The 57373-nt window shown below is 63.4% G+C and carries 49 protein-coding genes (1 of these 49 cut by a window edge); 30 read left to right on the top strand and 19 right to left on the bottom strand.

What is annotated here, in order from left to right; all coding sequences use genetic code 11:
- Positions 1 to 824: the end of a M10 family metallopeptidase C-terminal domain-containing protein gene (locus CO670_RS20985; RefSeq protein WP_245425920.1), read on the top strand. 1012 nt of this gene lie to the left of the window's left edge; the window shows 824 of its 1836 coding nt (coding positions 1013-1836); its start codon lies beyond the left edge, outside the window; its stop codon occupies positions 822 to 824.
- A 50-nt stretch (positions 825 to 874) separates the two neighbouring features.
- On the opposite strand, the gene CO670_RS20980 is transcribed toward CO670_RS20985, so the two are convergent.
- Positions 875 to 2227, bottom strand: a complete 1353-nt coding sequence (locus CO670_RS20980; protein ID WP_097592045.1) for a chloride channel protein — start codon at positions 2225 to 2227, stop codon at positions 875 to 877.
- 310 nt (positions 2228 to 2537) lie between these two features.
- On the opposite strand from CO670_RS20980, the gene CO670_RS20975 reads away from it, so the two are divergent.
- Positions 2538 to 2996, top strand: a complete 459-nt coding sequence (locus CO670_RS20975) for a DUF305 domain-containing protein (protein WP_097592016.1) — start codon at positions 2538 to 2540, stop codon at positions 2994 to 2996.
- A gap of 85 nt (positions 2997 to 3081) precedes the next feature.
- On the opposite strand, the gene CO670_RS20970 is transcribed toward CO670_RS20975, so the two are convergent.
- Positions 3082 to 5541, bottom strand: coding sequence for a glycoside hydrolase family 3 C-terminal domain-containing protein (locus tag CO670_RS20970; protein ID WP_097592015.1), 2460 nt, complete (start codon positions 5539 to 5541; stop codon positions 3082 to 3084).
- A gap of 111 nt (positions 5542 to 5652) precedes the next feature.
- Between CO670_RS20970 and CO670_RS20965 the strand changes: the two genes are divergently transcribed.
- Positions 5653 to 6288, top strand: coding sequence for a TetR/AcrR family transcriptional regulator (locus CO670_RS20965; protein ID WP_097592014.1), 636 nt, complete (start codon positions 5653 to 5655; stop codon positions 6286 to 6288).
- A gap of 6 nt (positions 6289 to 6294) precedes the next feature.
- Here the strand turns inward: CO670_RS20965 and CO670_RS20960 are convergent, their stop codons facing one another.
- Positions 6295 to 7131 carry an alpha/beta hydrolase family protein gene (locus CO670_RS20960; protein ID WP_097592013.1) on the bottom strand — a complete coding sequence of 279 codons (837 nt, stop codon included), beginning with the start codon at positions 7129 to 7131 and terminating at the stop codon, positions 6295 to 6297.
- 120 nt (positions 7132 to 7251) lie between these two features.
- Between CO670_RS20960 and CO670_RS20955 the strand changes: the two genes are divergently transcribed.
- Positions 7252 to 8175: a LysR family transcriptional regulator gene (locus tag CO670_RS20955; protein WP_176538993.1), complete on the top strand. Its 924-nt coding sequence runs from the start codon at positions 7252 to 7254 to the stop codon at positions 8173 to 8175.
- Positions 8176 to 8205: 30 nt separating this feature from the next.
- On the opposite strand, the gene CO670_RS20950 is transcribed toward CO670_RS20955, so the two are convergent.
- Positions 8206 to 9099, bottom strand: coding sequence for a LysR family transcriptional regulator (locus tag CO670_RS20950; RefSeq protein ID WP_097592011.1), 894 nt, complete (start codon positions 9097 to 9099; stop codon positions 8206 to 8208).
- 131 nt (positions 9100 to 9230) lie between these two features.
- Here CO670_RS20950 and CO670_RS20945 point away from each other — a divergent pair, with 131 nt between their 5' ends.
- Entirely contained in the window at positions 9231 to 10010 is a 780-nt protein-coding gene (locus CO670_RS20945; RefSeq protein ID WP_097592010.1) for an alpha/beta hydrolase, read from the top strand.
- Between the two features lie 89 nt (positions 10011 to 10099).
- Here the strand turns inward: CO670_RS20945 and CO670_RS20940 are convergent, their stop codons facing one another.
- From CO670_RS20940 to CO670_RS20930, 3 genes are all read right to left on the bottom strand, one after another.
- The gene (locus tag CO670_RS20940) at positions 10100 to 12127 is read right to left on the bottom strand and encodes a methyl-accepting chemotaxis protein (protein WP_245425918.1); all 2028 of its coding nucleotides are present in this window, start codon (positions 12125 to 12127) and stop codon (positions 10100 to 10102) included.
- 412 nt (positions 12128 to 12539) lie between these two features.
- Positions 12540 to 13262, bottom strand: coding sequence for an antitoxin Xre/MbcA/ParS toxin-binding domain-containing protein (locus CO670_RS20935; RefSeq protein ID WP_097592009.1), 723 nt, complete (start codon positions 13260 to 13262; stop codon positions 12540 to 12542).
- A gap of 82 nt (positions 13263 to 13344) precedes the next feature.
- A complete protein-coding gene (locus CO670_RS20930; protein WP_097592008.1) occupies positions 13345 to 16371 on the bottom strand; it encodes a glycoside hydrolase family 38 C-terminal domain-containing protein in 3027 nt (1008 codons plus the stop codon).
- A 345-nt stretch (positions 16372 to 16716) separates the two neighbouring features.
- Between CO670_RS20930 and CO670_RS20925 the strand changes: the two genes are divergently transcribed.
- The gene (locus tag CO670_RS20925) at positions 16717 to 16902 is read left to right on the top strand and encodes a hypothetical protein (protein ID WP_097592007.1); all 186 of its coding nucleotides are present in this window, start codon (positions 16717 to 16719) and stop codon (positions 16900 to 16902) included.
- A 46-nt stretch (positions 16903 to 16948) separates the two neighbouring features.
- On the opposite strand, the gene dsr1 is transcribed toward CO670_RS20925, so the two are convergent.
- Positions 16949 to 20650: an anti-phage defense-associated sirtuin Dsr1 gene (gene dsr1, locus CO670_RS20920; protein ID WP_141502350.1), complete on the bottom strand. Its 3702-nt coding sequence runs from the start codon at positions 20648 to 20650 to the stop codon at positions 16949 to 16951.
- A 329-nt stretch (positions 20651 to 20979) separates the two neighbouring features.
- Here dsr1 and CO670_RS20915 point away from each other — a divergent pair, with 329 nt between their 5' ends.
- A complete protein-coding gene (locus CO670_RS20915) occupies positions 20980 to 22119 on the top strand; it encodes an ROK family transcriptional regulator (protein ID WP_097592005.1) in 1140 nt (379 codons plus the stop codon).
- Positions 22120 to 22131: 12 nt separating this feature from the next.
- On the opposite strand, the gene CO670_RS20910 is transcribed toward CO670_RS20915, so the two are convergent.
- Positions 22132 to 23178 (bottom strand): Gfo/Idh/MocA family oxidoreductase, encoded by a 1047-nt coding sequence (locus CO670_RS20910; protein ID WP_097592004.1) that lies wholly within the window; start codon positions 23176 to 23178, stop codon positions 22132 to 22134.
- Between the two features lie 351 nt (positions 23179 to 23529).
- Here CO670_RS20910 and CO670_RS20905 point away from each other — a divergent pair, with 351 nt between their 5' ends.
- The 9 genes from CO670_RS20905 to repC all read left to right on the top strand — a co-directional run bounded on the left by CO670_RS20905 (position 23530) and on the right by repC (position 34113).
- The gene (locus CO670_RS20905) at positions 23530 to 24828 is read left to right on the top strand and encodes an extracellular solute-binding protein (RefSeq protein ID WP_097592003.1); all 1299 of its coding nucleotides are present in this window, start codon (positions 23530 to 23532) and stop codon (positions 24826 to 24828) included.
- A 287-nt stretch (positions 24829 to 25115) separates the two neighbouring features.
- On the top strand, positions 25116 to 26045 hold the full coding sequence (locus tag CO670_RS20900; RefSeq protein WP_097592002.1) for a sugar ABC transporter permease: 930 nt from the start codon (positions 25116 to 25118) through the stop codon (positions 26043 to 26045).
- The gene (locus tag CO670_RS20895; protein ID WP_097592001.1) at positions 26042 to 26884 is read left to right on the top strand and encodes a carbohydrate ABC transporter permease; all 843 of its coding nucleotides are present in this window, start codon (positions 26042 to 26044) and stop codon (positions 26882 to 26884) included. Before CO670_RS20900 ends, CO670_RS20895 begins: the two co-directional genes overlap by 4 nt.
- A gap of 40 nt (positions 26885 to 26924) precedes the next feature.
- Positions 26925 to 28163, top strand: a complete 1239-nt coding sequence (locus CO670_RS20890) for an ROK family transcriptional regulator (protein ID WP_097592000.1) — start codon at positions 26925 to 26927, stop codon at positions 28161 to 28163.
- A gap of 27 nt (positions 28164 to 28190) precedes the next feature.
- Positions 28191 to 29045 (top strand): sugar phosphate isomerase/epimerase, encoded by an 855-nt coding sequence (locus tag CO670_RS20885; protein ID WP_097592043.1) that lies wholly within the window; start codon positions 28191 to 28193, stop codon positions 29043 to 29045.
- Positions 29046 to 29067: 22 nt separating this feature from the next.
- Positions 29068 to 30129, top strand: coding sequence for a sn-glycerol-3-phosphate ABC transporter ATP-binding protein UgpC (gene ugpC / locus CO670_RS20880; protein WP_097591999.1), 1062 nt, complete (start codon positions 29068 to 29070; stop codon positions 30127 to 30129).
- A 239-nt stretch (positions 30130 to 30368) separates the two neighbouring features.
- Positions 30369 to 31577 (top strand): plasmid partitioning protein RepA, encoded by a 1209-nt coding sequence (gene repA, locus CO670_RS20875; RefSeq protein WP_097591998.1) that lies wholly within the window; start codon positions 30369 to 30371, stop codon positions 31575 to 31577.
- Between the two features lie 69 nt (positions 31578 to 31646).
- Positions 31647 to 32618, top strand: a complete 972-nt coding sequence (repB, locus tag CO670_RS20870) for a plasmid partitioning protein RepB (RefSeq protein ID WP_097591997.1) — start codon at positions 31647 to 31649, stop codon at positions 32616 to 32618.
- Positions 32619 to 32832: 214 nt separating this feature from the next.
- Positions 32833 to 34113 carry a plasmid replication protein RepC gene (repC, locus tag CO670_RS20865; RefSeq protein WP_097591996.1) on the top strand — a complete coding sequence of 427 codons (1281 nt, stop codon included), beginning with the start codon at positions 32833 to 32835 and terminating at the stop codon, positions 34111 to 34113.
- Here the strand turns inward: repC and CO670_RS20860 are convergent.
- The gene (locus CO670_RS20860; RefSeq protein WP_097591995.1) at positions 34106 to 34576 is read right to left on the bottom strand and encodes a ProQ/FINO family protein; all 471 of its coding nucleotides are present in this window, start codon (positions 34574 to 34576) and stop codon (positions 34106 to 34108) included. The genes repC and CO670_RS20860 overlap by 8 nt on opposite strands.
- A 234-nt stretch (positions 34577 to 34810) precedes the next feature.
- Between CO670_RS20860 and panC the strand changes: the two genes are divergently transcribed.
- From panC to CO670_RS20845, 3 genes are all read left to right on the top strand, one after another.
- Entirely contained in the window at positions 34811 to 35728 is a 918-nt protein-coding gene (gene panC, locus CO670_RS20855; RefSeq protein ID WP_097591994.1) for a pantoate--beta-alanine ligase, read from the top strand.
- Positions 35725 to 36546 carry a 3-methyl-2-oxobutanoate hydroxymethyltransferase gene (gene panB, locus CO670_RS20850; protein ID WP_097591993.1) on the top strand — a complete coding sequence of 274 codons (822 nt, stop codon included), beginning with the start codon at positions 35725 to 35727 and terminating at the stop codon, positions 36544 to 36546. Before panC ends, panB begins: the two co-directional genes overlap by 4 nt.
- Positions 36547 to 36723: 177 nt before the next feature.
- A complete protein-coding gene (locus CO670_RS20845; RefSeq protein ID WP_245425917.1) occupies positions 36724 to 38124 on the top strand; it encodes a vWA domain-containing protein in 1401 nt (466 codons plus the stop codon).
- Between the two features lie 223 nt (positions 38125 to 38347).
- On the opposite strand, the gene CO670_RS20840 is transcribed toward CO670_RS20845, so the two are convergent.
- Positions 38348 to 39268: a hydrogen peroxide-inducible genes activator gene (locus tag CO670_RS20840; RefSeq protein WP_097591991.1), complete on the bottom strand. Its 921-nt coding sequence runs from the start codon at positions 39266 to 39268 to the stop codon at positions 38348 to 38350.
- A 144-nt stretch (positions 39269 to 39412) separates the two neighbouring features.
- On the opposite strand from CO670_RS20840, the gene katG reads away from it, so the two are divergent.
- Positions 39413 to 41599 carry a catalase/peroxidase HPI gene (katG, locus tag CO670_RS20835; RefSeq protein ID WP_097592042.1) on the top strand — a complete coding sequence of 729 codons (2187 nt, stop codon included), beginning with the start codon at positions 39413 to 39415 and terminating at the stop codon, positions 41597 to 41599.
- 608 nt (positions 41600 to 42207) lie between these two features.
- Entirely contained in the window at positions 42208 to 42933 is a 726-nt protein-coding gene (locus CO670_RS20830) for an SDR family oxidoreductase (protein ID WP_097591990.1), read from the top strand.
- A 24-nt stretch (positions 42934 to 42957) separates the two neighbouring features.
- On the opposite strand, the gene CO670_RS20825 is transcribed toward CO670_RS20830, so the two are convergent.
- From CO670_RS20825 to CO670_RS20810, 4 genes are all read right to left on the bottom strand, one after another.
- Positions 42958 to 43362 carry a type II toxin-antitoxin system VapC family toxin gene (locus CO670_RS20825; protein ID WP_097591989.1) on the bottom strand — a complete coding sequence of 135 codons (405 nt, stop codon included), beginning with the start codon at positions 43360 to 43362 and terminating at the stop codon, positions 42958 to 42960.
- Positions 43359 to 43619: a type II toxin-antitoxin system VapB family antitoxin gene (gene vapB / locus CO670_RS20820; RefSeq protein WP_097591988.1), complete on the bottom strand. Its 261-nt coding sequence runs from the start codon at positions 43617 to 43619 to the stop codon at positions 43359 to 43361. The genes CO670_RS20825 and vapB overlap by 4 nt, the downstream gene beginning before the upstream one ends.
- 65 nt (positions 43620 to 43684) lie before the next feature.
- Entirely contained in the window at positions 43685 to 44236 is a 552-nt protein-coding gene (locus CO670_RS20815) for a DUF3299 domain-containing protein (protein ID WP_176538992.1), read from the bottom strand.
- 263 nt (positions 44237 to 44499) lie between these two features.
- Positions 44500 to 44955, bottom strand: coding sequence for an SgcJ/EcaC family oxidoreductase (locus CO670_RS20810; RefSeq protein WP_088675990.1), 456 nt, complete (start codon positions 44953 to 44955; stop codon positions 44500 to 44502).
- Between the two features lie 193 nt (positions 44956 to 45148).
- Between CO670_RS20810 and CO670_RS20805 the strand changes: the two genes are divergently transcribed.
- From CO670_RS20805 to CO670_RS20790, 4 genes are all read left to right on the top strand, one after another.
- The gene (locus CO670_RS20805) at positions 45149 to 46270 is read left to right on the top strand and encodes a sensor histidine kinase (RefSeq protein ID WP_097591987.1); all 1122 of its coding nucleotides are present in this window, start codon (positions 45149 to 45151) and stop codon (positions 46268 to 46270) included.
- Positions 46267 to 46926: a response regulator transcription factor gene (locus CO670_RS20800; RefSeq protein ID WP_097591986.1), complete on the top strand. Its 660-nt coding sequence runs from the start codon at positions 46267 to 46269 to the stop codon at positions 46924 to 46926. The genes CO670_RS20805 and CO670_RS20800 overlap by 4 nt, the downstream gene beginning before the upstream one ends.
- Positions 46923 to 48863 (top strand): ATP-binding protein, encoded by a 1941-nt coding sequence (locus tag CO670_RS20795; protein WP_097591985.1) that lies wholly within the window; start codon positions 46923 to 46925, stop codon positions 48861 to 48863. Before CO670_RS20800 ends, CO670_RS20795 begins: the two co-directional genes overlap by 4 nt.
- A 225-nt stretch (positions 48864 to 49088) precedes the next feature.
- Entirely contained in the window at positions 49089 to 49556 is a 468-nt protein-coding gene (locus tag CO670_RS20790; RefSeq protein WP_088675986.1) for a response regulator, read from the top strand.
- Positions 49557 to 49585: 29 nt separating this feature from the next.
- Here CO670_RS20790 and CO670_RS20785 read toward each other — a convergent pair whose 3' ends face one another.
- Both CO670_RS20785 and CO670_RS20780 read right to left on the bottom strand, forming a co-directional pair.
- The gene (locus CO670_RS20785) at positions 49586 to 50158 is read right to left on the bottom strand and encodes a pyridoxamine 5'-phosphate oxidase family protein (protein ID WP_097591984.1); all 573 of its coding nucleotides are present in this window, start codon (positions 50156 to 50158) and stop codon (positions 49586 to 49588) included.
- Positions 50159 to 50172: 14 nt separating this feature from the next.
- Positions 50173 to 50877 (bottom strand): SDR family oxidoreductase, encoded by a 705-nt coding sequence (locus CO670_RS20780; RefSeq protein ID WP_097591983.1) that lies wholly within the window; start codon positions 50875 to 50877, stop codon positions 50173 to 50175.
- Positions 50878 to 50983: 106 nt separating this feature from the next.
- Between CO670_RS20780 and CO670_RS20775 the strand changes: the two genes are divergently transcribed.
- Entirely contained in the window at positions 50984 to 51859 is an 876-nt protein-coding gene (locus CO670_RS20775; RefSeq protein ID WP_097591982.1) for a LysR substrate-binding domain-containing protein, read from the top strand.
- 42 nt (positions 51860 to 51901) lie between these two features.
- On the opposite strand, the gene CO670_RS20770 is transcribed toward CO670_RS20775, so the two are convergent.
- Positions 51902 to 52363 (bottom strand): nuclear transport factor 2 family protein, encoded by a 462-nt coding sequence (locus tag CO670_RS20770; RefSeq protein WP_097591981.1) that lies wholly within the window; start codon positions 52361 to 52363, stop codon positions 51902 to 51904.
- Positions 52364 to 52504: 141 nt separating this feature from the next.
- On the opposite strand from CO670_RS20770, the gene CO670_RS20765 reads away from it, so the two are divergent.
- Positions 52505 to 52870, top strand: a complete 366-nt coding sequence (locus tag CO670_RS20765; protein WP_097591980.1) for a helix-turn-helix domain-containing protein — start codon at positions 52505 to 52507, stop codon at positions 52868 to 52870.
- A gap of 144 nt (positions 52871 to 53014) precedes the next feature.
- Here CO670_RS20765 and CO670_RS20760 read toward each other — a convergent pair whose 3' ends face one another.
- A complete protein-coding gene (locus CO670_RS20760) occupies positions 53015 to 53983 on the bottom strand; it encodes a zinc-dependent alcohol dehydrogenase family protein (RefSeq protein ID WP_097591979.1) in 969 nt (322 codons plus the stop codon).
- A 52-nt stretch (positions 53984 to 54035) separates the two neighbouring features.
- Between CO670_RS20760 and CO670_RS20755 the strand changes: the two genes are divergently transcribed.
- From CO670_RS20755 to CO670_RS20745, 3 genes are read left to right on the top strand one after another with little or no spacing between them, the layout of a single operon-like run.
- Complete coding sequence (locus CO670_RS20755; RefSeq protein WP_097591978.1) at positions 54036 to 54452, top strand: thioesterase family protein; 417 nt, start codon at positions 54036 to 54038, stop codon at positions 54450 to 54452.
- A gap of 3 nt (positions 54453 to 54455) precedes the next feature.
- Positions 54456 to 55976, top strand: a complete 1521-nt coding sequence (locus CO670_RS20750; protein ID WP_097591977.1) for an AMP-binding protein — start codon at positions 54456 to 54458, stop codon at positions 55974 to 55976.
- Positions 55954 to 57147 (top strand): thiolase family protein, encoded by a 1194-nt coding sequence (locus CO670_RS20745; RefSeq protein WP_097591976.1) that lies wholly within the window; start codon positions 55954 to 55956, stop codon positions 57145 to 57147. The genes CO670_RS20750 and CO670_RS20745 overlap by 23 nt, the downstream gene beginning before the upstream one ends.
- The last annotated feature ends 226 nt before the right edge of the window (positions 57148 to 57373 follow it).

Raw genomic sequence — 57373 nt, 5'->3', positions numbered from 1 at the left:
CCGGAAAGGATGCTGCCTCCTATGCCAACGCCACGACCGGCGTGACGGCGAACCTTGCCAATGCAGCCGTCAACACCGGCGAAGCCAAGGGCGACGTCTATGTCTCGATCGAGATGCTGACGGGTTCGAATTATGGCGATCAGCTCTATGGCAATGCCGGGGACAACGTGCTTTCGGGACGCGGCGGCAATGATACGCTGAACGGCGGCGAAGGGGCTGACAGGCTCGATGGCGGCGACGGAAAAGATACCGTCTCCTATGCCAGCGCCGCGGCCGGCGTGACGGCAAACCTTGCCAACGCGGCCGCCAACACCGGCGAGGCCAAGGGCGACGTCTATATCTCGATCGAGCGGCTGACCGGCTCGAGCCACGCCGACAAACTCTATGGCAACACCGGCGCCAATGTGCTCACCGGCGGAGCCGGCGACGATCTTCTCAACGGCGGCAGCGGCAGCGACGCGCTCTATGGCGGTCTCGGCTCCGACGATCTGACGGGCGGCGTGGGTGCCGATACCTTCGTCTTCAAGGCACTGGCCGACAGCACGGTTGCCGTCGCGGGCCGCGATTCGATCCTGGACTTTTCGAGCGCCGGCGGCGACCGCATCGACCTCTCGGCCATCGATGCCAATTCGCTGACATCGGGCGATCAGGCTTTCCTTTATCTCGGCACGGCAGCTTTCACCGGCGCGGCCGGTGAACTGCGCTATCTCAAAGAGGCCTCCGGCACCTATGTCTATGGCGACACGAACGGCGACCGGCAGGCCGATTTCGCCATTCATCTGGAGAACGGAATCTCCCTCTCGAAAGGCGACTTCCTGCTCTGAGCGCCCACCGGCGCTGAACCCAACCACGGCCGGCGCGGGAAGCCGATGCGCTACTGCGCCGCCGCTTCCTCCTTCTCCAGGGCGCGCCGCGCCCTGATCGCCGCGGCGATGAAGACGCGCGAGAGGCCGTGATAGAGCGGCTCGCGCGAGAGGATGCGCGACGTGACGTAGCCAATCATCGAGACGGCCATGATCGGGATGACGGCCTGATGGTCGCCGGTCATTTCGAGGATGATCACGAAGGCGGTCATCGGCGCCTGCACGACGCCGGAAAAGTAACCGGCCATGCCGAGGATCGCGGCAAGGGCGATGCTGGTGCCGAAGAGCGAGCCCATGGTGCTGCCGAAGCCGGCGCCGACCGCGAGCGACGGCGCGAAGATGCCGCCCGGAATGCCCGAGATCATCGACAGGAAGCTCGCGGCGAGCTTTTCGGCGAAGAAGAGCATGGGCAGCGCATGGCCCTCGACGGCGCCCCTCGCCTGCTCATATCCGGTGCCGAAGGTGCTGCCGCCGGAGGCGACACCGATCAGCGCGACGGCAAGGCCGCAAAGGCCGGCGAGAGCCAGCATGCGCGGCAGCGGCTGCGGCTGCGCCCACCGGCGGATCCGCTGGCCGAAATGGAGTGCGAAACCGCTGAAGCCCGCGCCGAGCGCGCCGCCGCCGATGCCGCAGGCAAGAACGAGGCCCCAGTCGCGAAGCTCGTTCGGCGCCGCGGAGGCTTCGCCGAAATAATTGTAGCTGCCGGCAAGCCCGAGGGCGGCGAGCCCGGACAGGATGACGGCGGTCAGCACCAGCCCGTTTGCCCGCGATTCATAGGTGCGGCTCATCTCCTCGATGGCGAAGACGATGCCGGCAAGCGGCGTGTTGAAGGCGGCCGCGATACCGGCCGCCGAGCCGGCGAGGATCAGCCCCCGCGCCTGCGCCATGCCGCCAAAGCGAGCGACCGCGAGCATGATCGACGCGCCGACCTGCACCGTCGGCCCCTCGCGGCCGATAGAAGCGCCGCAGAACAGCCCGAGCACGGTGAGCACGATCTTGCCGAAGGCGATCCTCAGCGACAGCAGCCGCGTCCGGTCCTCCTCATCGCGCAGATGCCGCGCCGCGATCGCCTGCGGGATGCCGCTCCCCTGGGAATTGGGAAAAAACCTCGCGGCGAGATAGGCCGACAGCATGAAGCCGGGCGGCGCCAGGATAAGCGGCAGCAGAAAGGCCCATTCGCCGGACGACGTCACGCCCGCGAAAGCCTTCTGCGCGAGATCGGCGAGCCTCGCAAAACCGACGCTGATGACGCCGATGGCAAGCGCCCCGCACCAGAAGACCAGCCGCGGCCGCCAGAGCGAAAGGGATCCCCAGAATACGCGGGAACGGCGAAGCAGCTTGGAATTGCGATAGGAAACGGGCATGGCGGACTCGGAGAGCATGGAAGCGGCGCGTCACCCTTCTAACGCCATTGCACCCGCGAGATCACCCCCTTGCATCGGTATTCGGGAAAATGGCCGTCATGGCGGCGAAGACGGCATGACGAAAGCCATGTCATGATTCCGCAAAAACAAGCGCAAGCAGAGACGCATCGAAGCCGGCCCGCTCGGAACAAATCCTTCGGCGCAAGGTTAGGCGACGTACGTCCAAGTTGTCGCCTTCGGATACCCGCCTGTGTGCGAAGGCGGGTAAGGAAGCCATTCGCGCACGTGTCACAATTCCGGCCGAGAAGAGATGAGCAGAGATCCCTACGTCATGTTCGCCGTCAACATGATCCTGAGCTTCATCGTCATGTACTTCGTGATGTTCTCGATGGTCGATGGCTGGAGCGATTTCCGGAACAATCTGAACATGTTCTATATGGCGCTGACCATGGTGGCTCCAATGGGCGTCATTATGCTCCTGACCATGGGCGGCATGTACCCGAACAGGAAATTGAACGCCGCCATCTATCTCGTTCTCATCATCGTCTTCGTTGGCGCCCTCGCCGGTACGCGCACGCAAGCCCTGATCGGCGACCGTCAGTTCATCGCCTCGATGGTTCCGCACCATTCAGGTGCGATTCTCATGTGCAGGAACGCTTCTCTCCGGGACCCGGAACTCATCTCGCTCTGTGCGGCGATTTCGCGCGGCCAACGCGCGGAGATCGAGCAGATGGACGCAATCAAAGCCCGGCTTGGCGGTGGTGACTAGCTTAGATGTTTAGTCCGCGCCGTTTCAAAGCGTCCCATCGTTCGCATGTTGAGATGCGGAGCTTCATCTCGCTTCAGTCTGGCGCCTAATACGAAGTCGGCAGCACATAGTCCTTCGATGGCAGATCGACCACGGATCTGACATCCGCCGCATTCGCCGCCACCACCAGCTGATAGTCGCCTGCCTCGGCGCGGAAGGCGCCGCTTTCCACGTCGAAATAAGCGAGATCGCGCGGCAGGATCTTCATGACGGCCGTGCCTGTTTCGCCGGGCTGCAGGGAGAGTTTGGCGAAGGCGCGCAGTTCCTTGTCCGGGCGCTCCACCTTGGCCTTCGGCGAGCGCACATAGAGCTGAACCAGCTCCGAACCGGCGCGCTCGCCCGTGTTGGTCACCTCGACGCTGACGGTCACGCCGTCGGGACCCATTTCGCTTGCCGAAAGCTGCGGCTCGCTCCAGCGGAAGCTGGTGTAGCCGAGGCCGAAGCCGAAGGGGAAGAGCGGTTCGACGGCGCGTGTGTCGTGATGGCGGTAGCCGACGAAGACGCCTTCGGCGTAACGCACATGCCCGTCCTTGCCGGGATAGACGGCCGGATCGCCCGTGATGGCGGAATTGTCGGTCAGCGCCTTGGGAAAGGTCTGCGGCAGGCGCCCGCCCGGTTCGGCATCGCCGAACAGGACGTCGGCGACGGCGTTGCCGAGTTCCTGGCCGGGATACCACATCTGAAGCACCGCGCGGACCTTGCCGAGCCAGGGCATTTCGATGGGGCCGCCGGTCTGCAGCACGACGACGGTGTTGGCATTGGCGGCGGTGACCCGCTCGATCAGTTCCTCCTGGTCGCCCGGAAGCCGCATGTCCGGCAGATCCAATCCTTCGGTATCCCATTCGCCGTCGCGGCCGACGAAGAGCAGCGCCACATCGGCATTGCGGGCGGTCTCGACGGCGTCCGCGATATCGGCCTCGCCGAGCGGCTTTTCGACACCGAAGCGCACCGCGATGAGATTGATGCCCTCCTCGGTCGCCATGGACGGCTCATATTCGACGCTGACCTGATAGATCCGGCCCGCTTCGAGCGCCACGCTGCCGCGCTGCTCGTCATTGGCGGTGCCGAAATAATTCTCGCCGCGCGTCCAGCCTTCATACCCATCGACCGTCAGTGCGCCATCGACGAAGAGCCGCGCCAGCCCGGCATTGGTCATGCCGAAGACATGCTCGCCATCTTCCTCCGGTGCGAACTGCATCGTCATCCGGGCGGAGAAATCGGCCGGATCGAGTTCGCCGGAGGGTAGCTCGAACCAGAAGAACTCGCCCTTGTCGACTGTCTCGACATGAAGCGGCTCGCCCTCGCAGCCGCGTCCCTTGAAATATTCGACGGTGATCTTGCCCTTGAACACATCGATCAGCCGGTTGTGGCGGCAGCCGACCGCGTGGCTGATGCTGTTGGCGTTGGAAAGCGCGGCGCGAATGCCTTCGAGCGGGCTCACCGCATAATGCGCCGCGATCTGCGCGCTGCCGCCGCCCATGACGCGGGCGCTCGCCGCATTCGGTCCGATGACGGCGATGCGGTCGAGCGAGGTCTTGGCGAGCGGCAGGATGCCATCATTCTTCAGAAGCACCGCGCCTTCCGCCCCGAGACGCCGGATCAGCGCCCGGTCCTCAGGCAGATCGACCGCCCGCTCGGTGAGATCGGGCTTGTTCTCGAAGGCGCCGACGCGCTCCAGCAAAACCAATATGCGCCGCGCCGCCGCGCGCACCGTTGCGGCTTCGACCTTGCCCTCGCGCACGGCCGCCACCAGCTTCTCGCCGCGATCGCGCGCCGGACCCGGCATTTCGAGGTCGAGGCCGGCATTGATCGTCTCGGCCGTCGAATGCGAGCCGAACCAGTCGGACATGACGATGCCTTGGAAGTCCCATTCCTCGCGCAGCACCTTGGTCAGCAGCCAGGGATGCTCGCTGGTATAGGTGCCGTTCAGGCGGTTATAGGAGGACATGACGGCCATGACGCCGGCGCGGCGGACCGCCTGCTCGAAGGGCGGCAGGTAGATTTCGCGCAGCGTCCGCTCGTCGATATCGGACGACATGGTCTGGCGCTCGATCTCGGATTCATTGCCGGCGAAATGCTTGATCGTCGCGGCGACCCCTTCGCCCTGCACGCCTTCGATATAGGCAACGGCGAGTTCGGCCGTCAGCATCGGATCTTCGGAGTAGCATTCGAAATTCCGTCCGTTGAGGCCGGAGCGATGGATATTGACGGTCGGCGCGAGCAGCACGGCCGCCCCCTTGCTCTTCGCCTGGCGGGCGAGCGCCGCACCCATCTCACCGACAAGACCGGGATGCCAGCTGGCGCCGAGCGCGATGGCGACGGGAAAGCAGGTGGCCTTGACGCCGGCGACCAGCGAGCCGGCGCCGCGGGCGCCGTTCGGCCCGTCCGTCACCTTGATCTTCGGAACGCCGAGACGCTCGACCGGAACGGTCGTCCAGAAATCGGCGCCCGAGAGCAGCGAGACCTGCTCCTCGAGGGTCATCTTGTCGAGAATGGAATCGATCATGCAAGCCTCCCGGGGTCAATCCTTAAACCTACCGATTACTCGGTATTTTTAAGATGTCAATCGGGCAAAGCTGATGTATGGATTGGAGAGCATGAAAAGGCACCGGGGACGATGGCGGAATTGTCGGAACAGAATGTCGGAGAGGAGAAGCGGCGGCGGCGATCCCGCAAGGGGGAGACGCGCCGCGCGGAGATCCTGGCGGCGGCGATGCGGCGTTTTGCCGAGGATGGCTACCAGAATGCCGCGATCGGCGACATCGCCCGCGATGTCGGCCTGTCGCTGCCCGGCCTGCTGCACCATTTCCCGACCAAGGTCGATCTGCTGCTGGCGATCCTCGCCAAGCGCGATCTCGATAGCGCCGGTTTCATCGGCCATTATCGCGCCGATCTCCGCGGCCTGCTCAAGGGCATGGTCGAAATCTTCCGCCGCAATGCCGGCATGGTCGAGGTCATCCGGGCCTTCGCCATCCTGAATGCCGAGAGCCTGATGAAGGACCATCCCGCCAAGGCCTGGTTTTTCGATCGCGCCACCGAGATGCAGCAGCATATCGCCGCGACCTTCGAGCGGGCCGCCGCCGACGGCTCGATCGATGCCGGCATAGACGGTAAAGCCATGGCCGCCGAACTGATCGCCGTCATGGACGGCCTGCAGATGCTCTGGCTGCGCGATCCCGACCGTTTCGACATGGTGGGCGGGCTGGAAGCCTATATTATCAGGCTGCTGGCGAGCCTCGGCTTGAAGGACTGATCCGGATTATCCGTCGAAGCGCCTCAGCCAGATCATGATGCGGCTGACCGCTTCGTGATACCGTTGCCCGACCAGCAGGCCCGTATGCGTCGTGCCGGCAAGACCCAGATATTCGCCGCCGATGTGCCGCGCCGCCGCCCGGCCGCGCCGGTCATCATCCTCATCGTCGACGGCCGAGATGACCAGGCTGGGACAGGTGATCCCTCGGCCGTCGACGGAAATTCCCTCCGCTCCGAAATGAAAGGAGAAGGCGGCGAAAGCCTTGCCTGACTCCATGGACAGGTATTTCCGCTGGAACGCGATATCCTCGGAGGTCTCGTCGGCGCTGAACTGCTCGCCGCCCGCCGGCGCGGGCACGGCGAGACCGGGCTCCCGTGGCGCAAGGCCCTGATAGGGCACCGCTTCATGCACCTGCCTGCAGATGCTGGAATCGATCAGCACCAGCCCGGCGATCTCCACGCTTTCCGCCAGTTTCTGGCTGAGGATCCCGCCCATGCTGAAGCCGATCACGACAGGCGGGCTTCCGCTGTCATCGACGATTTCGGCGATCGCCACCCTGATGTCTTCGAGATAATCCTCGAATTCGACCTGCGTGAAATCGACCGATCTGCTTTTGTAGTGGCCGCGCAGATTGATGCAGTAAGAGTTCCATCCTGCGGCCATGAAATGCGGAATGTATTTGCTCCACATCCAGCTTCCGGTGAAGGCGCCATGGATGAACAGCAGAGACGGCCGCCCGAGCTGCTGCGAGCCATGGTTCCCATGAAATATCTCAAGGAACAGGTCGTTCTCTCCGATGAATTTTTCCCTGTGCTCGGGCAATTCCTTTGCATAGTCCCGCATGGCATTCGCTCCTTCAAGTTGGGCCGGGCCTCGAGACAAAGGATATTTGTTACGCAATCTTGATCAATCGTCGCACAGGGACTTACATAAAGGACAAAATATCCTCAATCGGATGTGGCCGTGGATAGTCTCGCAAGCGTCGTCGCCTTCGTTCATGCCGCCGAACAGCAGAGCTATGTCGCCGCCGCCCGCCTTGCCGGCGTTTCGCCTTCGGCGATCGGCAAAGCGGTAGCGCGCCTGGAAAGCCGCCTCGGCGTGCGGCTCTTCAATCGGACGACGCGCAGCATCAGCCTGACCGAGGAAGGAACAGTCCTCTACGAGCACTACAAACGCGTCCTCGACGACATGCAGGACGCGGAGGCGGCCGTGTCAAAGGGCCGGGACCGGCCGAGGGGGCGCCTGCGCGTCAGCGTTCCGCATATCGTCGGCCACCATCTTCTGATGCCGATCCTGCCGAGCTTCGCCGCGCGCTTCCCCGAGATCGAACTCGACATCGATTTCGAAGACAGGGTCATCGATCTCGTTACGGAAGGGCTCGATGTCGTCGTGCGCAGCGGCGAGCTGGCCGATGCGCGGCTGATCGCCCGTCCTCTCGGCGAGCAGCATTTCGTCGTCTGCGCAAGTCCCGCCTATCTCGAGCGCCATGGTCGGCCGGAGACGCCTGATGATCTCACCCGGCACGCCTGCATTCACTTCAAATATCCATCCAGCGGCCGCATCGCGCCCTGGGCGTTCCGCCCGCCGCACGAGCGGCTGCTTCTGCCGAAAAGCCTGACATTCAACAACACCGATGCCGGGCTGCGGGCGGCGAGAGACGGGCTCGGCCTCGCGCATCTGCCCGTCTACGTCGCCGAGCCGCATATCCGGCCCGGCACGCTGACCCCCGTCCTCACCGCCTTCATGGCGCCCTTCGGTTCGCTCTCGCTCGTCTGGCCGTCGAACCGCCAGCTTTCACCCAAAATCCGCGCTTTCGTGGATTTCGTGGTCGAGAATTTTGCCGCCCGGCCTGAGGCTTTTCGATCGGCGGCCAGCTGGTCGCAGTGATCCGAAATGGCTCGAAGCCATCTCTCTGCATCAGCGCTGCTCGCCGGCGAACTTCTGCACGGCAAAGTCCAGAAAGCTCCGCAGCTTCGGCGTCATTCGCCGGTCCGGAGCATAGAGCGCATGCAGGGGGCGCGCGGGCGGCTCGTATTCCGGCAGGAGCCTCACCAGCCGGCCGGCACTGATTTCTTCGGCCACGAGTTCGTGCGGCTGAAGGAGTACGCCCATGCCCGCCACGGCGGCGGCGCGAAGCGCTTCGCCGCTGTCGGTCGAAAACCGTCCGGCCACCGGCACTGTCACACGGCCCTGCGGCCCCTCGAAGGACCATTGCGTGCGCAGCGACGTATGCGAGAAAATCAGGCACTCGTGCCGCTGCAGATCTTCCGGCTGGACGAGTTTTTCCGCCGATCGGAGATAGGCCGGCGCGGCGCAGACGACTAGGCGCAGCGGCGCCAGACGTCTCGCCAGCAATCCGCTGTCCGGAAGATCGCCGGTGCGGAAAACGACATCGAAACCCTCCTCCACCAGATCGACCGTCCGGTTGGTGAGGCTGAGATCCAGGGATATCTCGGGGTGGCGCTTGAGGTAGTCCGGCAGTTCGGGCGCAAGGGCGTGGCTGCCGAAGGTGATCGGCGCGCTGATGCGAAGCCGTCCGCGCGGGGTCGCGCGCGTTTCGGCGATCAGCGCTTCAGCCGCCGCCATTTCCGCCAGGATGTTCTTGGCATGATCGTAGAAAATGCGACCGCCGTCGGTGAGGCTTTGCTTGCGGGTGGTCCGGGTCAGCAGCTTGATTCCCAGCCCCTGCTCCAGCGCCCTCAGCTGCTTGCCGGCCAATTGCGACGACAGATCGAGCTCTTCGGCAGCGGCTGAAATCGAGCCCATTTCGACGGCTTTCACGAAAACCAGCATGCAGGCGAGCTTGTCCATTTGAAACTCTGAGTTTGCTATCATGAACCCGTCGGCGAATTTATTCTCCTTGGTTTCATAAGTACAGTCCCGCCATCACACTCGCCACCTTCCGCCGCAGCGCGGCGGTTGCCAAACACCAAGGAGTATTGATGTCGTCTTTCGCAAAAAAAGCAGTCCTGGCGGCCGCTCTGGGCAGCAGCGCGTTCGCTTCCAACGCCGCACCCGTGGGCTCTTCCGATCAGCAGAAACCGACCGTCGTGCTCGTACACGGCGCGTTTGCGGACGGGTCGGCCTGGAGCAAAGTCATCCCGCTGCTCCAGGCGCAGGGGCTGCAGGTCGTCTCGGTGCAGAACCCGCTGACGTCGCTCGCCGACGACGTGACGGCCACGCGGCGCGCGCTCGACAGGCAAACCGGCCCGGTCGTTCTGGTCGGCCACTCCTGGGGCGGCGTCGTCATCACCGAAGCCGGCCTGCATGAGCGTGTCAAATCGCTGGTCTATGTCGCCGCCTTCGCCCCCTCCGAAGGCCAGTCGGTTGCCGACCTGTCGAAGGATTATCCGCCTCCGTCGGGCTTCGCGCATATCGTCGCGGACAAGGAGGGCTTCCTGATGCTCAGCCTCGAAGGCGTCTCACAGCATCTGGCTCAGGATCTGCCGGCTGCAGAAACGCAGCTGATGACGGTCACGCAAGGTCCCGTGCGCGGCAAGAATTTCGAGGAGAAAGTGAGCGACGCGGCCTGGAAGACGAAGCCGTCCTGGTACATCGTCAGCGAAGAGGACCGCATGATCCAGCCGGAGCTGCAGAAGGCGATGGCGCAGAAAATCTCGGCCCATGTCGTCACCCTGGCGGCGGGCCACACGCCGCAACTGTCGCAGCCGGCCGAAGTAGCCAAAGTGATTCTGGCGGCGACGGCGGACATATCCAAGTAAAAGGCATCCGGTGCGCTTGGCATTGGCGCACCGCTGTCGAGCGCAGGCAGGAATGCTGCCTGCGCTCATTGGCGATCCCGAGCGTTTGCTCAGAACTCTTCCCATGAGGCAGCAGCCGTCGCAGCCTTTCCGCCGAAGGCGCCGGCGATTTTGCGGCCGAGGGCGCGGGCGGGCGAGGTCACCGGCCGGCTTTCAGGAGTTACGGCACGCGGCGCCATCTGCGCGGCATCCAGCTTGAAGCGGGCGATCAGCCGGGCAAGGTTTGCCGCCTCCTCCGCCAGGCGATTGGTCGCCGCCGTCGATTCCTCGACCATGGCCGCATTCTGCTGTGTCACCTGATCCATCTGGTTGACCGCGGTCGAGACTTCCGAGAGGCCGGTCGACTGCTCGCGGGCCGCCGTTGCGATCGAGCGGACATGCCCATCGATCTTGACGACGTGGTCCTGGATGCTGCCCAGCGCTTCGCCCGTCGCCGTCACCAGCTTCACGCCGGCATGGACCTCGTCGCTGGAGCGGTTGATCAGCAGCTTGATGTCCTTGGCGGCATTGGCCGAACGCTGCGCGAGTTCCCTGACCTCCTGGGCAACGACCGCAAAACCCTTGCCGGCTTCACCGGCGCGCGCCGCCTCGACGCCGGCATTCAGCGCCAGAAGATTGGTCTGGAAGGCGATCTCGTCGATGACGTTGATGATCTGGACGATTTCGCCCGAGGCCTGCTCGATCCGTCCCATCGCCGAGACGGCCTGGCTGACGACGGCGCTCGACTGGCCGGTGCTTTTCTTCGCTTCGTCGACCATGTGGCTCGCTTCCAGCGCGCGCTCGGTCGAGTTCTTCACCGCGACGGTGATTTGCTCGAGCGCCGAGGAGGTTTCCTCCAGCGACGCCGCCTGCTGCTCGGTGCGGTTCGACAGGTCGCCAGAGGCGATGCGCATCTCGCCGGCGCCGCCATTGATGATGTCGACGGCCGCGCGCACTTCGCCGAGGACGGCACGCAGGTTGGTCATGGTCGCGTTGACATTGGTCTGCAGTTCCGCGAAGCAGCCCTGGAACTCGCCGCGCATACTCTCGGTCAGGTCGCCGTTCGCCAGAGCGGAAACCACCCGGCGGGTTTCCGTAACGCCGCGATCGACCGAGGCGACGAGTTGGTTGAGACCGATGACGATGCGGTTGAGATCGGGATAGCCGAACTCCTCGGGCGCGCGCTGCGTGAAGTCGCCGGCCGCAGCCGCGGTGATGACCGCATCGACGCTCTTCTGCATTTCGACGACCTTGGCCCGCTTGTCGGCGCCGGCCGCGTCCAGCTCGCGCACCTTGACGCCGTTCTGCTTGAACACCTCGACGGCCCGGGCCATCTGGCCGATTTCGTCATGCCGGCCGGCGAAGGGAATGGCGACGTCGAGCCTGCCCTCGGCAAGATCGTTCATGCTTGCGGTGATCCGGCCGATCGGCTTTGCGACCACCCGCGAACCGAATATGGCGGCGGCGATCAGCGTGACGATGGTCAGGAGGCCGATGCCGAGATTGAGGCTGAGGACCAGAAGAGCGGCGGCATCCGCCTCTTCCTCTGCCGTGGCCGCCATGGCCTTGGCCGAGTCCACCCCTTCATCGATCAGCTTGGATGCGTCGGCTGAAATTGCCAGCAGGCTCGTCTGAGCCTCGCTCTCCTTTGCATCGAAGGACGTATCGGCGGCCTTGAGGGCGAGCCTTTCCCTGGCGATTTCGACCATATTGCCGGTCGCGGCGAAAAGCCTGTCGCCCAGGGCCTTAAGCTTGACGATCCGGTCCTTGTCGACCTCCATTCGCAGCCCGGCATTGGCATCGTCGAGATATTTGACAACCGAGTGATGGCGCGCGGCGATGTAATCGGTCGCCTTGGCGACCTCATCTGCGGATTTGGCGAGACGCAGATCGCGCACGCCGACCTGCATGCCGCGCCAGGAAGCCTTGGCGTCGACGAGATCGCGCGAAACGATCAACAGTTCGTCGCGATATTTCGCGCGTTCGTACAGATGATGGCCGCCCTGCCAGACGGTCAGGAGCATGACCGTCACCAGGAAGATGCCGATGGCGGAAAGCGTGGCCAGTTTTGTGCTGATGCGCGAAAAGATGCTTGGCATGTTTCAGTTCCTGCTGAGCGCAGCAGGAGTCCTCATATCTCCCGCCGGCCATCGAATGGGCGATCGACTTCATTCGACCGCCGTCTCTGCCTCCGGCTTTTCCTCACCCTCCTCGAAGGGGAAGCACTTTTGCCATGGCCTGGGCCCACTAACAGTCGATAAAGGTCTAATAAAAAGTTCCGCTTTCGCCGCGCCCGGAACTTGGATGCGCGATCGGGATAGTGAGCGCCGAAAGTGGATACGGGGCCGCCTCAGGCGGCATCAACCGCCGAAAGACTTCTCGCAGATGTAGATCATTTCCCAGATATTACAGTCACATCCAGACATCGAGTATCGGACCGAGAGACGATCCTGACATAGTCGGTGACATCGGCCCTGACGGCCAGACGCTGCAGGACTGATTTGTCGAGCTTCATTGCGGGGCGAAATAGCTCTGCGCCGCGTCGATCACCTCGCCGGCGCGATCCTGCTTCAGGAGGTCTATCGGCCGGCGTCCGCCGAGCATCGGGTTCGGCTGGCCGAGCCACAGCCAGGCGACACGCTGATTGGCAACGAGCGCGGCGATCGCGCCGATGCCTTTTGCCGGCCGCCCGTCGATGAACTGCTCGATCGGATAGACGTGCTTCCTCGTTCCTTTCAACAGCGCGATGACCTCGCCGGCGTGCTGCCAGCGATTGAGGGTGGAGCGCGCAATGCCGAAATCGCGCTGGAGCTCGCTCGCGCCGGCAACCGGCCCGGCCCAATCCTCCAGCTTGCGGGCGACCGCAAGCGCGTCCAGCAGGCGCTCGCCCTCTTCCGCTGTCACGATCTTCCCGAGCCCCTCGCCTCTGGAGGGCTCCACGGAACCTGGAATTTCGAGTGCGATCCTGCCGCCGTCAGGCGCATCGCCGAAGGCTTCCACGAGGCCGCGAATGCGGCGGACGAGTTCGCCCTGGCGCTTGCTGAGCGCGCGTCGCGCCCCGGCGGGCAGATCGATGATGGCTGCGGCCGCCGCGCCCGCAATTCTGGCGGACAGGGCGACCGAGCCGGATTCGAATGTGGCCTCGGCTTTCAGCACGTCGGCGACTTTGGCGGCAACGCGATCGGCGACCCCTGCCTGCCGGGTGCGATGCAACTGAGCCTCAGATCCAGCCATGAAACTATCTCCGTTCCTACACGAACAGATATAGTCTCAATTGGCCAATTTGTGCAGTTTGTCCCGCTTCCGAGCGCCGGGATCAGCCCTTCCGCAGCCTCCAGGTCCGGATTTCGAACGGCATGATGTCTGCCGGCCCCTGGCGCTCCATCGGCTCTTCGAGAATGTTGAGCGGCTGCGACGCGCTCCATCCGGAAGGCAGGTCGAGGGAGAGGCGGCCGCGCCGGCCGGCGGGTTCGTAGAGGCGCAGGATGAGGCCGTCCCCCTCTTCCGCAGGCTTGAGGCCCGAGAAGGCGACGGGGGTGCCGGAGACGGCAAGCGGCGCGAAAGTGCCGGCGGAGAGGCCCTGGGCTTCAGCGGTCACGAGCGGCTGGTTGAGATCGAGCGCCTCATCCAGCACGCCGCCGTCATGCCAGGCACCGTCATGCGGCATCAGCGCATAGGTGAAGCTCTGTTCGCCTTCGTCGGCCAGCGGATCCGGATAGATCGACCCGCGCACCAGGCTCATGCCGAGCACGTTGCCGCGGGCGCTGTGGCCGTATTTGGCATTGTTGAGCAGCGCCACGCCGAAGCCCGGCTCGCTGATATCGACGAAGCGGTGGGCGACGGCTTCGAACATCGCCTGTTCCCAGGAGGTGTTGGTGTGCGTCGCCCGCTCGACCACGCCGAAGGCGCATTCGAAGCTTGCCTTGCGCGACCTGACATCGACGGGGTTCAGCGTGCGCAGCAGGGTGCGGCGGTCGTGCCAGTCGATCGTCGTTTCGATGTCGAGCCGCTTGGCATTGGCGGTCAGCACATAGGTCTGCGTGACGCTCGAATTGCGGTAGCGGTGGATGACGCGGATCGCCGCGCGGTGTGCGCCGCTCTCGACGAGGCTGATGCTTTCGGGCGTTTCGAGACGGACGGCCTTTTCGGCATAATCGGCATCGATATCCCAGGCGTCCCAGTTGCGCGGCTTGTCGGCCGGATAGACCCAGAGCTGGTTGGCCGAACCGTCGACCGCTTCGCGGCCGCTCGCCTTGTGGACAAGGCTTGCAACCGCGCCGTCCTTGCCGATGACAACGGCGAGATGATCGTTTTCGAGGCGGTCGGCTGTTCCCTTGAGGCCGCCCGCCGGCTGCAGCGCCTGCCGGTCGAAGACCGCAATGGACAAGGGAGCGACGATCTCGGCGGCCGAGACGACGGTGCCGTCGGCGAGCGTAGCACTGAGGGGCCGCGGCGCAAGCGACGGATTGACGACGACGAGCGCATCGCCGACGCTACCTTTCGGCAGCTGGGCCTGCAATGCCTGCAAGGCCTTTGCCTGCTCGGCCTTGGCATTGTCGATGACGCCGCCGAGCTCCCGCTCCGCGTCCTGATAAACCTCGCGGATGCTCGAGCCCGGCAGGATGTCGTGGAACTCGTTCTTCAGCACGACGCGCCAATCGGCTTCCAGGCTTTTGGGCTTTTCCGCGCCCAGCAGATGCGCGAGCGAAGCGATGGTTTCGGCGGTGATCAGCGCGCGTTCGGCGTGGCGGTGCTTGCGCTTGACGCCGCTTTGCGTCGTCAGCGTCGCGCGGTGCAGTTCGAGATAGATCTCGCCGTCCCAGACGGGCAGGCTCTTCTCAGATGCGGTGCGATGCGCCTCTTCATAAAAGCTCTTGACCGTGCCCCAGCGCGCCTGCGGGATGGCGGGAAAATCGCGCAGCTGCACTTCGCGCTCCACCATTTCGGGCGTCACGCCACCGCCGCCGTCGCCATAGCCGACGGCGAGAAGCGAGGCGTGATGCTGCACCTTGCCGCGGAAATTCTTCCAGGTCGGCACGTAGCAATCGGCCTGCACGAAGCCGTTATAGCCCTGCATCGGATTGTCGAAAGTGTGGGTCAGCACCTGGCTGCCGTCGAGGCCCTTCCACCAGAAAAGGTCTGAGGGGATATGGTTGGTCTCGCTCCAATTGACCTTGATGGTGAAGAAGCTGTCGATGCCGCCTTGTCTGAGGATCTGCGGCAGGGCGCCGGAGAAGCCGAAGCAATCCGGCAGCCAGCAGACCGTATGGCGCGCACCGAAGGTCTTTTCGAAATAGCGCTGGCCGTAGAGCACCTGGCGGGCGAGGCTTTCGCCTGTGGGCATGTTGGTATCGGGCTCCACCCACATGCCGCCGACAGTTTCCCACTTGCCTTCCGCGACCTTCTTCTTGATGCGTTCGAGAAGCTCCGGGTCTTCCTCTTCCATCTGTGCGTAATAATGGGCGGTCGACTGGTTGAAACGGAAATCGGCCGAGCGCTCCATCAGCGACAGCGCCGTGTTGAAGGTGCGCCGCATCTTCCGCCGCGTCTCGCGATAGGGCCAGAGCCAGGCGAGATCGATATGCGCATGGCCGGTCAGCACCAGCTCGCCATTCTGCGGGAAGCGCTTCTGCAATTCCTTCAGCCGTGCCGTCAGCACTTCGAAGGCGGAAGCCGCCGAGGCGCTCTGCTCGTCGGAGAGCCCTGCCGGGTTTTCCGCAAGCTCCGGCAGCTCCCAGATCTTCTGCTGCATGACGGCATCGGCGGTGCGGGAGACGTAGGCCGCCGTATCCGACGGCCAGTCGAGGCTGCGCAAGGTCTGCTCGGCGGCATCCATCATATGCGGCACGACCTCATGCTCGCCGAGCACATCGATCGCCTCGGAAACCTGCTTCAAGAGAAGATGCAGGCTATGCGCCGGGCCGTCGAGCCGGATCAGCCGGGCCTTGTTGAGCCGCGGCGCCCGGTTCGGTTCGCCGAAGGGAAAGCGCGCGACGCTTTCCGTCGCAATCGAAAAGCGCCGGCCCCTGACCGGAAATTCCTGATGATAGGGGTCGAGCCCGAAGGTCTCGCTCTGGCCATCCGGATAGCTCAGCGTGATCAGGCTCTCGCCGCCGAGATCGAGCTGCAGGCGGATATCCTCCAGCGGCCAGCCCTCCGGCGCCTCGACGCGCGCGGCAAAATGCACGACGCCCTGGCGATGCGGCCAATCCTGATGATGGCCGATCGGCTCTCCCTCGAAAGTCCAGCCGCCGATCGGGCTGCTCTGCCGATCCCGCCAATGCGCGAGCTCCGCAATGCGGACTTTGAGGCGATCGAGGCGTTGGGCAATGGTCAGAGGCATGGTCTATCCCTGTTGAAAAAATCGGCGGCGAACGATCCGGAGTCATGGCTTTGGGAGATGAAGATGGTGCGACAGAGATCGCAATTGCCGGCTCCTCCTCCCAGCGGGTCCCGCCGATGTTTAGATTAAGTAACTTTGATTTGCAGTCAAGTGCGCAGGAGGGTCATTGTGAAGACAGCCCATCGTTTCGTCATCGGCCGGCTGCAGGACGTTCCCCGGCTACAGGACGTTCAGAGAATAACGCAATCTTGATCGGAGGCAGCAGTTTACCGAGCACGGTATCGGCCTATCTGCCTGGCAATCACATCAAAGGCGCTGGCCCTCGGCCAGCGATGGGAGGATGGGATGTTTCAAATTCGCAAATTACTGGCTGCGATGGCAGCCATCGTCGCGGTTGCCGTATCCTCTGCCTGCACGACGAGTTCGACCGATTCGGTCCAAACCGGCTCGGTCGGATACAGCAGCGTCGACTATGGCCTCAGACCTGCCTGCCGCGACGGCTTCGGCAACGATCGCCCTTGCAGCTATTAGGTACGATCAATTGCCGTACCAATCTCTTCTCATTGAGACTAGGGACTCACGCACGTTGCAGTAAATGCAGTAGATTTTTCATTCGCTTATCTTCGATGAGTGATTGATCGGCTTGAAGTATTTTGTCAAGGCAATGAGAAATTGCGGGTGTGCTCCATATCGACGAGCGATCCACCACCGCATGCAAAAAGCGTAGAGCTACTTCCGGAAATCTTCCTGTAAGATCTGTTCGATCAAGCTGATGTATAGCAAAATCAGCGTGCTCTGTGGGAAACAGCCAGTCTTCTAATAAATCCAGCGCATCCTTAAACCTCTCGTTCGCGGCGACGATGAGTGTCGCGATCGCGCCTGCTACTTTCGGAGTACGGAGTTCTTCACTCTTGGGCCACACATACCTAAAGTACGGCTTCACTCTATTGTCCCAAAAGTCACTGCTTTTCCCCCCAGAGCTTTCCAAACCATCTGTAACTGTTTGGAGTGCCTGAACTAAGCCATCTTCAGGCAGGCATTTGGTCGCGTTCGCAAAATCGGTCTTAGTAAATCCCTCTCCAGAATCCAAAGCAGCGAACGTCAGCAAACCCGCGTATTGCTCCGACAGCTCTCCAAGTTTCGAGTAATGCTTAGCGGTGAATAAAAACTCTGATTTCAGCCTCCGAAGGAGGGGCCAGTACAGACGCGGCGACCAGAGGAAACCCGACCACGCAATAGTCGCTTCATACTCTGACCTTTCCCAATCAAAGAGTCCCAGCAACCATTCGGTCGTCCAATCCTCATCAACACGAAATAGAGAAATCGCATTCGAGCAGAGAAATAAGCGCCCATAAGCGAAGCTCAGGATTTCGAGATTACATATTCGAGTGAATACGTCGGCAAGATCAGGCGGCAGCCGTTGACCGTCATTCAATTCACGCGAATACCAAAACTTCAAGAGACCGTCAGCTACTTGGCCGACCGGATGATTTAAAGCAGCCGTCAGAATTGAACCGTCTAGCTCGTCGGCGTCACGACCTACATTCTGGTCCAAAATCCGGGACGCCAGGTGAATATAGTTACCCTTATACGAAGCAGCAAACTTGCCGCATTCTTGCACCCATCCACTTAATGCATACGACAAGTCGGCAATCACTTGATCCGGCGCGTCTTCAATCGCCTGGCCGACACAGCGCCACGAGCGCTCAGCATGTGTGTCAGTTGACCAAGCATTCAACGCTTGTCGCCAGCGGTTTATGACCCAATCGCCTTGCCTCGCGAGATCCAATAACGCGATGACGGTTCGTGGAAAGTCGAGGCGGCAACGCTCAGGAAAGTTGTCACCTTGCTCGAAATCATCGGTCTCTCTATTTTGGCGAATCCACTCTGTGTATTCTCGCCGAGGTACCGGAGCCACTTCATAAGAGTGATGAACATTCCCCGCCTCCATATAGACTGGGAATTGATCACGTTCTGCCACCTGTCCCCACTTTGGATGCCTTTCAGCTATTTCGGCCAATCTGGCTTCCGCATCCGCAGAAGGTACTCCTCCGCTTTGGCGATAAAGAACGAGGCGCCGCCAGACCTCTCGGTCAACGCGACGAGCCGCAAGTTCTGGATCGAGCGCATCGGGTTTCACTTGTCGTTCAAGGATCGCGCTTTGCAGCAGTTCCGCACTGTGAACGCTCAGCTGACTTGCAAGTACCTCGATCAACTGCAGGGCTTCGCGTTGGGTCTCAACTGACCACAGCCACCGTCCTCCTTCCAACAAAAGGAACTCAACTGCCTGATCGGCCCCGAATAACTCAAGATGCTGCGCTAAGGCGTAAAGTTGAAGGCGTCGGAAAATAGGATGTCCAATTTCCGCCCAACGCTGAAATTCTAATTGCGCGCGTTTTGGCGTATCTTCCGCTGTTGCAAGCCATGCGTCACGAGCGAAATCTATGAGAACGGTCCAATCCCGAAAAGTCCTATTTTGAGGATGCGGAGCGATCGATGGATGTTGCACATATGTGCTAGTTTCGATCGAATTGTCTTTGCCAATGGAGAACGCAATATCCATTGCTTCTCGTAGAATATCTGTTGCGTCGGACATCAGGTCGGCCAACGCATTCTTCCACACTTCGCTTTTGAAGATGTCACGAAGCGCCGATGCGCCATTTGTGCCATTGAGGGTTAATTGCCAGTCAATCCTCGCCTCTCCGTCGGCATCGAGATCCTCATCGTAACGATACCCTTCAGCAATACGAACTCTCGGCGCCAACAATTCACGCAGTCTGATCCGAAGCAACGGCGTGAGCCGACGCTCCCGCCGCAACTCTTCCGACCAATTATAAAAATCGAATGACTGCCAAGACTCATGCAGCCGCCCGCTCAAGGCGAGGCGCCAAAAGGCCTCCATCCTCGGCGAAATTACCGGTTCGGAGCTCAACCTGTCTAAAATTATGAAACCGAAATGGTCAGGAATTAGCCCACCATTGCGCGCCACCCACAGCAACATCCGAGGGTCATCCAAGTGCTTCAGAAGCCAGCGCGCAAGTTGCCGCATCACCGCGTCAGGGTAGCCTGAGGAAGTTTGCCTTCGGAAGGCGAGCCTCATCCAAGATGACGTTGAATAGGGCCAAGGGCGCTCCAGTAGACTGAAGCTCAGCTTCTTGTCGAACTCTGCTTCAGGCGTAACTTGGAACCTGACAAGATCGTGGTGGTTGAAAGCGGGTCTACCGAATTCATCCAGCCAATCGATCGGCGGGCTGGGGTCCAGTTCTGCAAATGCTTTGGCAGGCAACCCCGATTTATCGCTTAGAGCCCACAGCATTCTTCCGACGAAGTTATCTTGTTTGGTACTACCCTGCGGCCTCAATCGTCCGTGCCGCATAACGATGGCTTCTTTGGCGCGAATCCCATCTCGGTAGCTGTCGGCCCATTCACGCAGCGTCTTGTGTAACAGCGAATGCCGGTTGGCGTCGCTGTAGAGAATCGGCGTCACATTTTTCGCGGTCCATTCGTCGGCAACTTGAGCTTCTGCGCCACGAGAGTAGCCACCAAACGCATAAGCATCTGGCGCCTTTTCTCCCAATAATCGGTCGGCCGCTAGGGCATCCATCATGTACCGCAACACAGGATCGTCGATGCTATACCCAACGAAGCAGACCGTATAGCCGCGAAGCAACTCGCCGACGAAACGAGCAGCCCAGCGTTCGGTGAGATACGCAAGACCAAAATCGCCGCTGGAAACCACCAGCCTCTCAAGTTCGCTCGGCACCTGCGTTTCAGGGAGCAGACCATGTAGATAGACCAGACCGTCCCATTTTCTTTTCTTGGGAATGGGCAACAGGGGCGCACAGTAGGATTGATAATCGACCTGCATGCGTTTCATTGCTTCTACGAAAAGCCGATCGAAGTTAGTGGTAATGAGTCGAACCCTGTCGTCAGATTGGCTGAGGGTAAGCAACGCTTCGTGTGTCGTCGTCGCATTCTGTCTACTAAGATTCGGTGTGAGAATTTCCGCGATAGCACGGCGAACTGACTGACGATGGCCGACAATACGATTTTCCAGAAGGCCGATCGCCGTATCGTAGTTTTTATTATCTATCGCAAGTTTTTCAACACGAGTCGGCTCCTCGCCCAAAGCGTCGTAGAGCGATTTCACAAGTCCACTGAAGCCAGGAAGTTCGGCTGGATATGAAATCCCGGCACCGCAGAAGAATACGACCTGACCATCTTCATGAGCTTGCAGAAGCCTGTCGGGAACATCCGGTCCGTTAGAAATAAACTGCAAGGATTCCCCTCTCTAAGATTCGGCGCGACCTTGAGACAACGTTAGAGGGAAATTGAAGATTTTTTGCACGGACTTTTTTTGGAAGCTCCTTCAGCGAAAAGCGACGGCTCGCTCGCCTCGGGGGAGAGTATATAATCCGTTCGATTTGATTTCCTGTGTAATTTCCGATTGCAAAAAATGCACAAGAAGAAACCGCGCATGTGAAATGTGGAAGCAAACCGAACAATTTTCATGCTAGTAACAATAACTTACAAGGCAGCTTCGAAGGTCTTTGATGACATCGACTGCGGGTGCGATAAAGAAATCATGTTGCTCTAGGAAAGACGGTCATGCGGTATCTTCGGTCAGGGCCGCGTCGGCTTCATACCCAGGAGGTGGGCGCCGGGCGCGCCAAAACGGTGGGGTTGAGGTCGGGCGAGATCGCCGATCGGAACATTCGCGTCATCCTGGAAGCGATCCGCCGACATGGGCCGCTGACGCGCACCGAGCTCGGGCGGCATAGCGGGCTGACCGGGCCCGGCATCACCAATATTCTGCGGCGGCTGGCGGAGGAGAAGCTCGTCACCTCGAACCGGCGCAACGGGCTTGGCGGCGGCGCCACGGCGACGGAATTCGCGCTGCGGCCGGAGGGCGCTTTTTCGGTCGGGGTCAAGCTTCGCCAGCGGCGCGGCGAGATCGTGCTGATCGATCTGAGCGGCCAGGTGCATGACCGGGCCTATTTCGACGTCGAGCCGTCAGACAAGGTCAGGCTGGTGCATGCAGCCGCCCGAGACATGGTCGACCGGCATGCCGGCCTGCCGGTCATCGGGCTCGGCATCGCCGCCAACGACTGGACGGAGGCTGAGAGCGACGCCATCGCCGCGATCTCGACGATCGCGCGGCCCTATGTCGAGAACGAATGCACGGCGAGCCTCCTTGCCGAACGCACCATCGGCAGCGCCATGCCGGAGGGCGGGCTGGCGATGATCATCATCGACGACGACGTGCAGGCGGGCTTCCTCATCCGCGGCGTCCCCTATTCCGGCGTGCATGGACGGGCGGGCAGCATCGGCGAAATGCTGACCGGGCCCGACAATGTCCAGCTCAATACCGTCGTCGGCTTCGGATCGCTGCAAGCGCGCATCGGCGAGGAGGATTTCGCCCGGCTGCTCAAAGGCGAGGAATTCTCCTGTCCCTTGCTGTCGCAATGGATCCGCGAGGCCGCCGGCCATCTGCTCGATCCGATCATCGCCATGGCCGGCTTCTTCGCCCCGAGCACCGTCATGATCGGCGGAGACCTGCCGCAGGGCGTGATCGAGGCGCTGATCCACCAGCTTTCCATCGAGCGGCGCGATACCTCGACGCGGCCCATCATCACGCCATGGATTTCGCCGATGCGGCCGGCCAGCTTCAGCGGCGGCGGCGTGGCGCTCGGCGCGGCGCTGCTGCCCTTCCTCAACACGCTGCTGCTGCCGCCGGCTTCGGCCTAAAGCGCGACATGCCTAACCAAGCGCCTCGTCCTTGTGGCTGAGGTCGGAGGTGAGCGCCTTGTCGAGCACCTTCTGGATATTCGCCGCGCGCCGGAAGGATGGTTCCTGGGTCTTGCCCGCCCGCACCGCCTGGACGAAACGCTGGTAGTTGCTCTCGACGGGATCGAAGGACACGTCGCGCCAGGTGGCGGTGTGCACGTCCTCGCCGAGGCAGGCGCGCAGCGTCGATTTGCCGGTATCGTAGATCATCTCGACCGAGCCGGTTTCGCCATAGACCCTGAGGCGCAGCTGGTCCATCTGGCCGGCGGCGGTGCGCGTCGCCTGGATCGTGCCGATCGCGCCATTGGTGAAATCGACATTCATGGTGAAGCTGTCATTGGCGTCGAGATCATACTCGCCGATCTTGTGGCCGGGCGCCTTGTCGAAGGTCTTCAGCCGGGCGAAGACATGGGCGACGTCGAGGCCGGAGCCGTAGGAGGCGAAATCGACGATATGGATGCCGATATCGCCGAGCGCGCCGTTCGAGCCGTGCTTTTTGCTGAGCCGCCACAGCCATTTGCTCTCGCTCTTCCAATCGCCCCAGTGGCGGCCGACCAGCCAGCTTTGCAGATGCGACGCCTCGACATGGCGCACCGCGCCGATCTCGCCGGCGAGCACCATCTGCCGGCCCTTCTGCAGCGCCGGCGAGTTGCGGTAGGTGAAATTGACCATGCCGACCTTGCCCGCCCGCTCGATCGCCTCGGTCATCTCCATGGCTTTCGCCGCATCGGTGGCAAGCGGTTTTTCGCAGAAGACATGCTTGCCGGCGGCGATTGCCTGCAGCGTCGTGGGGTGGTGGATGCTGTCGGGCGTGACATTGGCGACCGCATCGAACTCGCCCCAGGCGAGCGCGTCCTCGAGCGATAGGAAATGATTGGCGATGCCGTGTTCGGTGCAGAAGGCCGCCAGCCGCTCCGGAACGACATCGACGCCGCCGACGACGCTGACGCCTTCGATCGCCTTGAAGCGCGCCGCATGCTGGTTGGCCATGCCGCCGGTGCCGAGAATGAGTAAACGCATCTTCTCCTCCACAGAGTTGGGTATCCGGCTGCCGCCGGGCAAAAACCGCCGCTTGCGGTCGCGGCCATCCGCGATCGCTCGGGCTCTTCCTCGGGAAAATTGCGGGGTGGATGCGCCGCGCGTCCGATGGACGCTCCATCACCTCGATCCGGCGCATGACCTCGCGAAGTCGACTCGATTTTCGCCGGCAGCGCGCTAGCTGCTGTTGAATGTCGCCAGCATCTCGATCCTCCCAAAGCTCTGGCTTGACATCAAATCAAAGTAACTTAATCTAATTAATGCAGCACGGAAATGAGGAGAGGTCAACCGACCGCCAGGCTGTATTCGTTCAAAATGGGGAGGAGACCCATCATGAAGAGCGCGACCGTCAGCGCATTGGCGCTGAGCACTATCTTATTTTCAGCATCCGCCATTTTTGCCCAGGAACTCGCCACCAAGGACCGGATCGGCCTTGCCGATGCGGCCAAGACCCTCGTCGTCCGCCTGACCAACGACAGCCCGAACAATTCCGATCCCGCCATCGCCGAGGGCTATCAGAAGCTGTTCGTCGAATTCATCAAGAAGCATCCCGAGTGGAAACTGCAGATGCAGTTCATGTCCTCCGACATCGGCACCGAGCAGGCCAAGATGCTGGAGCAGGCCAAGGCCGGCAACGCGCCGGATTGCGCCGCCGTCGACTCCTTCGTGCTGTCGCAGTTCATGGTCAACAAGGTGCTGGCCGATTTCACGCCCTATTTCTCCAAGGAAGAAGTGGACGATCTCTTCCCCTTCATCCGCGCCGGCATCACCGACAAGGACCAGACGGTGCGCGCCTGGTGGTGGGATACGGACCTTCGCGTGCTCTACCGTAACAAGTCGATCGTTGCAGATGCGCCCGAGACCTGGGACGACCTGAAGAAGGCCGCCCTTGCCTCCACCAAGGAAGGCATGGAAGGCGTGCTCTTCAATGGCGGACGCTGGGAAGGCACGACCTTCGACTGGCTCGCCAATTACTGGGCGCTCGGCGGCAAGCTCGTCGACGACAGCGGCAAGCCGGTGTTCGGCGAAGGCGAGAACAAGGAGAAGTTCCTGAAGGCGCTGAACTATTTCAAGGATCTCGTCGATTCCGGCGCGGCCCCCAAGCGCGTCAGCACCATCGCCAATTACGACGACATGAACGCGGCGGCGGCAGCCGGCACGACCGCCCTCTTCATCGGCGGCAACTGGCAATATGCGCAGCTGAAGTCGACGCTCGACGAGGAGGAATTCAAGAACTGGACCTTCTCGCCGATCCCCGGCCCTTCCGCCGATCAGCGCTCGACCGGCACCGGCGGCTGGACGATCGCCTCCTTCAGCAAGGACAAGGACAAGGTCGAGATGTGCGCCAACCTCGCCCGCGAGGTCTATATGGGCCCGGCCAACGCGCTGCAGCAGCAGTTGCCGACGCGCAAATCGCTGTTCGACAAATACGAGGTCTTCTCCACCGAAGCCAACAAGACCTTCGCCCAGGCTCTGGTCAACGGCCAGGCGCGCCCCGGCGTGCCGATCTATCCTGAAATCTCCAACCAGATCCAGATCATGATGGGCGACGTGCTCTCGGGCACGAAGAAATCGGAAGAAGCCCTGGATGCCGCCTTCAGCGCGGCGATGGAGGCTTACAAGCGGCTGTGATGCTGCGGCGCAGCTCAGGAGATCGGCGAGAGCAGCCCCTCATCCGGCTGCCGCCACCTCTCCCCGTTGTGACGGGGAGAAGGGACAAGCCACAAGCTCTCCGTCCCTTACCAGCGCCTCTCGGGGCACGTCCCCTCTCCCCGTCAGAACGGGGAGAGGGTTAGGGTGAGGGGCAGCCTTCAGCGCGGAACGGACGGTCGTGTTCTGATACTCGGCATTTTTTTAGACAGCGGCGGCGCCTAGCCTTGAGGCGCCGTCGAAAGTGCCAAACCCGGACAGAGAAGCCAATGAGCCCCATTGCCATCGAGGCCGACAGCCCGCCTCAAAGCAGAACGTTCATGCGCCGGTTCGCCGGTGCGCCCCTGCCCTGGATCATGCCTGTGATCATCGTCATCGGCATATTCTATCTCTATCCCGTCATCGACGTCTTCCGGCTTTCCTTCACCAATGCGACGCTGATCGGCGACAATCAGCAATATACGCTGGGTTCGATCACCAATGCGCTGAGCTCGCCGCAGCTGCCCGACATTTTATGGGCGACGCTGATCTTCGTCGGCGGCAGCGTCATCGGCCAGCAGATCCTCGGCCTTGCCGTCGCCGTCACGGTCATCCGCGGCGAAAAGCGCGGCCTGTTCGGCACGACGATCCTGAGAACGACGGCGCTGGTCGCCTGGGTGGTGCCCGGCATCGCCGGCGGCATCATCTGGCAGATGCTGTTTTCCGAAGCGCCCTACGGCGCGCTGAACAGCATTCTGAGGCTGATGCACATGCCGACCGTTGCGTGGCTTTCGGATCCGGCGATCGCGCCATGGTCGACGCTGATCTCCAACATCTGGCGCGGCACGGCCTTTTCCATGGTCGTCATGTATGCGGCGCTGAAGGCGATCGATCCTTCGCTTTATGAAGCCGCCGAAGTCGACGGCGCCACCGCCTCGCAGCAGTTCTTCTTCGTCACGCTGCCGCAGCTGCGCGCCGCGATCCTCGTCAACATGATCCTCATCACCATCCAGACGGTGAACACTTTCGATGCGATCATCACGCTGACCGGCGGCGGTCCCGGGCGCGCGACCGAGGTGATCTCGCTCTACGTCTTCAACATCGTTTTCCGGAACTACGATCTCTCCGGCGGCAGCGTGCTCTCCGTCCTGATGCTGATCATCAGCCTCGGGCTCGCCTTCGTCTATGCCTCGTTCCTGCCGAAGGAGGAAGAGCAATGAGCCAGCGCACCGGAACCCGGCTCGGCGATGCCATGAGCTATCTCTTCATGCTGGCGATGTTCATCTTCTTCGCCGGCCCCCTCACCTATCTCCTGTCGATGGCGATGCGCGACAAGCGCGAGATCTATCGCGGCGCCGCGCGTTACATTCCCAACAATCCGACCGTCGACAATTTCATCACCGTTCTCAACAACAGCTATTTCCCGATCTATCTCTGGAACGGCCTGAAGCTCGCAGCGCTCAGCGGCTTCGGCGTGCTGATCGTGGCGCTGCCCGCGGCCTATGCCTTTTCCCGCTTCAATTTCCGCGGCAAGGGCCTGTCGATGATGGGGCTGCTGCTTTTCCAGATGATCTCGCCGCTCGTCATCATGGTGCCGCTCTACCGCTACATGAACCGCCTCGGGATGCTGGACACGCATTTTGCCGTCGTCATGGTTTATATCGCGCTCGGAGTTCCCCTGGCGACATGGCTCTTGAAGAGCACCGTCGACGGCATTCCGCGCAGCCTCGACGAAGCGGCGATGATCGACGGCTGCAACCGCTTCTCGGTCTTCTGGCGCATCATCCTGCCGCTGTCGGCGCCGGGCATCGCCTCGGTCTTCATCATCACCGTCATTGCCGGCTGGTCGCAATTCCTCGTGCCTTTCCTGCTGCTCACCAAAAATGACCTGATGCCGATCGGTGTCGGAATCTTTAACTTCCGCGGCATGCAGACCGACTCGTCCATCCAGTTGCTTGCCGCCGCCTGCCTGATCTCGGTCGTTCCGGCGATCGTGGCCTTCCTGTCGCTCCAGAGGCTGATCCTGGGCGCGATGACCAGCGGCGCGGTGAAGGGATGAGACCGGTCCTGCATTTCTGGCGCGAGGAAGGATTGAACGCATGAACCAGATGCCCGGCGCGAAGCTTTCCCCCGATCTGACGGGCGCCAATGTCGAGGATGCCGGCGAGCACAACCGGGCCGTCGTCCTGCGCTGCATCCATCGCCAGGCGCCGATCTCGCGCGCCGAAATCGCGCGGCGGACCGGCTTCACCAAACCGGCCATCGCCCGCATCGTCGACCGGCTGCTGGATGAGGGCCTGATCATGGAAGCTCGCCGTCGCCACGGGCTGCGGGGCCAGCCGGCAATCGAGCTGGAGATCAATCCGGATGCCTCTTACGCCATCGGCATCAATATCGACCGCGATCACCTGACGATCCTCGCCGTCGATGCCGTCGGCAATGTGCGCGCCCGCGTCCATCACGAAAAGCGCTTCATCCTGCCTGGCGAATTCATGCAGCTGACATCGGATGCGATCTCCCATTTCCAGCGCAGCCGGCTGATCGACGATGCGCGCCTTTGCGGCATCGGTCTCGCTGTGCCGGATTGGCTCGGCGAAATCGCGCTGCTCGGCAAGCCCGATGCCTATCAGGAATGGACGGAATTCGATGTGCGCTCAGCCCTTGAGAACCTGACGCAGCACCCCGTCTTCATCGAGAACGAGGCGAATGCCGCAGCCCTTGCCGAGCTCGATTACGGCCTCGGCGCCGAAAGCAGCAGCTTCTTCTATATCGCCGTCAATGCCTGCCCGGGCGGCGGCCTGGTGCTCGACGGCAACGGCCATCGCGGCGCCATGGGCCTCAGCGGCGAGATCGGCTGGCTGCCGATCGCCGACGGCCGCGACGGCAAGGGCCAGAAGGTCCAGCTTCTCGGCGAGATCTTCTCGCTGTTCTTCCTTTATGATTTCCTCGCTAAACACGGCGTCAAGGTTAGCGTTCCCCAGGATCTGCTGACGCTCGATGCGCAGGGCCGCCGCCTCGTTTCGCAGTGGCTGAAGGAAATGAGCGCGCATCTGGCGGTCGCCGTCAAACATATCGCCATGATCGTCGATCCTGACGCCGTGCTCGTCGGCGGCAGGCTGCCGATCCGCATCGTCGATGAATTGCTGCGTTATGTGCACGAACATCTCGACGCCGAGGACACCAACCTGCCCTCGCTGCATCGCGCCTCGATCGGCGAGGATGCCTCGGCGATCGGCGCGGCGGCCATGCCGATGGCAGCCGCCCTGATGCTCGCATCGGCCGACGTCGCCCAACGCACGCGCTCGCCGCTCAAATTCATGGATCGGCTGAACAGTTGAAACGGCCGCAAGGCCCGGGAGGATATGGTGAAGATCGGCTTCTATACCTCGACATTCAATGACCGCCCGCTGGAGGAAGTGGCGGACTTCGCCGCTTCGGCCGGCTTCGACGCCATCGAGATCGATGTCGGCGGCCATATCAAGACGCCGGACCGGGTAGCAGACGCCGTCGCGCTGGCGAGAAGCCGCAGCCTCTTCGTCTCCTCTCTCACCTATTTCGGCAACCAGCTCGATGCCGACCGCGACAGGCGCCGGGAGCTCCGGTCAAGAACGGCGGAATTCGCCCAGGCGATCGGCGAGACCGGCGTGCCGATCTTCGTGATCTTCCCCGGACGCGACGACAGCGCGGGCGAGGAGGCCAATTATGACGATTTCGCCGACTTCGCGAACGGGCTGATCGCCGAGACGCGATCCTCCGGCCTGACCTTCGCGATCGAGAACTGGCCGGGACCGAAAGACAATTTCATCGGCACGACGCCGAAGGGATGGCAGGAGCTTTTCGCGAGAATCCCGGACCGCCGCTTCGGGCTGGAATTCGATCCCTCGCACCTCATCCGCATCGGCGTCGATCCCTACCGGGCGATGGAGGCGGTGAAGGATCGCATCGCCATCCTGCACGCCAAGGATACGGCAATCGATCGCGAGGCGCTGCAGGCGATCGGCTATCACGGCAAGGGCTGGTGGCAATACAAGCTGCCGGGGCTCGGCCTTCTCGACTGGCCGCGCTTCCTCCGCCAGGCCCGCGGTCACGGCTTCGACGGCACGCTGTCGATCGAGCACGAAGATGCCGCCTATGGCTGGCCGGGCAAGGATCTCTCTGCGCGCAAGGAGGGCGAGCGCCTCGGCCTCGATTATCTCAAAAATGTCTTGAACGGACTTTGACGGCGAATTCTGGAGGACTTTCATGGCCCATGTTTCGGTCAACAATGCGCGCAAGGATTACGGCGCGTTCAAAGCCATCAAAGGCGTCTCGGTCGATATCGGCGACGGCGAATTCGTCGTGCTGGTCGGCCCCTCCGGCTGCGGGAAATCGACGCTGCTCCGGATGATCGCCGGTCTCGAAGGCATCACCTCGGGCCAGATCCAGATCGGCAAGCACATCGTCAACGAGCTGGCGCCCAAGGATCGCGACATCGCCATGGTGTTCCAGAACTACGCGCTCTATCCGCATATGACGGTCGCCAAGAACATGGGCTTCTCGCTGCGGCTGAAGCGCATGCCGAGGTCGGAGATCGACCACCGGGTCGGCAATGCCGCCAAGATCCTCGGCCTCGAAAATCTGCTGGAGCGCTATCCGAAGCAGCTTTCGGGCGGCCAGCGCCAGCGTGTCGCCATGGGCCGCGCCATCGTGCGCGATCCCGCCGTTTTCCTGTTCGACGAGCCGCTGTCGAACCTCGACGCCAAGCTGCGCGTGCAGATGCGCTCGGAGATCAAGGAACTGCATCAGCGCTTGCAGACGACCACCATCTACGTCACCCACGACCAGATCGAAGCCATGACCATGGCCGACAAGATCGTCGTCATGAAGGACGGGTTGATCGAGCAGTCCGGCTCGCCGCTCGAACTCTACGACCGCCCGAACAACCTCTTCGTCGCCGGTTTCATCGGCTCGCCGGCGATGAATTTCATCAAGGGCAGCATGACGGAGAACGGCTTCCGCACCGAGGATGGCCTGCTGCTGCCAAGCGAGCGCCGCCCGCCCGACGCCGTCATCTACGGCATCCGTCCCGAACATATCAGTCTCGACCCTGATGGCATCGAGGTGACGACCATCGTCGTCGAGCCGACCGGCTCGGAAACGCTGGTCCTCGTCCGGCTTGGAGGGCAGACGCTGACCTGCGTCTTCCGCGAGCGGATCAGGGCCGCCCCCGGCGACATCCTCAGGATCGCGCCGATCCACGACACCGTTCACCTGTTCGGCGAGAACGAGCAGCGTATCACCACAGGCGAAGCGCCACTGAGTTAAGCCCGCCGAATGCCCCCTCCCCTTCGGCCGGGCGACGCCGGGGGCGCGTTATCAGCGCCCCCGGCCCAAACTCCCCGGCCTCCCAGACATCATGCAAAACCGCCCAAGTGCTTGAACGCGAAACCAAAAGGTTAATATGCGTTAACCTTAAAATTCTTGGCCGGTATCGGAGAATCGCGGATAATAACGGTTACAGGGGCTTTTGATCCCGAAAATCGTTATCCGAGAGATTGCCGCCGATGAACGCTAATTTGAATGGCTTGAAGGCCGCGCCGCTCTATTTCGAGGATCAGATTCTCGAACAGGGCGACGTGATTTCAAAGAAGCTGCATCTGCTCAGCGTGCAGCGTTTTCCGCCGAATGCGAAGAAGACGCTGCGCAGCTTCTCGCTGGCGGAGGTCGCCAATTATGTCGGCGCGTCGCAAAGCACGCTGAAGAAGCTGCATCTCGAAGGCAAAGGCCCCTGCCCCCGGACCTCGCCTTCCGGGCGGCGCTCCTACAGCGCCGAGCAGATGCTGGAGCTGAGGCGCTATCTCGATGCGCATGGCCGCTCCGAGAGCCGCATGTATGTGCCCCATCGCCGCGGCCATGAGAAATTGCAGGTGATCGCCGTCGTCAACTTCAAGGGCGGCTCGGGCAAGACGACGACGGCTGCCCATCTTGCCCAGCATCTGGCGCTGACCGGCCATCGCGTGCTCGCCGTCGATCTCGATCCGCAGGCCTCGCTCTCTTCCCTGCACGGCTTCCAGCCGGAATTCGACCAGGCCTCCTCGCTCTACGAGGCGATCCGCTACGACGGCGAGAAGAAGAAACTCTCTTCCATCATCCACAAGACCAATTTTCCCGGTCTCGATATCGTGCCGGCCAATCTCGACCTGCAGGAATACGAATACGACACGCCGCTCGCCATGGCCGACAAATCGAGCAATGACGGCAAGACCTTCTTTACGCGCATCCCGCGCGCGCTCGCCGAGGTCGACGACCGCTACGACGTCGTCGTCATCGATTGCCCGCCGCAGCTCGGCTATCTCACGCTGACGGCGCTGACGGCGGCGACCAGCGTCTTGATCACCATTCATCCGCAGATGCTCGACGTCATGTCGATGGGCCAGTTCCTGCTGATGCTCGGCGGCATACTGAAGCCGATCCGCGCGGCCGGCGCCGAGGTGAACCTCTCCTGGTACCGCTATCTCATCACCCGCTATGAGCCGACCGACGTGCCGCAGGCGCAGATGGTCGGCTTCATGTCGACCATGTTCCACGAATTCATGCTGAAGAACCAGATGGTCAAATCGACGGCCATCTCGGATGCCGGCATCACCAAGCAGACGCTTTACGAGGTCGAGCGCTCCTCGATGAACCGGGGAACCTATGATCGCGCATTGGAGGCGATGGACGCCGTCAACGCCGAAATCGCCGGCCTCATTCACCAGGCATGGGGGCGGTGAATTTGTCGGCTGACAAATTCGCCGTTTCCTTGAAGCAAATCAATGGAATGACCGCAATCGGAGGAAGCGATGGCACGGAAAAATCTGCTTGAGGGGCTCACCGAGATGCCCGAGAGCGCGGGCGCGCCGAACTATCCGATGCGCGGGGCCGGCCGCTCGCTCGTCCGCTCGCTGGATGAGCTTGCCAAGCAGGCCGAAAAATTCCTCGAGGGCGAAGCGGTGGTCGATCTCGATCCTGATACCGTCGAGGTCTCCTTCGTCAAGGACCGGCTGTCGGAGGACGACGAGGCGTTCCGCGCGCTGGTCGAGGCGATCCGCGCACGCGGGCAGGACACGCCGATCCTAGTGCGCCCACACGGCAAGATCGACGGACGTTATCAGGTCGTCTTCGGCCACCGGCGCCTGCGCGCCGCCCGCGAGCTGGGCCGCAATGTGCGCGCCGTCGTCAAGGCGATCGACGACCGCACCCATGTTATCGCCCAGGGCCAGGAAAATTCGGCCCGCGCCGACCTCACCTTCATCGAGCGGGCGCTCTTTGCCCGGCGGCTGGAGGAACTCGGCTACGACCGGGAGGTGATCTCGACGGCGCTCGCCGCCAATGCGGCTTCGGTCTCGAAGATGATGTCGGTGATGGAGCGTCTGCCGCAAGAGGTCGTCCAGGCGATCGGCCCGGCGCCCGGCGTCGGGCGCGAACGCTGGGTGGAACTGTCGCTGCTCGCCGGCAAATCGGCCAATGCCGCAAGTGTCGCCAAGGTCCTCGAAGGCGACAACTTTCATCAGTTACCTTCCGACAAACGTTTCGAAGCGCTCTATGCGGCGCTGAACAAAAGCGCGCGGCCGGTGAAGAAAACCACCGCCGCCAGGAAGGTGACATGGCAGCCGCTTGATAAGGCGGTGCAGGCGGAAATGAAGAATGACGGCAAGGCGTTCTCGCTCTCGATGAAGGCGAAAAATGCCGGCCGCTTCGGTGAATTTCTCTCCGGCAGGCTGGATGCGCTCTATGAGCAATTCCTCGCCGAGGAGGGCAAACAAGGAGACTGAAACCGCAAAAGAAAAAGGCCCCCAAACGAACGAGTCGTGGAAGCCCTTCTCACATCCTTAAGCAAGACAGAGAATCGCATTTTCACGAATCCCCGTCAAGAGTCCTGAAGCGGTCGCCCGCGTCTTTTCAGATGCGGCAATGACGCTGCAGTGGCCTCAACCCTCGCATCGTTTCGGTGATCGGATTTCTTTTGCCTGAATAGAGGTGAAGGAAATGGAGAGTGAATCTGTGACGACGCCCTTCGGGCGGCGGCCGATGTCGCTTGCCCTGCTGCTGAAACAGCGGCGCGGCGAAGCGATGGCGGCCGGGACGACGCGCAACAAATGGAAATTGTTCCGATCGGTCTGCGAGGCGCGGGCAGGGCTCGGCGTTACCGACCGGGCGCTCACCGTGCTCGATGCGCTGCTGAGCTTCTATCCCGAGGACGAGCTCTCCAGCGAAAAGGGGCTGGTGGTCTTTCCCTCGAATACGCAGCTTTCGCTCAGAGCACGCGGCATGGCCGCCGCCACGCTGCGCCGGCATCTCGCCGTGCTCGTCGAGGCCGGCCTCATCTCCCGCAAGGACAGCCCGAACGGCAAGCGTTATGTGCGCCGCGGCAGGGCAGGCGGCATCGACGAGGCCTATGGCTTCAGTCTCGCCCCACTGCTCGCCCGCGCCTCCGAGATCGAAGCCACGGCCGCCGGGATTGCCGCCGACCGGCAGATGCTGCGGGCGACGAAGGAGCGGCTGACGATCTGCCGGCGCGATATCGCCAAGCTCATCGCCGCAGCCGTCGAGGAAGCCGTTCCCGGCGCGTGGGAGCGGGTTTCCTCGCTGTTTCACGCACTGCTGGAGCGCATTCCGAAGGCGGCAACCCTCAAAAATCTCCCGCCGCTCCTCGAAGAGCTGGAGACGCTGCGCCTCTCCATCATCAACACATTGGAATCGCATGAGAAAATGCAAATGGCGAGCACCAGTGAATCCCAGTTTGAGCGCCACATACAGAATTCGAATCCCGAATCCCTATCTGAATCTGAACCGGGCTTGGAAACGGAGCAGGCGGCGAGGCGGGACGACCAGCCAAGGGCAGGGCTGGAAAGCCATGAGCAGGGCAGGCGAGGGGACGGCGGGCAGGGATGGCGGGCTGTTCGGACGGATGCCGGGAGATTGAAATCCTTTCCGCTCGGCACCGTGCTGCAGGCCTGCCCCGATATCGTCGATTACGGCCCGGGCGGGGCGATCGGCAGCTGGCGGGATCTGATGACGGCGGCGGCCACCGTGGGCGCGATGCTGCGCGTCGGCCTGCCGGCCTATGAGGAAGCCTGTGCGGTGATGGGGCCGGAAAACGCCGCCACCGTCATGGCCTGCATCCTGCAAAGGGGAGGGTGCATCACCTCCGCCGGCGGCTATCTCAGGGATCTCACGCGGCGCGCCGGACGCGGCGAATTCGCGCTCGGCCCGATGCTGATGGCGCTGTTGCGGGCGAAGGATCCGCCTCTCGGCAAGGCTAGCTGACGGGGCTCTTACGGCCGCGCAGCAGGGCGGCGCGGATCTGTTCGTTCTTGCTGAGCACCGGCGGGGGAACCGGCGCCGGCTCGGGCGCCTCGGCCTTGGCGCTCTGCTTGAGGCTCAGGAAGCGCTTCTGCGCGACCAGCCGGTCTTCGACGGACAAGGCTTCGACCGGCTCGCCGTCGATGTTGTGGCGCATGGAATCGGGCTGGGCGCTGGCGAAATAATAGCGCCGGCAATGGACATAGGCAGCGGTCGCGCGCCGGAGCGTCGTCACCCCGGCCTCGGGCTTCAACAGCGGGCGCAGTTCGTTGAACAGGCCGACGGCGAAGGGAAGGACGGGATCGCCGGGCTTGGCCGGAAGCACGCCGACCGGCCGGATCAACATGCCGTTGATCGCGTTGGCCTTCTCCACGTCGAGCTCGGTCGCCGCAATCGGCCCGCGGCTGATCTTCCAGGGTTTGTCCATGCATCCTCCATAACGGCCGACTGTGATGGTATCTTGACGGACAGGGCCAATAACGCCGCGGCCCGCACATTGCTAGCCCAGGGCAAGCTTCCATTTCCGGGCGGATATAGGTTCGGCCTCATCAGTCTTCCATTCCCATATAATCGTTTTTATCGCGGAATGTGCATTGACCTCCGGCATCGATTACACTTCTTATCCGCGCCCAAGAAGAATGACCGGCCGCTGGGAGGATATATGCGGGTTTTCTCGAGCATTGAAGAGCTGCGCCACACGCTCGATGCGCTGAAGCGGCAAGGGCGCACCGTCGGCCTGGTGCCGACCATGGGTTATCTCCATGCCGGCCATATGCAGCTCGTCACGCGCGCCCGGGCCGAAAACGACATCGTCGTCGTCTCGATCTTCGTCAATCCGCTGCAGTTCGGCCCGGCCGAAGACCTCGCCAAATATCCGCGCGATCTCGACCGCGACGGCGCCATGCTGAAGCAGGCCGGCGTCAACTTCCTCTTCGCGCCCGGCGTCGAGGACATGTATCCGCGCCCGATGAAGACGGTGGTCGACGTTCCCGATCTCGGCCGCGAGCTCGAAGGCGCGGTCCGGCCCGGCCATTTCGCCGGTGTCGCCACCGTCGTTTCCAAGCTGTTCAACATCGTCCAGCCGCAGACCGCCTATTTCGGCGAGAAGGATTACCAGCAGGTCGTCATCATCAAGCGCATGGTGGAGGATCTCGCCGTGCCCGTGCGGGTGATCGCCGTGCCGACGGTGCGCGACAGCGACGGCCTCGCCCTGTCGTCGCGCAATGTCTATCTCAGCCCCGACGAGCGGCGCGCGGCGGTGATCGTCCCTCAGACGCTCGACGAGGCCGAGCGCCTGGTCGCCGACGGTCTCACCGATGCCGGAGAGCTGGAGGCTAAGCTCACCGCCTTCATCGGTCGCGAACCCTTGGCGAAGGCCGAGGTCGTCGCCGTTCGGGATGCCTCGACGCTGGCGCCGGTCGCTTCGATCGAAGACCCCATCGTCGTGGCGCTCTTCATCAGCATCGGCACGACGCGGCTACTCGACAACAGAGTGATCCGCAGCCGCGTCCCGGGAGACAATAAGATCGTCCGGGACAACCGCATGACCGGACAGTCCGGAAAGGGAGTGACGAAATGAGCGCCACCGGAACCCAGAAGCGCCTGACGCCAGTGCGCATCGCGGCCATGAAAGGCGGCAAGCCGATCGTCTGCCTCACCGCCTATACGACGCCGATGGCCCGTCTTCTCGACGAGCATTGCGACCTGCTGCTGGTCGGGGATTCGCTCGGCATGGTGCTCTACGGCATGGAGACCACGATCGGCGTCACGCTCGACATGATGATCGCCCATGGCAAGGCGGTCATGCGCGGCGTCGCCAACGCCTGCGTCGTCGTCGACATGCCCTTCGGCAGCTACCAGGAATCGAAGGAGATCGCCTTCCGCAACGCCGTGCGCATCATGCAGGAAACCGGCTGCGACGCGGTCAAGCTGGAAGGCGGCGAGGAGATGGCCGAAACCATCGCCTTCCTCACCAAGCGGGGCATTCCCGTGCTCGGCCATATCGGCCTAATGCCGCAGCTCGTCCATACCGCCGGCGGCTATCGTTCCGTCGGCCATTCCGAACACGAGACATCGAAGATCCGCCGCGACGCCCATGCGATCGGCGGCTCTGGTGCGTTCGCCGTCGTCGTAGAGGGCACGGTCGAGCCGCTCGCCCGCGAGGTGAGTGCAGGCATCCACATACCCACAATCGGCATCGGCGCCTCTTCGGCCTGCGACGGCCAGATCCTGGTCTCGGACGACATTCTCGGCCTCTTCAACGATTTCAAGCCGCGTTTCGTCAAGCGCTACGACGAACTCGGCAAGCGGGTCGCGGATGCCGCCGCCGCCTATGCCGAAGAAGTGCGCTCGCGAAAATTCCCGGCCGCCGAGCACACGTTCAAGCGCCGCTCGTAAGGCGAGGGCACCCGCGCTTCACATGCGCGGCATATCCACAATGAGAGCCGGCTGTCCGATTCGCGTTGGAAAATTTCCCCTGCCGCTCCCAGGCGGCAGCGCGTTTCCCTGTCGTTAAGCTTGCCGTCATAGCGCTGTTCGAAACCAAAGAGAGATCTTGATTTCGAGCCGATGCCCATGTCCCCTCGCTTGCCCCTGCTTTCCCACCTGATCGAAAACCGCGACGGCGCGGTCGCCATCATCGTCATCCTGGCCGCCGTGCCCATGCTTCTCGCGGTCGGCGCATCGATCGATTACATCAGGGCCTATAACAGCAGGACGGAGCTGCAATCGGCCGCGGACTCGGCGGTGCTCGCGGCGGCCGCGAAATACAAATCCGGCATGCCGGAGGCGACGATCGCCAAGACCATCAACGCCTTCCTCTCGGCAAACGGCAAGTTCGAGACCGCCGTCGCCGGCAAGCCGGAGGTGGCAAGCGACGAGTCGGAACTCTGCCTCGACGTCACGGACGGCGTGCCCACCACCTTCATGAAACTCGCCAATATCCAGTCCGTCCCGATCGGCATCCGCTCCTGCGCGGCCCTGCCGGGGGTGAAGCAGCTGGAGATCGCGCTGGTTCTCGACGTGTCGAGCTCGATGATCGAGGAGAACCGCTTCACGCCGATGCAGACCGCGGTCGCCGGCTTTCTCCAGGCCTTCTCGTCCAATTCGTCGCTGGTCGACAAGACCAAGATCTCGATCGTGCCCTTTTCCAGCCGCGTCAATTTCGGCCTCGCCAACACCGGCTGGCTCAAATCCTATAATGGCGCGGCCGCCGTTCCCAAACGCTGGACCGATCCCCAATCCGTCTATAGCTCCAGCTACAAGCTCTCCTACTGGATCGACGGCGTCACGCCCGTCATGGCCACCACCAAGAACTATTACTGGATGGGCTGCATCGAGCCGCGCGCCGATGTCGAGGTCCGGGACGAGGGCGCGATCGGCGATTACGGCATGAGCGATGCATCGCCCGATACCGCTGCCTTCGTCCCCATGGACGCCAATCCGAAATCCGGAACGAGCTTCTGTCCGCCCCCGGTCACGCCGCTGACCGGCGACTTCGCCTATCTGAAAAAGGCCGTCGCCAACCTGACCTCCGAAGGCTCCACCCGGCTCGACGCGGGCGTGGTCGCCGGATGGTACACGCTGTCGCCGAAATGGCAGGGCGTCTGGGGAGACCAGTCCTCGCCCGCGCCGGTCTCCGATTCCGTGCACAAAGTCATGGTGTTCATGACCGATGGCGAAATGAACACGAAATATAACCCGAACGACAAGTTCGACTGGATCTGCTCGCAAACCCAATCCTCGGCCTGCAACACCTTCGCCACCTCGGCGATGCTGACCGCTTGCACGGCGATCAAGAAGAGCGGCATCGAAATCTATACGCTTTCCTACAGCGCCGATGCCGACGTGGTGAACATCCGCAACTGCGCCACCAACACCGCACATTTCTTCACCGCATCGCCTGCTACCATCAAGACGGTCTACGAGACGATCGCGGCTGCCATTCGCGGGGATACGTTGCGGCTGACGCAGTAAACGCCGAGGCTGGCCGCTGCGGCCCAAGACCCCGCCCCAAACCCCTCCCCACAAGGGGGAGGGGCTTAACCGGCGGCCTCGGTGGAGACCAGACGGAGAGGCCTTATTCGCTGCGACCGTTCAGCCGATTGGTATGGTGGAGGCTACGTGAAACGGTGCGGCATGTTAGTCCCTCCCCCTTGTGGGGGGGGGTTGGGGAGGGGTCTTGGCACCCACCAGCAGCCTATCCATCACCCCCGCCATACTGCCCTCGCATCGCCTCCGCCGAGCGGCGGACCGCCTCGGCGACCTCCTGCAGCTGCTTGGCCATCGGCGTGGAATTGCGCCAGACCATGCCGATGGTTCGCGAGGGCTGCGGCGAGGGGAAGCGGGAGATCGAGACGTGGGCCGAGCGGGTTTCGACGGGAACGGCCATTTCCGGGATCAGGGTGACGCCGATGCCGGCGCCGACCATCTGGACGAGGGTGGAGAGCGAGCTGCCTTCCATGATCTCACGCAGGCGGGCGGGCCCGACCTTGCAGAAGGACAGGGCCTGGTCGCGAAAGCAGTGGCCCTCCTCGAGCAGCAGCAGCCGCATTTCGCGCAGCGCCTCGCGTTCGGGCACCGGCTTGCCGCCGTCCTCGTGCCGCCGGACCAGCACGAACTCCTCCTTGAACAGCTCCAGTTCGGTCAGCGAGGGTTCCGACACCGGCAGCGCGACGATCGCCATGTCGAGCTGGCCCTGCGCCAGCTCCTGAACCAGCTTGCCGGTCTGCGTCTCGCGCACCTCGATCTGAATCCCCGCGAAGCTTTTGTTGAGATCGTTTATAATCGCCGGCAGCAGATAGGGCGCGATCGTCGGGATGATGCCGATGCGCAGGCGCGTGAGGAAACTGTCGCGCGAGGCGCGGGCGAATTCGCCGAGTTCGTCGACGGCGCGCAGGATATCGCGGACGCGCAGCGCAAAGGTCTGGCCGAAGGGGGTGAGCTTCACCTCGCGGGCGCTGCGCTCGAAGAGCTCGCTGCCCAACTCCTGCTCAAGTTCTTTGATCTGCATGGAGAGCGCCGGCTGGGAGATGGCGCAGGCATCGGCGGCACGGCGAAATCGGCCGTCCCTTGCCAAAGCTTCAAAATAACGCAGCTGTTTCAGGGTAAGATTTTTCATAAGCTCAGCTTATCGCAGCAATCAGTAAATCCAACTTAAAATTATTGAACGCTTCCGATATGAAGACTGCAAGGGAGAGAGTGGGGCGCCAGCTCGGCTCATCTTTTTGAACCGCAGACAGATCAAGCAATGAAGGAGACGATCATGGACAACCCCACTGACACCGCAGGCAAATGTCCTGTGGCCCATGGCAACACGCCGCGCGGCCATTCCAACCGCGACTGGTGGCCGAACCAGCTGAACGTGCAGATTCTTCATCACAATTCCGGCCGCGCCGATCCGATGGGCAAGGATTTCGACTATGCCGAGGCGTTCAAGAAGCTCGATCTCGACGCGCTGAAGAAGGATCTCACCGCGCTGATGACCGATTCGCAGGAGTGGTGGCCGGCCGACTTCGGCCATTACGGCGGCCTCTTCATCCGCATGGCCTGGCACAGCGCCGGCACCTACCGCATCACCGACGGCCGCGGCGGCGCCGGTCAGGGTCAGCAGCGTTTCGCGCCTCTGAACAGCTGGCCTGACAATGCCAACCTCGACAAGGCCCGCCGCCTGCTGTGGCCGATCAAGCAGAAATACGGCAACAGCATCTCCTGGGCCGACCTGATGATCCTCACCGGCAACGTCGCGCTCGAATCCATGGGCTTCAAGACCTTCGGCTTCGCCGGCGGCCGCGCAGACGTCTGGGAGCCGGAAGAGCTCTACTGGGGTCCTGAAGGCACCTGGCTCGGCGACGAGCGCTACAGCGGCGAACGCCAGCTCGCCGAGCCGCTCGGCGCCGTGCAGATGGGCCTCATCTACGTCAACCCGGAAGGTCCGAACGGCAATTCCGATCCGCTGTCTTCGGCCCGCGACATCCGCGAAACCTTCGCCCGCATGGCGATGAACGACGAAGAGACCGTGGCGCTGATCGCCGGCGGCCACACTTTCGGCAAGACCCATGGCGCTGGCGACCCGTCGCTGATCGGCGCCGAGCCGGAAGGCGGCGCGATCGAGGACCAGGGCCTCGGCTGGAAGAGCGCGTTCGGCACCGGCGTCGGCAAGGATGCCATCACCGCCGGCCTGGAAGTCACCTGGTCGCAGACGCCGACCAAGTGGAGCAACTACTTCTTCGAAAACCTCTTCGCCTTCGAATGGGAGCTGACGACAAGCCCGGCCGGCGCGAAGCAGTGGCAGGCCAAGAACGCCGAAGCCTCCATTCCGGATGCCTACGACGCCGGCAAGAAGCATCTGCCGACCATGCTGACGAGCGACCTCGCGCTGCGTTTCGACCCGGTCTACGAGAAGATCTCGCGCCGCTTCCTCGAAAATCCGGCTGAGTTCGCCGACGCTTTCGCCCGCGCCTGGTTCAAGCTGACCCACCGCGACATGGGCCCGAAGGTCCGCTACCTCGGCTCGGAGGTTCCGGCCGAAGACCTGATCTGGCAGGACGTGATCCCGGCCGTCGACCATCCCCTCATCGACGACAAGGACATTGCCGAGCTGAAGGCCAGGGTTCTTGCCACCGGCCTCAGCGTGCAGGAACTGGTTTCGACCGCCTGGGCGTCCGCCTCGACCTTCCGCGGCTCCGACAAGCGCGGCGGCGCCAACGGCGCACGCATCCGCCTTGCCCCGCAGAAGGACTGGGAGGCCAACCAGCCGGCCCAGCTCGCCAAGGTGCTCGGCGTCCTCGAAGGCCTCCAGAAAGACTTCAACGCCGCCCAGACCGGCGGCAAGAAGATCTCGCTCGCCGACCTGATCGTGCTTGCCGGTGCAGCTGGCGTCGAAAAGGCTGCGGCCGCCGGCGGCACCACCGTCAGCGTGCCCTTCACGCCGGGCCGCATGGATGCTTCCGAAGCCCAGACGGACGCGCATTCCTTCGCAGCGCTCGAGCCGCGCATCGACGGCTTCCGCAACTATGTGAACGGCAAGCGCCTGCAGTTCATGAAGCCTGAGGAAGCGCTCGTCGACCGCGCCCAGCTGCTGACGCTGACCGGACCCGAGATGACCGTCCTCGTCGGCGGCCTGCGCGTCCTCAAGGCCGGCCAGCCGGAACACGGCGTCTTCACCGCCCGTCCCGAGACGCTGACGAACGACTTTTTCGTCAACCTGCTCGACATGGCCACGCAGTGGGTTCCCGCCGCCGGCAAGGACGGCGTCTACGAAGGCCGCGACCGCAAGACGGGTGCTGCCAAGTGGACCGGCACCCGCGTCGACCTGATCTTCGGCTCGCACTCGCAGCTGCGCGCCTTCGCCGAAGTCTACGGCCAGGCCGACGCCAAGGAGAAGTTCGTCAAGGACTTCGTCGCCGCCTGGAACAAGGTCATGAACGCCGACCGCTTCGACCTCGTCTGATCGGTTCAGCGAATTTTGCCCGGGCGCGGTTTCGGCCGCGCCCGGGTTTTTTTGTCTGTATGGGATGCCTCGTATTGCTCAAGGCGTTCATTCTCCTGTCTCACCAAGTCAGATTAGGTGGATATGGGCACCACCTCTCCTCCGTCATCCCTGTGCTCGTCACAGGGATCCAGCGCGCCCAAGTCCTTGGGCGCGGGAGACTTCCTTGCCTTCAGGAAAGTCATTCACCGCGCGGACGCGCGGTGGCTGGATTCCTGTGACGAGCACAGGAATGACGGAGGAGAGGTGGTGCATCCGACCTCAATAACCAGTTTACGAGTGACTGGTGAGGAGTGTGGGGTTGGCCTCCGGTCACTTTTCCGCAGCCGTTTCATTTTTACTCGGCGTCGTCCTCGGCCTTGTGCCGAGGATCTGCTGCCCTATCCACCGGAGGCAGATACTCGGGACAAGCCCGAGTATGACGGACGAGAGGTCAGCCATTCTCTCCCGCGCCGAAGCTCCCGGCGCACCAGCGCCCAATCGCCTAGACCATCCCCGCCACACCGCAGACTTCTAGCCATGACCGACCTCAAATGCGATAGATGATCGACACATTTGGAGGAGTGGATATGAACGGTTTGCAGGGTAAAATCGCCGCCATCACCGGCGCTGCCTCGGGCATTGGATTGGCGATGACCGAGGCGGTCATCGCGGCGGGCGGTACGGTCGTGATGATCGATCGGGACGAGGCGGCGCTGGAGGCGGCCTGCGGCAGGCTCGGAGAGAAGGCGATCGCGCTGCCGCTCGACCTTCTCAACCCGGAGGATTGCGCCGGTCTGCTCGACGGCATTCTCTCGAAGGCCGGTCAGCTCGACATCTTCCATGCCAATGCCGGCACTTATATCGGCGGAGATCTGGCGGAGGCCGACCTCGATGCGATCGACCGCATGCTCAATCTGAACGTCAACGTGGTCATCAAGAACGTCCGGACGGTCATACCCCATATGATCGAGCGAGGGACGGGAGACATCATCGTCACCAGTTCGGTCGCGGGCCATGCCGCGGTTCCATGGGAGCCGGTCTACTCTCCTTCGAAATGGGCGATGCACTGCTTCGTCCAGACCATGCGGCGGCAGCTCCTGAAGAACGGCATCCGCGTCGGCTCCGTCTCGCCGGGTCCCGTCATCAGCGCGCTGCTGAAAGACTGGCCGGAGGAGAACCTGCGCAAGGCAAAAGAGGCGGGCGCGCTGATCGAACCGCGCGAAGTCGCGGAAGCCGTCGTCTTCATGCTGACCCGGCCGCGCAACGTGACGATCCGCGACATGGTGATCCTGCCGAGCGCCTTCGACATATGATGCGAGAGGCTGCCGGGGCTACCGTCAGACCGTCCAATCCTCGACGCGCAGGCCATCCACGCGACGGAACTCGCCGAGATTGTTCGTGATGAGAACGAGATCCCGCGTCTTCGCCTGCGCGGCGATCAGCACGTCATAGGGACCGATCGGCGTTCCCTTTGCCGCCAATGCCGCGCGGATCTCTCCTGATGCCAGCGCATCCTCGCGCTCGAAACCGACCGCCGGGAAATCCGCCATGAACAGGCGCAGAGTTTCGAGGTTGTAGGAAATTTTCGCGCTCTTATAGGCGCCGTAATAGAGTTCATGCATGACGATGGTGGAAAGTCCGATCGATCCTTCGTCGCTGCCGATCACGCGCGTCAGCAATGCGTCGGATTTCCTGCCGATCAGCGCGGTCACCGCATTGGTGTCGAGAAGATGCGTGATCACTTGAAGAGGTCCTGAAGATCCGGCCTCTCCTGATCCTCCGGCTGCTCGCGTCCTTGCGCCAGAAAATCGTCGCTGAGGCCGCGTTCGAGGGCGCTCCTCAGGGACGCCCAGCGCATGCCGGAATCGGCGCGCGGCCGCAGAATGACCGCATCGCCTTCGCGCGTCACCTCCACCTGGTCGACATCGAAGCGGAATTCCTTCGGCAGCCGGACGGCCTGCGAATTGCCGGATTGAAACACGCGCGCATATTGGGGCATGGGAAGCCTCCGCGATTTTCGTATATATTCTTATGTATATACGCACTCGGCGATGTTCGCGCAAGCTAGCGCGGCACGACACCGAAAGGCGAAAGCGACAGCAGATCGGGATCCTTCGTCGCCGTCGCCTTCGCCACCTCGGCATGGCCCATGCTGTAGCCGTAGGAGAGGACGCGGACGCCGTCGATCATGAAGAACTGCGCCTGATCGAGGCCGGGCCGCAGCGTGCCCGTCACGGTGACGGTCTCATAGATTTTTTCGAGGTGCAGCGGCTCCTGCGGAACGACGCGAACCAGCTGGTTGGGCGGCGGCGTGGGCATGTGGCTGCAGGCCCCGGCCCAGGGCACCAGCAGGAATTCATAGACGAGATCGCCGTCCTGATCGGTCGGCAGCACGAAGCCGGTCAGTTCGACCGGATGGCCCTCGTCGCGCCAGACCAGGGTTTCGCCCTGCGGGCCGCTGACCGCTTTTGGCGACAGCGGAACCGTCGCCCTCGCCTGATCGGCCGGCCGCAAGGCGCTCCAGAAAATCGGCTGCGCCGCGGCGAGGACGCCGGACACCGGCCATGCCGAGCCGAGCGCGAGCACCGTAAACATCAGAAATCCGTGCTTCATCATCGCGTCTCCCGGGCCGGCCGCTTCAACGGCCTTGCCGCTGCCCGGGGATGCTACCCGATCCCGCCCGGCCGTCAAAGCTCCCGGGTGTCGCATCCAACTTATCATCCTCGGCCTTGTGCCGAGGATCTGCCGCATCTCAACCCTAGCAGATGCTCAGGGCACAAGCCCACGCATGACGAAAGGGACGTTGGCAGGCATCGTCCGCAATCAGGAGATCCCGTGTGGGATGGACACGGGATCTCCCTGCCGGATCGGTCGGACCTTTACTTCTCCGGCATCATCGAGGAGTGGTGGGAGGTGATCAGCCAGTTCCCGTCCTTGAACTCATAGGTGTAGGTATAGCGGGCGGGCACCTTCGAGCCGTCCTTCATGGTGAAGGTGTAGGTGCCGGTATCGACCGCCCAGTTGCAGCCGGTCTTGATGGTGCGGCTGTCGATATGGCCCTTGGGGCCCTTTTCCAGGAAGTGCTTGAAATAGTCGATCCGCTCTTCCTGGGTGAGGCGCGGCTTGTTCGCCAGCGTCGCCAGCAGCACGGAATCTGCGCTGTAGTTCTTGGCGACCTCCTCGGGATTGAGCGTCGCCAGCGAGGCGTTCCAGCGGTCGAAGAGCTTGGCGACCTGTTCTTCGCTCACCGGCGCGCAGGTCGCCGTTTCGGCCGCGCTGGCCGACTGGACCTGGACGAAACCGATGACAAGGGCGGCAGCAATGATCGTACGCATGTTTGAGTTCCTTTGTGGCGGTCCCGGGCGACATCGCATCGGTCAACCGCATGACCGATAGTTAAGCGCCGGCGCACCGCAGCCCCATCTGCCGGGTGGCTTCGATCCGGTCTGCCGAACGGCATAGATGACATTCCCGCCGGAATGACTATCGTGCCCGCGTCATTGATTTCAGGAACAGCCCCCGCTGGGCATGGAGCATACCATAGATACGACGCATTCGCTCGATGTGGCGGAGATGAGAGCGCTTTACCGGGCGGCGGAAGCGCGGGCGGCGCGGCTGCGTTTCATCATCGAGACGCGCAGCCTGCTCGATGCTGGGGCCTTCGCAACGGCGGCACCCGAGGTCCTGTCGCGGCTTGCCGATTTCGCCGGTGCCACGCTTGCGACGCTCAGCTTTCCGGCACCGCAGGGAGAGACGCGCACGCAGCTGACGATCGGCCGGCCGGCCGGCAATGACGCGATCCTCTTTGCATCAGAGGAAGGCGCCGCTCTTTCCCTGACGCTGACCGGTGCAAAGGCGCGCGCCCTCGATGCAGACGACCGGCAGACGCTGGAAGTGGTGGCCGGCCAGCTCGCCGATGCCTGCAATCTCGAACGGCAGGCGGCGGAAAAGCAGGCGCTGCTCGGCGATCTCGAACGCCAGCGCAGCGAACTCGCGGCGCTTGTCGCGCAGCTGATCCAGGCGCAAGAGCAGGAGCGGCAGCGGGTGGCGCTCGATCTGCATGACGGCGCCGCACAGCTCGCCGCCGGCCTCAGCTACCGCCTGCAGGATCTCGCCGCCCGCATCGGCGAGGCGCATGCGCTGAAGCCTGACATCGACCAGCTCGCGGCCCTCGCCCGCCATTCCGTCGCCGATCTGCGCGCCGCCATCGCCGATCTTCGCCCGCCCGAGCTCGACGATCTCGGCGTCGCCGCCGCGCTGCGCACCCGTCTCGACGCGATCGACGGCATGGAGGTGATCGCCGATCTCGATGCCGGGGCCGACCGCTGGCCGGCCTCGACCGGCATCATCTTCTACCGCGTCGCCCAGGAGGCGATCACCAATGCGGTCAAGCACGCCGAGGCGAGCCGGCTCGTCGTGCGGCTTTTCGAAGACGGCGCGGGCCAGGCCCATCTCGAAGTGATCGACGACGGCAAGGGCATCGGCGAGGCACGCCATGCTGAGGTTCAGGGCAGGGGCGCCCGGCTCGGCATTGCTGGCATGCGCGAAAGGCTGGCGCTGCTCGGCGGCCGTTTCGAGATCGGCGCCGGCGCTTCCGGCGGTACACATGTCCGCGCCGCGGCACCCCTCACGCAGGAGACGGCGGGATGACCGCATCCATTCTCGTCGCCGACGATCACGACATCGCCCGCGCCGGCCTGATCGCCATGATCGGCGGCCAGGAGGATTTCCATGTCGCTCTTGATGTGCGCGACGGCACGGAGGCGGTGGAGGCCGCAGCCCTGCACAAGCCTGATCTGGCGCTGCTCGATATCCGCATGCCCCGCATGGATGGGCTAGCGGCGACGCGGGAAATCCGGCGCGTCTCGCCCGGCACCCGGGTGATGATCATCACCATGCATGACAGCCTCGATTATCTGGAAGCGGCGATCGAGGCCGGCGCCACCGGCTATCTGCTGAAGGATGCGAGCCGCGACGACATTCTGCGCACCATCCGCCGCGTGCTTTCGGGCGACGCCTTCTTCGACGGGCCGCTGGTCGCAAGGCTGCTGAAGCGCGCCGCCACCAAGCCGCAGACCAATGCCAGCGCCTTGGAAACGCTGACCGTGCGCGAGCGCGAGGTGCTGACCAAGGTGGCCGAGGGCCTGACCAACAAGGAGATCGGCCGGGCGCTGAAGATCTCGCCCGGCACCGTCAAGATCCATGTCGAGCGCATCATCGCCAAGCTCGGCGCCGGCGACCGCACGCAGGCCGCCGTCATGGCGGTGCGCGGCGGGCTGGTGCAGACGGCAAGGGAAGAGCCATGATGCCGCGCTTCGCCGACCTGCCGCTCAGGGCAAAGGGCATCGTCATCATCATGGTGCCGCTGGCGCTGCTCTTGGCCGCGCTCGCCTCGGTCTTCGTCGCCGACCGGCAGAGCCGCATTGCCGAGGATCAGGTGCGGGTGACGCTGGAAATCCAGTCCGGCATTCAGGAGCTGCATGCGCTGATCGCCGAAGCGGCGACGGCCATGCGCGGCTACCTGCTGACCGGCAGGGCCGATTTTCTCGATCCCTTCAACCGGGCGGAGGACAGGCTGCCCGTCGTGCTCGACGAGGTCGGCCGGCGCTTGCGCGACGAAGAGCAGAAGGCCCGCCTCGAGCGCATCAGCGCCTTGGTCGATGCCAAGGTCGACCGTCTGCAGCTCCTGAAACAGGCCGACATCCTGCGCGCCGGCGGGCGCGAGGATCTGGCCGCCAAGCTCATCGAGGGCAAGCAGGTGCTCGATATGCTGCGGCAGGAGATCGACGCGATGAACCGGCGCGAGGCCGATCTCCTCAACGCCCGGACGCAGGCCGCCGACCGGGTCCGCACCCTGTCGCGCAGCCTGATGATATCAGCCGGCTTTCTCGGCTTTGCCGGCGCGCTCGTCGCCGTCTTCCTGTTTTCGGCCAGCATCGTGCGCCGCGTGCATGCGCTGAAAGCCGAGGCGCACCGCCTCTCGCAGGGCGAGGTCGTGACATCGGCCGATCCCTTCCGCGATGAGCTCGGCAATCTCGGACAGGCGCTCGCCGATGCGAGCGTGCTTCTGAAAAAGCGCGAGGCCGATCTGACCGAGAGCGAGGAGCGCTTCCGCCAGCTGGTCGAGGGCGTCAGCGATTACGGCATCTTCGGGCTCGATCCCGACGGGCGGGTGGTGAGCTGGAATGCCGGTGCTGCGCGGATCACCGGCTACCAGGCCGAAGAGATCGTCGGCCAGCATTTCTCCCGCTTCTATCCCGCCCCGACCAGAGAGACATTTCCGGGAGAGGAACTTTCCAAGGCAGCCCTGCACGGCCGCACCGAAGCGGAGGGCTGGCGCCTGCGCAAGGACGGCTCGCGCTTCTGGTCGCATGTCGTCGTCACCGCCCTTCACGACGAGACCGGGCGGCTGCGCGGCTTTTCCAAGATCACCCGCGACATTACCGAGCGCAAACAGTTCGAGGAGGCGCTGCTTGCCGCCCGCGAGGATGCGGTGCGCGCCAGCAACGCCAAGAGCGAATTCCTGTCGCGCATGAGCCATGAGCTGCGCACGCCGCTGAATTCCGTTCTCGGTTTCGCCCAGCTTCTGGAAATGGATGTTACCGACGCCGAATCCCGGGAGAGCGTCGCGCAGATATTGCGGGCCGGCCGGCACCTGCTGAGCCTGATCGACGAGGTGCTCGACATGGCGCGGATCGAGGCCGGGCGCATGGATCTCACCGTCGAGCCGCAGCCCGTCGCCGAGGTGATCGAGGAAGCCGTGGCGCTCGCAAGGCCGCTCTGCGGCAAGCAGCAGATCCGCATCGAAGTCACCGAGGCCGAACCGGATCTGACGGTGCTCGCCGACCGCCGGCGTCTCCTCCAGGTGTTCCTCAACCTGCTTTCCAATGCGGTGAAATACAATCGCCCGCGGGGCAGCGTCACCGTCAGCCACCGGGTGCTCGACGACCGCATCCGCATCGAGGTCAGCGATACCGGCCCCGGCATTCCGGCCGAGCGCGTCGCGCGCCTGTTCACCCCCTTCGACCGGCTGGGCGCCGAGCGCATCAGCCAGGAAGGAACCGGCCTCGGGCTGGCGCTCTCCAAACATCTGATCGACGCCATGGGCGGCACGCTCGGCTTCAGCAACCGGGAGGGCGGCGCAACGTTCCACGTCGATCTGCCGCGCGCACCTGCGGCGATACGGAGCGCCGAGGCGCAAGGAATAGCCCCTCATCCGGCTGCCGCCACCTTCTCCCCGTAAACGGGGCGAAGGGGACAAGCCGCAACCTCTCGGTCCCTCGCCAGCTTCTCGCAGGGCACGTCCCCTCGCCCCGTTTACGGGGAGAGGGTTAGGGTGAGGGGCACTTATCAACATGAACCAGACAGCCGCGGTGTTTCTCGGCAAGCCTGGCAACGCCCCATCGCTTTGATTTTGTTGCGCCGCTTGCTATCAGTGCGGCATCGCTTTCGACGAAGTTTGGGGTCCATGACAGATACCACCGATATCCTGCGCGCCTCGACGATCCTGATCGTCGATGACGAGCCCGCCAATGTTTCGCTGCTGGAGCGCATCCTCAAGCGCGAGGGCTTTACGGCGCTGATCAGCACGACCGAGCCGCGCGAGGCCCTGCGGCTCTTCCGCGAGCATCCCGTCGATCTTGTGCTGCTCGACCTGATGATGCCCGACCTCGACGGTTTCGCGCTGCTGGAGACTTTCGCAAGGCTCATCCCCGACGACAGCTATCTGCCGATCCTGGTTCTGACCGCCGATGCGACGCTGCCGACGCGCCGGCGCGCGCTTTCGCTCGGCGCGAAGGATTTCCTGACCAAGCCCTTCGATGCGATCGAGGCGGTGCTGCGCATCTTCAACCTGCTCGAAACCCGCATCCTGACGCTGGAACTCGCCAGGCACGGGCTGGCGACGCCGAGATCGGAACGTCCGAGGATCGATTGACCGACCTCCGAAAGCACCGCGATCTCAGGTCAGGGATTGACCCAGCGGCAATCGGAGAGGGCGCCAGCTTCGTCATAGGAGAACAATGCCCTGCGATTGTCCTGCTGGCGCAGCTGGAACCAATCCAGCGTGCTCGCCCGAAAGATCAGCAGGCCGAAACGCGCCTTCCCCTCGGCCTCATCCGCGGGCTCTGCCATGTCGATCGTTTCGAAGGCGCGCTCGTCCCCGGGCGGGCCGCCGGCATAGGTCAACCGCGTCCGCGCGGGCAGCCTGTCCCATGCGGCATGGGCCGCTCCGCTTCCCGGCCCATGAAGCTCGACCTCTCCCTGAAGCCGAAGCTGCAGCCGGCTCCCGGCGCTGAAGCCGAGGACCGTGACATGAGGATTGGCCGAAAGCTCCAGCCATTTGCGGCTGCGTATATCCGTATGAAATTCGAGACGCCGCGCCGATCTTTCGGCCGCACGCAGCACGACCATGCGCGCCTGCGGCCTCATCTCGGTATCGACGGAGCAGAGGTTGAGATAGCGGAAACCCGACTGCGGATCTGCCGCAGCCGTTTCGAGCTCCGCCCATGCCGCGGCGTCGATGTCGGTCAATTCCACCGGCAGGCTCCCGCTCAGACGGAACGGGCGATGCCGCCGTCGACGCGGATGTTCTGGCCGGTGATATAGCCGGCACCCTCGGACAGGAGGAAGGCGATGGTGGCCGCGATCTCCTCGCTGGTGCCGTAGCGGCGCATCGGAACGCTGTCGCGCCGCTCCTCGGTGGCGGGCAGGCTGTCGATCCAGCCGGGCAGGACGTTGTTCAGGCGGATGTTCTTGGCCGCATAGGTGTCCGCGAAGATCTTGGTGAAGCTCGCCAGGCCCGCGCGGAAGACGGCCGAGGTCGGGAACATCGGCGAGGGTTCGAACGCCCATGCCGTCGAGATATTGACGATGGCGCCGCCGCCCTGCCTCTCCATGATCGGCGCCACCAGCCGGATCGGCCGCACCGCGCTCAGGAAATAGACTTCCATGCCTCGGTGCCAGTCTTCGTCTGAGATATCGAGGATCGGCGCGCGCGGGCCGTGGCCGGCGGAATTGACCAGCGCGTCGATGCGCCCCCATCGCTCCATCGAGAGATCGACGAGCCGCTTCACGTCCTCGTTGGACTGGTTGGAGCCGGTGACGCCGACGCCGCCGAGTTCCTTCGCCAGCGCCTCGCCCTTGCCGGAGGAGGAGAGCACGGCGACGCGGTAGCCGTCCTCGGCCAGTTTACGCGCGGCTGCGGCGCCCATGCCGGATCCGCCTGCGGTGATGAGAGCGACTTTTCCTTCAGACATTGAAACCTCCGCCAGCTGAATTTGCGCAGCATTATGCCAGATATGCTGCCTGCTTTCGCGCGAGAAAGAAACATGCGAGACTGTAGAAAATCTACTGGATAGGCCGATGATCCAATCCCGCCGCGCGCTGCCGCCGTTGAATGCCCTGCGCGCCTTCGAGGCTTCGGGCCGCAGGCTGAATTTCCGCGCCGCCGCAGAGGAACTCGGTGTCACCCAGGGAGCGATCGCCCAGCAGGTTCGCGCACTGGAAGATCAGCTTGGCCTCCGGCTGTTCCAGCGCCAGCCCCGCGGCCTTGCGCTGACCGCGCAGGGTGCCGCCTATCTCTCCGACGTGACCCGCGCCTTCGATATGCTTGGCGAGGCGACCGGACGGCTTTTCGCGCGGCCGGAAACCGTGACGATCAGCGTCACCCCGACCGTCGCCGCCAAGCTTTTGATCCCGCGCCTCGCCGAGTTCTACAGCGCCCTTCCCGAGGTGGATCTGAGGACGGTCGCCACCGAGGCGCTGGCGGATTTCGACCGCGACCAGGTGGATATCGCCGTGCGCCTGACCGGCCAGGCATTCCCGGCGACGCTGGAGGCAAGGCTGCTGTTCCGCCAGGAACTGGTGGCGGTCGCGAGCCCGCATCTGGTCAAGGGCCTCACCCTTCCCTTGAGCCGCGAGGAGCTTTGCAAGCTGCCGCTTCTGCATGACTCGCACGATCGCTGGGGCATGTTCCTCGCAATCCGCGAAAAGCTGCCGGGCGCGGCCTTCAACCATACGACGCTGGCGCTCGACGCCGCACTCGCCGGCCAGGGCGTCGTGCTCGCCTGCCGGGCCTTCGTGATGGCCGATCTCGAAGCCGGGCGGCTGGTGCAGGTGACGGATGAAACGGCGGCCGTCGGCGCCGATTACTTCCTCGTCCGCAAACGCTCGCCATCGCCGCGAAAGGCCGTGGACGCGGTGTGGGACTGGTGCGCGGCGCAGCTGTCGCTCGCCTGAGAGCCGGGTGATCGGGGCCGGCTCACGCCGGCCCAGTCATGTTCAGAACATGGTGTTCTTGTTGGCGGCCTCTTTCGGAACCGCCTGGATCACATCCCAGTGCTCGACGATCTTGCCGTCCTTGACGCGGAAAATATCGACGATCGCCTGGCCGCGATCCTCGGTGCCGTTCGTCGCATGCACATGCAGCCAGACGAGATCGCCATCGGCGGAGCTGCGGACGATCTTCGCCTTCGACTGCGCGTTGTCCTTGAAGAAGCCGGTGAAGAAGGACACGAAAGGCTTCTTGCCATCGGGAACTTCAGGATTGTGCTGCCGATACTCGTCGGCGACAACCGAAGCGGCGTCGATATCGTGCTTGTTGAAGAAGCGGTCGTAGAACTCCACCACCAGCTTCCGGTTGGCTTCCTCGACCTTCAAATCCCGAGAGGCGGCAAAAGCGCCTGAGGGCATGGCGATGCCTGCCAGAATGGCGAGTGCGCAAAGCGATTTCCCGAATGTCATGCATCAAACTCCTTGGTATGAATCCGCGATCTAGCCTAAGAAGCAGACTATGAGGCTTGGTCTAGGACAGCGCGAAATGCCCAGCAAGAAGGCAGTTTTCAGTGCCAAGGTCAGCGTGCGATGACCGAGAGGAAGGACGCCATGCCTGAGAAAACGGACGGGCCGGGCGCGGGATGCCCGATCAGGGGCGTGCTCGACCGCATCGGCGATCAATGGAGCCTGCTGACGCTCGAGGCGCTGGAAACCGAAAAGAAGCGCTTCAACGAGCTGCTGCGCGAGATCGGCGACATCTCCAAACAGATGCTCTCCAAGACGCTGCGGCATCTGGAGCAGGACGGCTATGTCAGGCGCACCGTCTATCCCGAAGTGCCGCCGCGCGTGGAATATGAGCTGACGGACCTCGGCCGATCCTTCCTCATCCCGATGAAGGCCCTGGTCGGCTGGGCCGAGCAGAACCATCCTGAGATCATCCGATCGCGGCTGCGGCATGAGCTGACGGCTGATTGATGAGGAGATTGCCCCTCACCCTAACCCTTGCCGGGATCGAGCCACTGGTCTCGACCCGTCCTTCGGACCCCCGTAAACGGGGCGAAGGGACATGCCGGATGAGGGCTGCGGCGGTTCGTAGCCGCACCAACGCCCGTGAGAGCGTCAGGCAAGCAGCACCTTGCCGCCAGTCCGGAAAGGAAGGGCGGCTTGCAGCGCCTCGCCGATCCTTTCCAGGGGAAACACCTCCCGCACCTCGGTGGCGATCACCTTTGCGGCGATCTGCGCGGCCACCTCGGAATAGGCGCGCTGGACATTGTCCATGCTTTCGGAATGGACCCATTCCCTGAGATGGCAGAAGGAAAAGGTGATGTCGGGATGGGTGGCCCAGAAGGAATTCGGGATGCTTTGGCCGGAAAGCAGCCCATAATGCACGAAATGCCCGCCCGGCTTGAGCGCATCGGCAAGGACCGAGGCGCGCGGGCCGCCGACGCAGTCGAGCACGGCATCGAGCCCATGCCGGCCGGCGAGGCCGGCTGCGAGGTCGCTGTCCTCCCTGTCGACGATGACGGCCTCGAGCCGGCCGCGCAGGCGCCGGCGGGATTCTTCGCTGCGGACGATCGCCACCGGCTCGACGCCTGCGGCATTGGCGAGACCGATGAGGATCGACCCGATCGAGGAGGCGGCGGCATTGACGGCGATGCGCATGCCAGGTCTCAGCCCGATCTTTCCGTGCAGCATCAGCCAGGCCGTCATCGGGTTGACGTAGCTTGTGGCAGCCTCGAAATCGGAAAGCGCGTCGGGCACGCGCAGGCACCAGCCGGGATCGGTGTCCTTGAACTCCTGCCAGCCGCCGGCGCTGCGCACCGGCAGCACGCGCGTGCCCGGCTTCAGCCCATAGACTTCTTCGCCGCAGGCTTCGACCACGCCGAAGGCTTCGAAGCCCGGAATGAAGGGCAGGGTCGTGCGGCCGGCATAGGCGCCCGAGATGGTGATGATATCGGAGGGGTTGATCGCGCGGGACAGCAGCCGCACCCGCACCTGATCGCGCCGCAGCGCCGGCAGCGGCGTCCGCTCGATCCCGACGACCTCCTGGGCCGGGCCGAATTTTCGCACCAGCGCCTGATATTGCATTGCATCCCCCTGAGAACAGCGGTTAGAACAGCCCACCAATTTGGGTGATCGAATGAGCGTTGACGACAGGCCTTTAGCATCGTTCCGGGTCTCGATGCGAGACATCGACATCTATGGCCATGTCCATAATTCGGTCTACCTCGACTATTGCGAGGATGCCGTCGTCGAGTTTCTGCGCCACCGCGAGATCCTCGGCCACTTCCGCCACACGACCTCGGGTGTCGCCTATCACGTCAAGAAGGCTGAGATCACCTTTCACAACCCCATCGACGTCGACGATGTCGTCGAGGCGAAGGTCGCCGTCGAGAAGATCGGGCGCACCAGCCTCGCCTTTACGATCGAACTCTTTCGCCGGCGCGACGGCGCCCATTGCGCAACGGCCGGCCTCGTCTGGGTCTGCGTCGGCCTCTCCGACAGCCGCCCGACGCCGATCCCGGAGGCGACCAGAGCCGCCTTGTCGCAGGGCTGATCCATGCCGATCCATGCAGAGCTTCTTCGACACGCCACGGAGAGACCGGACAAGCCGGCGGTGGTAATCGACGGCTGCGCGCTCAGCTATGGCGAACTCTACGCGCGCTCGCGGGCGATCTATCGCTTTCTCCAGGAACTGCCCGGCGCGAACCGCCGCACGATCGATCTTCCCGGCGTCAAAAAGCTCGTTGCGCTCAGCCTCGGCAACCATATCGGCTTTGCCGAATATTTCGTCGCCGCCACCGCCTTGCCGCATGCCTGCGCCGTCATCGATCCGATGATGCCGGCCGAAAGAATCAAGCGCATCCTCGAGCGCCTTGCGCCTGACGTGCTGGTCGCCGACGACGCGGCGAGCCCCAGTGCCGAGATCGGCCGCCGGCTCGGCATATCGGTCGTCATCGCCGGAGCAGAGCCCTTCGATCTCACCGCGCCGGGAGAGGACCTGCCGGATGCAGACGGCATCTTCCTGATCGGCTTCACCTCGGGCACCACGGCCGAGCCGAAAGCCTATTGCCGCTCGCGCGAGCAATGGCGCCGGAGCCTCGACCGGGGACGGCTGGTTTTCGAACTCCAGGAGGCGCCCTCGACCCTCTGTCCGGGTGCCCTGGCGCACGGCCTGGCGCTTTACGCCCTGGTGGAAGCGCTCGATGCCGGGGCGACCTTCCATTCGGTGCGGAAGTGGGATGCCGGCGCGGTCGCGCGCACGCTCGCCTCCGCACAGATCGAACGGCTGGTCGCGGTGCCGACCCATATAGCCGGGATCGCCCGCGCATGGGCTGGCGAGCCCGCGCTCGACTGCCTGCGCGACGTGCTGACCGCCGGCGCCAAGCTGAACCTCAACGAGGTCGAATCCATGCGCCGCCTTTTTCCCAAGGCACGCATCCGGGAATATTACGGCGCTTCCGAGATCGGTTTCATGACGGTCTCGACGCTTGCCGGCGGCGAGACCGATTTTCCGATCGACCGGGTGGGGCAAGCCTATCCCGGCGTCGAGATCACCATTCGCGACCCTGAAGAAAACGATGTCGGCATCGATGTGCCGGGCACCATCTTCGTCAACAGCGACCTCATCGCCGACGGCTATCTCTGGGGCGATGACGACCAGGCGTTCCGGGTGACGCCATCAGGCGCCACCGTCGGCGATCTCGGCGAGATCGACGCCAACGGTATGCTGCGGGTGATCGGCCGGGCCGGCGGCATGATGATCTCGGGCGGCAACAACGTCTATCCCGCCGAAGTCGAGAGCGCGCTGAAGACCTGCCCCGGCGTCGAGGAAGCCGTCGTCTTCGGGCTGCCGGATGCCTATTACGGCCAGAGGATCGTCGCCGTCGTCTCCGGCGAGGCGATCGATGCGAAAATCCTGGCCGAGCATTGCGCGGACAAGCTTGCGCGGTTCAAGATCCCCAGGCAATTCTACCGGATCGGCGCCTGGCCGATGACGAGCAGCGGCAAGATCGCCCGCGGCCAGGTGCAGGCATCGGTCACTTCGGGAGACGGCCTTGTCCTACGCCTATCAGCCTGACGAGGATTGGCAGCCGGTGGTGGTCGCCGCCTACCGCACGCCGATCGGCCGGGCCTTCGGCTCGCTCGCGGCGGTCGCGGCCGAAGACCTGCTCGCGCCGATCATCCGCCGCATCGTCGCCGAGACGGGCATCGCGCCCGAGGCTATAGACGACGTGCTGGTCGGCAATGCCGCCGGCGGCGGCGGCAATATTGCGCGGCTGGCGGCCCTTTCCGCCGGCCTGCCGATCGCCGTTCCCGGCGTCGCCATCGACCGGCAGTGCGGTTCCGGCCTCGAAGCGATCATCCTGGCCGCCCGGCTGATCCAGGCAAAGGCCGGCTCATGTTTCCTGGCCGGCGGCGTCGAGAGCGTCAGCACCGCGCCATGGCGGGCCGAAAGGCCGAAAGCCAATGGCGCCCTGCCGCGCTTCTACGGCCGCGCCCGCTTCTCCCCGGATGCGATCGGCGATCCCGATATGGGCGTCGCCGCCGAAAACGTCGCCCGCGAATTTGCCATCTCACGCCAGAGGCAGGATGAATTCGCCCTCCGCAGCCACCGGCTTGCCGTCAAGGCGGCCGAAGCCGGCCTCTTCCAGCCCGAAACCGTCGAGATCGCCACCGGCCACGGGCTGGTGGAGCGGGACGAATGCCCGCGCCCGACGACATCGATGGAAGCGCTGGCAAACCTCAAGCCCGTCTTCCTGGCCGGCGGCTCGGTGACGGCAGGCAATGCCTGCCCCCTCAATGACGGCGCCTGCCTGGTGCTCGTCATCAGCCGCGGCATGGCCAGAAGCCTCGGCATCGAAAAGGGCCTCGCCTTCATCGACAGCGCGGCGGCCGGCGTCGATCCCAACCTGCTCGGCATCGGTCCGGTCGCCTCGACCAAAAAGCTGCTGCAGCGCCAGCCCGATCTCGCGCTCTCCGCGATCGACGCCATCGAATTCAACGAGGCCTTCGCCGCCCAGGTGCTGGCGTCGCTCGATCAGCTCGAAATCTCTCCGGATGCGGTCAACAGGGAAGGCGGCGCCATCGCACTCGGCCACCCCTTCGGCGCTTCCGGCGCGATTCTCGTTACCCGGCTATATACTCAGCTGCTCCGCAGCGGCGCTCCCGGAGCCACCGGCCTCGCCATGATCGGCATCGGCGGCGGCATCGGGCTGACGGCGCTGTTCGAGGCGGTTCGGCTTTCGTGAGGGCGGGAGTATGCCGCAGCGTCTCGATTCCCTCTTCTCCCCAGCGGGGAGAAGGTGCCCGTAGGGCGGATGAGGGGGCCTGTGACGCAGGTTCTTCGGCTATGTCTACGCGGACGTTCGACTGGAATGCCGGGCATGGCGTTGCCGCAAACGTGGCAAGATAGTTTAAACGGAAAGGGTTTTCCGTGCGGCCCCCTCATCCGCCTGCCGGCACCTTTGTAACTTC

The sequence above is a fragment of the Rhizobium sp. J15 genome (genome assembly GCF_002531825.1).
GTDB lineage: Bacteria > Pseudomonadota > Alphaproteobacteria > Rhizobiales > Rhizobiaceae > Rhizobium.
This window is presented reverse-complemented; position numbering and strand designations above follow the sequence as displayed.

Excerpts from the sequence above, each read along its gene's own strand:
- repC (WP_097591996.1), top strand. The coding sequence starts at position 32,833 with ATGGAGAGTGAATCTGTGACGACGCCCTTCGGGCGGCGGCCGATGTCG.
- CO670_RS20925 (WP_097592007.1), top strand. The coding sequence starts at position 16,717 with ATGTTTCAAATTCGCAAATTACTGGCTGCGATGGCAGCCATCGTCGCG.
- CO670_RS20965 (WP_097592014.1), top strand. The coding sequence starts at position 5,653 with ATGGCGGAATTGTCGGAACAGAATGTCGGAGAGGAGAAGCGGCGGCGG.
- repA (WP_097591998.1), top strand. The coding sequence starts at position 30,369 with ATGAACGCTAATTTGAATGGCTTGAAGGCCGCGCCGCTCTATTTCGAG.
- CO670_RS20775 (WP_097591982.1), top strand. The coding sequence starts at position 50,984 with ATGATCCAATCCCGCCGCGCGCTGCCGCCGTTGAATGCCCTGCGCGCC.
- CO670_RS20900 (WP_097592002.1), top strand. The coding sequence starts at position 25,116 with ATGAGCCCCATTGCCATCGAGGCCGACAGCCCGCCTCAAAGCAGAACG.
- panC (WP_097591994.1), top strand. The coding sequence starts at position 34,811 with ATGCGGGTTTTCTCGAGCATTGAAGAGCTGCGCCACACGCTCGATGCG.
- ugpC (WP_097591999.1), top strand. The coding sequence starts at position 29,068 with ATGGCCCATGTTTCGGTCAACAATGCGCGCAAGGATTACGGCGCGTTC.
- CO670_RS20970 (WP_097592015.1), bottom strand. The coding sequence starts at position 5,541 with ATGATCGATTCCATTCTCGACAAGATGACCCTCGAGGAGCAGGTCTCG.
- CO670_RS20805 (WP_097591987.1), top strand. The coding sequence starts at position 45,149 with ATGGAGCATACCATAGATACGACGCATTCGCTCGATGTGGCGGAGATG.
- CO670_RS20890 (WP_097592000.1), top strand. The coding sequence starts at position 26,925 with ATGAACCAGATGCCCGGCGCGAAGCTTTCCCCCGATCTGACGGGCGCC.
- CO670_RS20975 (WP_097592016.1), top strand. The coding sequence starts at position 2,538 with ATGAGCAGAGATCCCTACGTCATGTTCGCCGTCAACATGATCCTGAGC.
- CO670_RS20960 (WP_097592013.1), bottom strand. The coding sequence starts at position 7,131 with ATGCGGGACTATGCAAAGGAATTGCCCGAGCACAGGGAAAAATTCATC.
- repB (WP_097591997.1), top strand. The coding sequence starts at position 31,647 with ATGGCACGGAAAAATCTGCTTGAGGGGCTCACCGAGATGCCCGAGAGC.
- CO670_RS20930 (WP_097592008.1), bottom strand. The coding sequence starts at position 16,371 with ATGCCTCTGACCATTGCCCAACGCCTCGATCGCCTCAAAGTCCGCATT.
- CO670_RS20810 (WP_088675990.1), bottom strand. The coding sequence starts at position 44,955 with ATGCGTACGATCATTGCTGCCGCCCTTGTCATCGGTTTCGTCCAGGTC.
- CO670_RS20845 (WP_245425917.1), top strand. The coding sequence starts at position 36,724 with ATGTCCCCTCGCTTGCCCCTGCTTTCCCACCTGATCGAAAACCGCGAC.
- CO670_RS20765 (WP_097591980.1), top strand. The coding sequence starts at position 52,505 with ATGCCTGAGAAAACGGACGGGCCGGGCGCGGGATGCCCGATCAGGGGC.
- CO670_RS20815 (WP_176538992.1), bottom strand. The coding sequence starts at position 44,236 with ATGATGAAGCACGGATTTCTGATGTTTACGGTGCTCGCGCTCGGCTCG.
- CO670_RS20780 (WP_097591983.1), bottom strand. The coding sequence starts at position 50,877 with ATGTCTGAAGGAAAAGTCGCTCTCATCACCGCAGGCGGATCCGGCATG.
- CO670_RS20770 (WP_097591981.1), bottom strand. The coding sequence starts at position 52,363 with ATGACATTCGGGAAATCGCTTTGCGCACTCGCCATTCTGGCAGGCATC.
- CO670_RS20915 (WP_097592005.1), top strand. The coding sequence starts at position 20,980 with ATGCGGTATCTTCGGTCAGGGCCGCGTCGGCTTCATACCCAGGAGGTG.
- CO670_RS20940 (WP_245425918.1), bottom strand. The coding sequence starts at position 12,127 with ATGCCAAGCATCTTTTCGCGCATCAGCACAAAACTGGCCACGCTTTCC.
- CO670_RS20750 (WP_097591977.1), top strand. The coding sequence starts at position 54,456 with ATGCCGATCCATGCAGAGCTTCTTCGACACGCCACGGAGAGACCGGAC.
- CO670_RS20760 (WP_097591979.1), bottom strand. The coding sequence starts at position 53,983 with ATGCAATATCAGGCGCTGGTGCGAAAATTCGGCCCGGCCCAGGAGGTC.
- CO670_RS20910 (WP_097592004.1), bottom strand. The coding sequence starts at position 23,178 with ATGCGTTTACTCATTCTCGGCACCGGCGGCATGGCCAACCAGCATGCG.
- CO670_RS20935 (WP_097592009.1), bottom strand. The coding sequence starts at position 13,262 with ATGGCTGGATCTGAGGCTCAGTTGCATCGCACCCGGCAGGCAGGGGTC.
- CO670_RS20950 (WP_097592011.1), bottom strand. The coding sequence starts at position 9,099 with ATGGACAAGCTCGCCTGCATGCTGGTTTTCGTGAAAGCCGTCGAAATG.
- CO670_RS20905 (WP_097592003.1), top strand. The coding sequence starts at position 23,530 with ATGAAGAGCGCGACCGTCAGCGCATTGGCGCTGAGCACTATCTTATTT.
- CO670_RS20800 (WP_097591986.1), top strand. The coding sequence starts at position 46,267 with ATGACCGCATCCATTCTCGTCGCCGACGATCACGACATCGCCCGCGCC.
- panB (WP_097591993.1), top strand. The coding sequence starts at position 35,725 with ATGAGCGCCACCGGAACCCAGAAGCGCCTGACGCCAGTGCGCATCGCG.
- CO670_RS20795 (WP_097591985.1), top strand. The coding sequence starts at position 46,923 with ATGATGCCGCGCTTCGCCGACCTGCCGCTCAGGGCAAAGGGCATCGTC.
- vapB (WP_097591988.1), bottom strand. The coding sequence starts at position 43,619 with ATGCCCCAATATGCGCGCGTGTTTCAATCCGGCAATTCGCAGGCCGTC.
- CO670_RS20980 (WP_097592045.1), bottom strand. The coding sequence starts at position 2,227 with ATGCCCGTTTCCTATCGCAATTCCAAGCTGCTTCGCCGTTCCCGCGTA.
- CO670_RS20840 (WP_097591991.1), bottom strand. The coding sequence starts at position 39,268 with ATGAAAAATCTTACCCTGAAACAGCTGCGTTATTTTGAAGCTTTGGCA.
- CO670_RS20755 (WP_097591978.1), top strand. The coding sequence starts at position 54,036 with ATGAGCGTTGACGACAGGCCTTTAGCATCGTTCCGGGTCTCGATGCGA.
- CO670_RS20790 (WP_088675986.1), top strand. The coding sequence starts at position 49,089 with ATGACAGATACCACCGATATCCTGCGCGCCTCGACGATCCTGATCGTC.
- CO670_RS20945 (WP_097592010.1), top strand. The coding sequence starts at position 9,231 with ATGTCGTCTTTCGCAAAAAAAGCAGTCCTGGCGGCCGCTCTGGGCAGC.
- CO670_RS20895 (WP_097592001.1), top strand. The coding sequence starts at position 26,042 with ATGAGCCAGCGCACCGGAACCCGGCTCGGCGATGCCATGAGCTATCTC.
- katG (WP_097592042.1), top strand. The coding sequence starts at position 39,413 with ATGGACAACCCCACTGACACCGCAGGCAAATGTCCTGTGGCCCATGGC.
- CO670_RS20860 (WP_097591995.1), bottom strand. The coding sequence starts at position 34,576 with ATGGACAAACCCTGGAAGATCAGCCGCGGGCCGATTGCGGCGACCGAG.
- CO670_RS20830 (WP_097591990.1), top strand. The coding sequence starts at position 42,208 with ATGAACGGTTTGCAGGGTAAAATCGCCGCCATCACCGGCGCTGCCTCG.